The organism is Bacillus sp. 22475 (assembly GCF_052044835.1).
Taxonomy (GTDB): domain Bacteria; phylum Bacillota; class Bacilli; order Bacillales; family Bacillaceae_G; genus Bacillus_A; species Bacillus_A cereus.
Genome location: NZ_JBQENW010000022.1, coordinates 1 through 57,671, shown reverse-complemented (window position 1 = coordinate 57,671; position 57,671 = coordinate 1). Strand labels below are relative to the sequence as shown.

The following is a 57,671-nucleotide window of genomic DNA, read 5'->3' as shown; positions in this document are numbered from 1 at the left end:
AAATCGAAAGGCTGTCTATACAATTGACTATTGGCTTATGAATCTTTCTATGGCAATTGGTGCAGCATTGGGTGGTTGTTTATACATTAATCATCAACAAGAGTTGTTTATACTACTGACGTGTGTTTCTGCTACAGTACCGATTGCTTATAAAATTTGGCTAGTTGCAGAAGTTAAAGGGTGCTTAGAAAAAAGGAAGGGAAATATAGTACTTGATCTAATTCAAAATTATAAAATTGCTATTCAAGATAGAGCGTTTTTAAGAGTTGTAATAGGGTCTACTTGCATATTTGCGGCAGAGTTTTCTTTAAACAGTTATATTGGTGTACGGCTTGCAGAAACATTCAATCCAATAAGCATTGGGAACTTTGAAATAGTAGGGGTGAGGATGCTAAGTATTCTTAACATACAAAATATGCTTCTAGTAGTATGTTTAACTTTTATTGTAAATAAATTTACAGATCATCTAAGTGGAAAAAAAGCTTTACTTTTAGGTCTTGTGCTCTATGGGATAGGCTATGTGGCAGTAACATCTTCAAACACTTGGTACATACTGATTGTTTTTAACTTTATTGCTACTGTTGGTGAACTTGTCTACTCACCAATTAGAAATGCAGAACAAGCTAATATGATTCCGGCTGACAAGAGAGGATCATATTCAGCCTTTGCGGGTCTATCAGATATTGGGGCGGACCTAATCGCAAGAATGACTATTATCGTCGGTGCATTCTTAATTCCTACGATGATGTCTGTTTATATTGGTATGATCGTAATAATAGGGGCATTTTTCCTATATAAGGGCCTGTTTGTTAGAACTAATAGTCAATCACAGGAAAGATTGAATAAAATCTCAATATAATATAATGCTTAAAATGAAATATACACTATTCTTTCTATAGAATCGTAGGATGGGTGTGGAAAGAGGGATTATACAACTTTGGAGGAATTATCATGGTAAAACATATTTCGATTCTTGGTTCAACTGGCTCAATTGGTACGTCTGCATTAGATGTAGTCACTTCTCATCCGGAACATTTTAAAATTATTGGTTTAACAGCAAATCACAATATTGACCTTCTCGAACAATAAATACATACATTTCACCCTCGAATTGTAAGCGTAAGCACAAAAGAATTAGCAGATGCACTTCGGAAGCGAATTTCTACGGACACAAAAGTCACATATGGAACAGATGGATTAATTGAAGTTGCAACTCACCCTGATTCTAATCTTGTATTATCTTCAGTTGTCGGTGTCTCTGGTCTCCTTCCAACAATTGAAGCATTAAAAGCGAACAAAGATATAGCAATTGCGAACAAAGAAACATTAGTTGCGGCAGGGCATATTGTGACAGATTTAGCGAAACGGAACGGCTGCTGCTTAATCCCAGTAGACAGTGAGCACTCTGCCATTTTTCAATGTTTAAATGGGGAAAATACTCAAGAAATCCAGAGGCTTATTATTACTGCTTCAGGCGGTGCATTTCGAGATAAAACGCGCGAAGAAATGGAAATCTTACAAGCTAAAGATGCCTTAAAACATCCCAACTGGTTAATGGGAGCAAAACTAACTATTGATTCTGCTACATTGATGAACAAAGGCTTTGAAATCATGGAAGCACGTTGGTTATTTGATATCCCCTATGAGAAAATTGATGTTTTAATTCATAAAGAAAGTATTATTCATTCTTTAGTTGAATTTATAGATGGCTCTATCATGGCACAGCTCGGTGCCCCTGACATGAGAATACCGATTCAATATGCATTTCATTATCCAACTAGATTACAATCGGACTATAAAAAATTAAACCTATTAGAGATAGCTAGCTTACATTTTGAAAAACCAAATTTTAAAAAATTCCCTTGCCTATATTATGCTTACGAATCTGGAAAAATTGGTGGTACAACACCTGCTGTTTTAAATGCAGCGAACGAAATTGCAAATGCGCTATATTTACAAAATAAAATTTCATTTTTTGATATTGAAAAGACAATTTATTCTACTCTTGAAGCTCATCATAGTATTGCAAATCCAGATTTGGAAACAGTTTTAGATGCCGATCATTGGGCTCGTGAATATGCAAACGAATTATTAATTAGAAAATGAAAAAAAGAGCTAGTACAGAATTCGTCTTTTTTAGCTCTCCATTCTACGTGTTCTTTTGTTTTAATACATTTACGTTCACGGAATTGTAAATTAATGTATTTAAGATATCGCATGCAGAAAGATTTATAGTAATTATTAGTTATGGTCATTGGGAAAGTCCATTTTATTAATATAAGCTATATACGGAATAAAGAAAACTAAAATAAATGGAGGTAATTATGAAAACTTTCATATATATGGTAAGACACGGGGATTCACCAAAGTTTGGAAAAGAAAAAACAAGAGGATTAACTGAAAAAGGAAAATTAGATGTTCAACGAATAACAGATGCATTACAAGGTGAGGGAATCGATGTTGTTATCTCAAGTCCATACAATCGTTCAATTCTAACTGTTCAGCAGTTAGCGAAGCAAATAGGACAAGAAGTTTTAGTATTTGAGGACTTAAAAGAGAGAATTTTTATTGCTGAAGAGGAACGAATTTCGGATAAAGAATTATTCCCTTTGATAAAAAAGTCATTCTTAGACCCCGACTTTGCTTTAATGGGAGGAGAGTCTAATGTCGACTGTCAGAAACGTGCTATAAAAGTCTTAAAAGAATTATTAAACACCTATCGAGGACAGAAAGTAGTATTAGGCACTCATGGAGCTATAATGACTTTGATGATGGGGTACTATGACAGTAAGTATGACTTGAATTTTTTACTACAGACATCAAAACCAGATATATATAGGATGGAATTCAATGGACAGGAATTGGTGGAAGTTAAAAGATTGTGGGAAATTTCATAGATTGACTTTATTCATCCATAGCTTCTCCCAATGACGTGTATTATAAAAAATAGGGTTACTTCGGTAACTCTTTTTCTTATGGGAGTGATGGGGGATTGAGTTCAACAATATAAAAATTTCGGTTCCTTAGCGCACAAAATTCACGTTTTGTTCTTGCTATCCCGAGATGAAATGGGAGGGAATGTTTTTTGGGCAAGATACTTTTAAAGTTATTTTTTAAATCAATCCTATTTTTTTTCTTATGCGGTATGGTTGTTTATTCTATATTTCAGATTATTTTTGTCTTGAGTGTTTCGACAGGATTAGGGAGGGATGATATAGTCGGGTTTTCTGATAATAAGTATGTAATTGGCCGTCCACCTGTTAGTTATAATTTATATAAAAAAGATAGTGGAAAAACTATATTAGATAATGTTATTGGTTATAAAAAGGGGAAAACCAAAAGCTATGTTCGGAATGAAGTTGAATTTATAGTGATAGATGAGATAAAGGGTAGCTATGAACTGTATAAAATAGAAAATGCTTCAGAAAAGGATATAGAACGACTGAAAGAAATAAAGAAATTAGAATAATAGAGACTATCTGAAAGGTAAAGAAGCACACTTGTTATTGTTAAATCTAAAAAATGGTTTAGACTAATAACTGAGTTTTGTTTCATGAAAAGAGTCATTATTAAAATATAGTATTAGTGGGTCAGTCCCATCGCTATCAAGCTAATATTTTGAAGCACCACCAAAACAAAAATTTTACCTCTCGACAGTTATATTTGAGAATTAAGCTTATTTTTTCGTTTTGGGGTGAATCTGTTTTCTTAAGCTGATGGGCATGTATGGTGACCCCTATAAGGGGCGTTTTTTACCGTTATCGATTTCTATCAATACCTAGTGACGTTAATAACAGAATTGCCAAATTTACCGATTCACCAGCAGCCAGTGATTTTAAATAATTACATGCCTTGGTCGAAAAAAATCCAAGCCACATATGCAAACTAGCCATCTATCCGAAAAAAATTAGGATAGATGGCCATTCATCGTATGTACCGAAAAGGTGGCCCTTTTTTTATATTTCGGGCTTACTTTCCACTAGAAATTGAAATACTAAATTTAGACTGTTGGTTACCGAATCGTTCCAATGTCCCCTCGAATTTCATTCCAACTCTTTTTAATAGTCCACAAGATTCCATGTTAAGTGACTGAGTTTCAGCGACAATAGTGGTTAAGTTTAATGCACTAAATCCATGGTTTAATACTTTCATAATCACTTCTTTTGCATAGCCTTGACCCCAAAACTCAGGTAAAAATTGATACCCAATCTCTGTATTAATCCCATCATGATACGTATCAAGGAAAACAAAACCTATAAATTCTTTACTATCTTTTAAAAATACTGTCCAGTGGAGGGAGCTATTTTTTGAATTTAATATATCATAAAATCTAATTTTATATGCTTCTTCGTCGATAATACCTCCTAAGTATTTTCTTACTAGCTCGTTTTCATATAATTTTTTAATGTTTTTATAATCATTTTCGGAAATTACGTGTAACTCACATCTCTCAGAGAATAACAAGTAAATCTCTCCCTTCGATAATTATTATTATTTTCCTGGTAATCCACCTATGAAAAATATGTGCTCTACTTACAAAATCATATAAAACATACATCCTTTCTTATTTAGTCTTCCATAACATGGTATGATGTGAAATGCTTACCAGGTCAAGGGGCATTTATAATTTTTTTTGTAAGCGCTAATATGTAGTGGGAAGGGAGAGTGTATGATGACAAATATTAAAAAATCGCAGAACTGGCGGGGATCTCGGTTTCTACTGTTTCTCGTGTTTTAAATAATTATCCGTATGTAAATGAACAAAAACGAAAAGAGATATTAGCAATTATCGAAAAGTTAAATTACACGCAAAATTTGAATGCGATTCATTTAGTACGAGGAAAAACAAATGTTATTGGAGTGCTTCTTCCATTTGTAAATAATCAATATTACAGTGCAGTTATAGAAGGTATTTCAAGAGAGGCTGTAAAACATAATTACAATATGATGCTCTGCCAAACGGATAATAGCGCGGATAAAGAAATAGAGATTTTGAATATGTTAAAGATGAAAAAGTTAGACGGAATCATTATATGTTCGAAAGTCAATGTCTGCACAGGCCGAAGGGACATTATCTTGGTGCTCTCATACGGATTCCGAAGCCATCCCACAAACTCCACCAAGTCCTCTAATCTTATATGCTTGTAATCTTTCTCTGTTTCCTGTAAGTACAAGAAATACTGTTTGAGTACATAACAATAAGTCTTCCGTGTGTTGCTGCTTTTCCCTGTAACATCCAAATACTTGAGGTACTTCACCACAGGAATCACAGGAACCCCATCTGAATCTACTAATATGTATCTCTTTCCATTCTCTAGGATCACCTCTTGTACACGCATAGTTCTTCACCTCTTAACTCCTTTGTACGATCGGTCTCTCGACCTTTCTACGCCTCACGTTGTGGGCTATGTTCCCTAATATAAAATCGAACACAAGTTCTTGTATTGTTGTATACATAATAGACCATACTTTCAACCTCTAATTATAGTCTGTTTAAGAATGTTTTAGGTCTTAAGGACAGTGATATTTTTCAAATTCAAATGGTATGGTACGATCCTAATAAGGAGGATAAAAAGTAATAAAGGTGTAAATAAGGGGTTGTATTTTTAAAATCGTATTGCTATAATATACACGTAATAAGATTTTACAATAAAATATAAATTTAATCAGTTCGCATATAAGAGAAGACCTCAATATGCGCCATGTCCTTAGGGGACGTGTGCGTGTATTGGGGTTTTTTTGCGTTTAGCGAGCAAAAACACCCGGAGGTGCAGGAATTATGTTGAATTGGTTGTCTGCAAAACTTATGACAACATCAGTAGGGGATTTCTTACTGGCAAAAAGTAGCTTTACGAAGGGTCTTGGTGGTAGTGGCAGTGGTGCAAATGCTGAAACCGTCCAAAAAAGCATGAACACTTTGGTGAAAACCTTAATTGGTTTTGGGGGAATTTGGGTGGCAGCTTGCGTTGTATTTGCAGCTATTAAACTATCTGGTGCACAAGGGAAGAATCCTGAAAACCGTACACAAGCTATGATTGGTTTAGCTTGCGCAGCAATTGGAGGCTTTGTGATGATTAAAGCGTACGATATCGCTGCTTGGGTTACGACAATCTAACATAAGAGTTTGTACAAGCTCTCCTCGATTTGGGGAGAGCTTCTCTTATACAAGGGAGGAAAAAGAATGAGAAAAGTAACCGTTCCTGTTGATATGACTTCGGAACAAAAAACACTACTAGGTGTGCTGAGCAAGCGCCAATTGATTTATCTATTGGGTGGCGGAGCATCCCTTTATTTATATGTACCATTTTTATGGCGACTATTCGCACCTATTGATGCAGTAGTAGCATTTTTTATTTGCTTAATTTTAGCATTACCAACGGTAATAGGTGTTATAACGTTTGCGTTTATATATAAAGAAAAACAACACATGTACCTAGATAAGTATTTACTTATTAAAATGCGTAGCCGCTCCGAAAAAGGTAAGTGGAGAAAAGGGTACGAGCCAACTACATGGGCAAAGGAGAATTTGTAAATGTTAGAAATGATATATTTTGCGGCAATAGCCATTGTAGGATTTTTCTTTTATCGGAAAATGAATGGAAAACCGCTGTTTGGTTCTAAGAAAAAAGGAAAAAAGCAAGGTGGAGTAGAGAAACACACTACTGAAAAAGCTGGAAAGAAAAATAAAAAAAATAAACCTGCTGAATCGGAAATTGATGAGGATAATGTTGACTTCTTTCGTACTTTTGTAGAAGACATTAAAGAAATTGATAATCATATGATTCGGTATCATGATGACACATTTGTCCTGATTGCGGAAGCACATCCAGTTAACTATTATTTACTTTCCAATATGGAACAAGAAGCGATTGATATCAAAATTGAATCATGGTTAACCACATTAGAGTTTAATACGAAAGTATATATTCAAAGTAAGTTTGTAGATTTAACAGATCCTGTACGAAAAATGACAGAAACGATGAAAGGTGCGAAGGACCTTACACCAGAGACGGTTCTATATGGTCAAGAAGTTATTGATAACTTAGAGTACTGGCAACGTTCGCAACCTCGATATGAACAAAAACGTTATTTAATTTATCCATACAAGGTTGATATTAGTACGATTACGGCTGATACAGAGGACGAGTTAGAAGAAAAGATTGTAGATAAGGCATTTAACGAACTATATCGTCGTTATAATGCATCTCGAAATCTACTATCGAAAGCAAAAATTAATGTAGAAATGTTAACGAAAGATAAATTAATAGAACTTTTATATGTAGCATTTAACCGTCGGAAAGCCGTAAAAGCTCGTTTCCAGGACTTAATTGAAAACGAGAATTTCTCGCTCTATTCAACAGGGGAAACAAATGAAAGAAAACTAGAGTTAATGAAGAAAGTGCTAGCAGAAGAAAAAGCAGAAAAATCAAATAACGGGGTGGCGTAAACATGAAGTTGTTCGGAAAAAAGAAAAAGGAAAAGAAAAAAATAGAAGCAGAAGAGCAGGATGAATTGGATCTAGAGGAGGAAGAGTTGGAAGAAGAAGTACCGACGCAATTAGACAATCAAACAACAGTGTTTGATGTTATTGCTCCAGAAGGAATGAAAATTGACGCAGAAGATTATGGAGTTATTAAACAATCTTTAGGAAGCAATACGTTCTTCCGTCCGTTTTATATTCCACGAGATGGGTACCCGCGTATGATGCAAACCAATTGGCTCAACATGTTAACTTCGGCTGGAGAAGTGGATGTCATGATCGATATTCATAAAGAACCAAAAGCTAAAGCAATGCGATCATTAGATATGCAGCTGACGATGTTACGTTCCAATCTTTCTTTCCAACGTACACGAGGAAACATTGACCAAGAAAAAGACTTAGATGCAAAAATTCAAGATACAAACAATTTAATGGATGAAATCCAGTTCAATGAAAACGATTCTTATATGGTGAGTACCATGGGTGTTGCGTATGCCGAATCAAAGAAAGAATTGGACGTTTTATGTGAGTATATTGAAGATGAAATGCAAGCATCTCACTTTAAGATAGCGAGTACTTGGAACCGTGTGAAAAGCGGTTTGAAAGCTACTATGCCACTAGGAGCACCAAATACGCTGCAAGATACTTATCGAAATATCGATAGACGTGCTCTATGTACATTTGCACCCTTTGTATCAGGATCCGGAAGATTTAACGGTGGTATACCAATAGGAAAGAACAAAATTACTGGCCAAGTAGAATTTTTAAATTCATTCGGGAATGCAGATTATCGTCCACCAAACTATAACATTGGTGTGACAGGAATTTCAGGTTCTGGGAAAAGTTTACTTTTAAAAATGAAGCTCGCTCGTGAAACATCACTTGCAGATACACATGCAATGATTATCGATCCAGAGGGAGAGTTTGTAAAAATTACAAAACGTTTAGGTGGTATTAACCTAAACATTTCTCCTGAAAGTAATATCATTATCAACCCTTGTGCAATCGCTGTAACAGAACTTCAGATTACGGATAAAGATGAAGAGCTAGAAGCACTTGAACAATATGATAAGAAAGAACTTGTAGAGCGTGATGGCGTGAAGTATGTAAGATTTGTACCGATTTTAGAGAAAATCAATGAAATACTTGGATTCTTTGACATTATTATTCGCGGACAAGACTTTGATCAACCAGGATTAAATGTATTCCAGCGTACAATGCTAGAAGATGCAATTCGTGAAGTGTTTGATAAACATGGTATTACCTCACACCCTTCATCTTTATATGTGGATGAAGTGAAGAAGGTGGATGGACAATTAATTCAATCTCAAGTGAGAAAGCCAGAACCAGAGTTAAAAGAAATCTACGATGTCATAGTAGAACATCATGGAGACGATGTGAAAGCAGAAGAGTTAATTGCTGCGATTCGTCCATTCTTACGCGATGGTTCAAAACCATTATTTGATGGACAAAGTCATTTTGGCCGTGGTGTAGAAACACAGTTAAATGAATCTCGTGTTGTTAATTTTAATATTAGTCATTTAGAAGAAGGATTCTTAAAACCAATCGCTTTCCACGTTATCTTGAACTATATTTGGGAGCATTGGATTAAGAGTCCAGAACACGCTATCAAGCGAAAAGTATTATATGTGGATGAGATGTGGCAGTTTATCGACTATGAACAAACGGTTAACTTCTTGGAAAAAGTAGCACGTCGTTCACGTAAAAGAAATGCTGGTATGTGTTGGGCGAGTCAGGACTTCGTTCGTATTTTAGAAAATGTAAAAGCTCGTGGTATCTTGCAATCTACTTTCTCCTATTTCTTCTTAGAGCAAAATAAGATTGATAAGAAAAAAATTCAAGAGAACTTTAACTTAACTGCTGGGGAGCTTGATATTATTCTCAACAATCCAGGAAAAGGAGAAGGGATTTTCCGCGTAGGAGATAGTTCGGTTTGGATTCAAACAGATCCATCAGATAAAGAAATGATGTTTATTGAATCGAATGAAGCGGTACTTCAAGAGCTTCTAAACAATATGAAGAAAGTACAAGGGTACGCAGGATAATAGCGTACTCTTAAAAAGGAAGGTGAAATTATGCTTGAGAAAATAGTAGAGTGGGTCGGAGGCTTAATTATTGCTATAGTAAAGGCTTTTCTTAGTCCGGTGTATGCAACTTTGGATCCGCTGCCAGTTTTAGTGTTTGGAGGAGAGGGAACAGAAGGAAAGGGGACAAACTTAGATTTCTTATTTTCAGGTAATTCTCTAACCAAAGTATTAGACACAGGCATGCCTGTCATGTTCAAGCTTGTTGCTTTTTGTGTCCTTGTCAGTGTAGTTATTACGGCGGCAAAATATTCGGCAACAGCTATTAATCCAAATAATAGAACAGCATTAATAGAGTATGCGAAGGATTTGATGATCATTTCAATTTTTCTTTGGCACCTCGATTACTTCTATACACTCATATTTGAAATCAATTCTTGGATAATAATAGAGTTTAGAGACGCTGTTAATGTAGCAACTGGGGGGATTTTTGATCCAGATAAGGGTACCAAATTTCTACAACCTGGATTTGGTGGGGCTGGACTTACCATTACTGAACTGGGTTTGAAAGGTCATGAAAATGACTATATGTTTATTATATTTGGTTTGTTTATAGAAGCTGGTCTCATCGTCTGGGCAAACTTTTACTATTTAATGCGAGCGGTGTCACTATACGTTTTAATGTTAATTGGTCCTTTAATGGTGGGTATGTGGCTATTTCCACAAAAGAAACAACAGACATTATATTGGATACGTGAATTTATAGGAGCAGTGTTCATACAAGCAATTCATGCGATTACCTTATGGCTCATTATTTCTTTAATTGGAGCAGCAAATAGTCCGTTAATCAAATTAATTTTACTTGCTATGTTTATCCCAATAGGTGAGATTGTGAAAAGCTTTATTGGCCTTAGTACCAATGCATCAAGTGGTATTCATAGAGCAGGTACGATGATGGGTATGGGTGCTTTAGCAAGTGTAGCTGGATTGGTTAAAGGTGTTCGTGATGACTACCGTAATTCAAAAGCAAAACCTGATGAAAAAGGAGATAAAGAAAAGACAAAAGAAGATGCAGATAACCCGAAAAATGCATTAGGAGCGAATTTAGGGGCAGATGTTGGTACAACATCTCGTGCAGCTCGTATGTTAAAAGCAGGTCAAATTGGAAGTTCAATTGGTAAAGCCGCAACAGGACTTGCAGGTATGGCAGCGGGAGCCGGTCTTGGACCAGGAGCGATGGTAGCAGGATCTCAAGTTGGAATTGCATTAGGTAGTGCTCCTGGTGCAGTGGCTGGTAGAAGTGTTGCTGCAGTCGGCGAAGGAGCTGTAGCTTTAGGAAAACATATTGGTTCCAGTGTAAAGAAAGGTGCGGACACGTATTCAAATCTAAATGGCGAATCGTATCCGGAACTAACCGATGAAGATATCGCACAGGATTTAGCTACAAAAGACTTTGAAAATTGGAAAGCAGATAATCCGGATTCTGCAGTTGCAAGTCGTTTGAAACAAGCATTCCCTGGTGCGTCCGATGCAGAGATTGCTAAAAAAGTAGCGAAAACAAATAGTGATCAAAAGTCTCGTTTCTCAAATCAGCGGAAACAAGATTTACAAAATATGAAGAAAACCGCTACACCATATGGAAATGCTAGAGATTTAGTAAACGCTGCAACGAATGCATTCCAAAAGGGGTATGAGGTAGTCCATAAAGATACATTCATGAGTCAATTACCAGAAAACATGTCAGCGGAAGAGAAAGAGAAACATTGGAACGACCATCTGAACACAAAAGTACAAGGGTTTAGAAACCACGCAGAACAGGCGGCAACAAAAGCGGGAGCTATGCCAGTTGATGCGAAGGATAAGCAAGGAAATGACCTGTTTGATAAGTCCTATGTGAATAAAGATGCGTTTGCTTCTCGACTTGCATTAGGAAAAGTCGGAAAAGCAGTCGAGGATGTAAAAGGAGAAACGTTAGAAAGTGGCCATCAAAATATGGGACAAGTCGGTGCTCTTGTCGGTGCTTCTACTGCTGCATTTAAGAAAGCGTATAGTGCAGACCATAAGGCTGGATTCATGAAACAATTCCCTGCAGATATGCCGCAACAAGAAAAAGAAGCAGCATGGAATAAGCATTTAGATCAAAAAGTACAAGGATTTCAAAATCATGCGCAACAAGCGGCGGAATCAGCTGGTATTGTACAACAAAAAGACGGTACAAACTATGCGAATAAAAAAGCTTTCGCTGCTCATTTATCACAACAGTTACAAAAAAATCCTGGCTTAAATGTTATGGGTGTATCTAGTGTGGCAGGCATTCAGCAGGCAATCAACGGCGTGAAAACGCACGGTTTGACAAGTGGAACAGGAAGCCAGCAAGCAAAACAAGTAAGTAATGTTGGGAACCTGGTACAAGCTTCTACAGAATCCTTTAAACAAGGCTATGCAGCAGAACAACAGGCAAGCTTTATGAAAAACTTGTCTCCAACTATGTCTCAACCACAAAAAGAGCAAGCTTGGCAGTCGCACCTGAATGAAAAAGGAAATGAATTTAAAGCAGTCGCACAACAAGCGGCAGTACAGGCGGGAGCGATGCCCGTACAGGCGAAAGATACGAGTGGTAAGAGTCTACATAATCAATCGTATATTAATAAAGATGCCTTTGCTTCGAAATTAACGAAAGGATTACAAAGCCATGCAAGTCTTGGAACGGTGAGTCAACAAGTAGGTTCTGGAATTACTAGTGCGATTCAAGGTGTTCGTTCACATGGCGTTGCAACAGGTGGAGCAATCAATAAAGCTGTATATGCGGCGACACAAACGCAAGCGAGTATCGCACGTGCAGGAGATCTTTCTGTTGCGGAAATTGAACGCTCTTATGCAGATGCATCAACAAGTGTAACAAATATTGCACAAAGCGCTGGTAAAATGTCTATCCCAACTTCAGCAGTGGGACGTATGACGCAGCAAAGTACAAAACTTGGCATGAGTGTAATGGAAGGTGCGAAACACCTTATGCTTGCGGATCGCATTGATACAGTATCAAATGCATACTTTAGTGCTGCGAGTGCTGTACAACAATCCGGAGGGAATGCAATACAAAGAGTGATAAGTGGGACTACTGCTGCTGTTAATACATCATTAGGTGGGAATGCAGCAGAACGTCATTACAATGTGACAAAAGGATTAAGTTACGCTGCAGGTGTGATTGGTGGTGCAGGTGCTTATCAAGCAACTGCACGTATGGTAAGTAAACATAATCCTTATAACAGTGCAGTTCGTACAGAAGCAAAAGAGATTCAGGAAATTCAACAGATGGTACCGACAACAACAGATCATACAGGCGAGCAATCGGTTGTAAAAGGTGCAGTACGTCTTGTGACGACAAATAATAAATCTTGGATTGAAGCAAAAGACGCTAGTGGTATGACGCAAGTTGTATCTCGTTATGGTAGTGGAGATAGCAGTATACGATCTGGACAAGTCGTATATCAGGACTTAAATATTTCAGATGGACAATTAACGCAGTATCGTAATGGTGCGAAAGCATCTCCGGCTTATATACAAGATTCAAGTGGTGGCAAAATCAATATCAATCGCTCGATCAATGTAAATCCAAATCAATTAGTAGGAAACCAAAATCAAAGACCGTTACAACAGAAACCGGTATTTAATGAACCACCACTTACGGTCAATCACAAGGTAGACAATGGTCACTTCTATATGTCTGATTTAGACCAAGGTGGTTATAAAAATGTACAAATGGTGGTAGAAAGAGATCGTAGTTATATGGTTGCGACAACAACAGACGGTACAGTGTCACGTATTTCGCCGTTTGGAAAAGGAGATACGCGCTTACAAGCAAACCAAAGGATAGAAAGAGCTTGTGAAGTGAAAGACAGTAGTATTAAGCCAAGAGAAGAAATCTTAGTAACACAAACACAGGACGAAGTAGTCCGTACAGAGACGCATTTAAATTTATCAGAACATGACCCACAAAATCTGATTCCATTTGCGCCAAACCCTCGCTTGGCACAGCGAAGAGGAAGAAATTCTCAAAATGGAAAATATGGTGTGATAAGTCTATGAGTCAAAATCCTAACGATCCAAATGAACAGAAAAAAAGTAATCCTTTAAAAGATGTAGCTTCCCACTTTATTAAGAAAAAAGGGATGCAAGCGCGCGGGAAGATGGCAAAATTGGCAGGAAAAGCAGGAAGGGCGGCAGCAAAAGCTGCTGCCAAAATGCTAAAAGCAGGTATATTAAAAATTGTGGGTGCTGTTGTGGCAGCGGTTGGAGTACCTGCCGCTTTGATTATGGGAGTAATTATTGCTGTGTGTGTGATTTTAGTCTCTTTTGTACCTTTTACCGATGATGAAGGTAAGACAGAGGAACAAGTAAAAAAATATATGGAAGTCTCAATGGCTCTGAATGTGGATTGGAAAGAGGTTGTCGCCTTTGACATGGCGCGATATGATAATGATTTAACTGGTAAAGATCCGCATGATGCTATATCATATTTCTTGGATATCCAATATGAAGAATATACGGAAAAAGAGGTATGCGAGGCGGGACCGAATGGTCCTTGTGAAAAAAAGAAAAAAGAGATGCAAAAAACAAAATCTGAAAGTTACTCTGGACCAGATGTAAAAAAGATATTAGGAGATACAGATTTTAAGAAAAAAATAGATGAGATTAATGCGAGTGGAAGCAAAAAAGTGACAACATCTTCCCATGGGCTAGAGAAAGCTATGGAACTCGCAAAGTTTAGTAAAAGTCAAAAAGAGCGTGCGCGTGAGATATTAGAAGCCGGGATGTTAGAAGGTATGTATGGACATCTTGCTCCTACTACTGGTGGATTTATTGGTGGTATGTGTGTAGGTAATGTGAGTCCTGGCGGAGAGCCTGTTAACCTTAATGCAAAAGTTACAGGGTACCTTCCTAAAATTAAAGAAATGGCAGAAAAACATGGTGTTGCTCAATATGTTGGTATTTTGGCTGCCCAAATGATGCAGGAATCAGGTGGAGCAGGAAATGACCCGATGCAGGCTTCAGAGGGGCATTATGGAGACATGAGCCCATCTTGTATAGGTGTAAAAGGGAATGCACGTGTAGGGTGTATTAAAGATCCAAATATTTCTATTGAAGCAGGCGTACAAGAATTTAAAGATGTTTTAGGGCAGTCGAATGGAGATATAGCCCTAGCCTTGCAATCTTATAACTTCGGGTCAGGATTCATTAGCTATGCATTAGCAAAGGGTGGTTATTCAGAAGAAACAGCCATTGAGTTCTCAAGAAGTAAGAATCATTTAAACCCAGCTGGTTGCTCCGATCCGAATAACTTCAGGACAAAGGTTAACGCGTGCTACGGCGATTACACCTACGTTTCCAAAGTTTTGAAATATTACAAAGATTTAGGGTGTGTGGCAGATGCATCTGGCGAATGGATTTCTGATAAAGGTTGGAAATGGCCAACGAAATCAGGTCGTATTACAGATACGTTTGATGCAGTTCGTAAGGGAATACAACATAATGCTGTAGATATTGGGGCCATGACCACCGGAAAAGCTGGAGACCCTGTATGGTCAATGGAAGTAGGTATTGTAACAGCCCAAACAGGAAATGTAAATGGTGGTGGTCTAGGTGTTTATGTAGACCATGGAAATGGTATTGTATCTCGTTACTTACACTTAAGTAAAATATTAGTCGCACCAGGAACCATGGTAACAAAAGGGCAAATAATCGGGGAGATGGGCGGTTCTAATTATAGTAAAAAAACAGGTTTACTTAATATGAATGGATATGCTGTCCATTTAGATTTCCAAATTCGTATTAATGACCAACCAACCGATCCAATGAAATTCTTTAAGAAAAATGATGATCCAGGTCTATCATCTGGTGGTGCTCCTACAATGGCAAATGCTAAACGACAAAAGGTATTGGAAGAAGCAAAAAAATGGGTTGGACAAGGGAAAGTGAGCTATGTATCCGGTGCTAGAAATCCAGCTGCAGGTAGTGCCGATTGTTCTGGATTCACACAATATGTGTTTAAAACCAGTATAGGTGTCCAGCTAGGAGATTGGACAGGTGCTCAAATTGGACAAGGAAAACAGGTGCCAGATATCGGTCGGGCACAACCAGGAGATTTAATTTTCTATGAAAATCCTAACCATGTATCTATTTATTTAGGGAATCAGAAAATGATTCATATTGGTGATAATAAGGGTGTACAAATTACAGGTCTAAACTATACGGCAAGAGGGCAACATATGTCGCAAATCCGTAATGTAATAGACTGATAAAGGATGCGAGTAGATGAAGAAAATAATCAACATTTTATCCAATATGCCTCGTAAGTACTTGGCCATATTAGGGATTATCGTACTAGTGGTAGCTGTTGCCGCCTATAATACCATTCATGATTATATGCTGAAACCACAATCGCAAGAGGAAGAACAAGTAAATCAAGATGAAATCGAGATATTAGGAGACAAACCAAAGGGGTTTGAGACAAAAGAAGAAGAATATATTGCGAAAACAAAAACAGTTGAGGATTTACTACGAAAGATTTCTAATGGTAGTTATGATGTACCGTATTTATTTACAAAGGCTGGATTTGGTATTGAGCCAATGAAAATGACAAGTAATGAACGTATGCTGGCTGCAGAAGCTGTACAACGATATTTCTTAAATGGGGATCAGTTTTACAATGCGCGAATTACCAAAATTGACCGTGGAAAAAAAGTAGATACATTTCATATTGAGGTTTTAATACAGCAAGTAAATTTCTTGGAACCACGACAATTTAAAATGCAAGTAAATCAGTATGCACAAATTGTAACACCAATTGAACAAATTCCACATGGAGAAGAAGAAGTACCCGTGGATTAAGAAGAAAGTGAGGGTTGTGGAGAAAAACACAACCCTTTTATAAAAAAATAAAGAGTACCTAAAATTATTTATTGAATATTCATAATTTTCTGATATAATAAAATCATAGTTAAACGAAATTTGTATATAACGCTAAAATGAGATGGATATGGAGGAATACAAATGAGAATGTTAATTGGAACAGCTGCGAATTTTGTTTCGGGATATTATATAGGACGAAATTCCGGATTATTAGGAACGTTGCTTGGATGGGCTTTTTTGTTGGGTGGTGGCTATCTGTTAATAGAAAATTGGGATAGCATCACAGCATGGATGCATAGTTTGAATATTGTACGAGGATTAGATGGTTACGAAGACATGAGTAATGGCTTTATTTTTATCTGTTTGGTAGTAAGTGGCTTTATTCTCATCTTGTTGTCACCGATTTTCATTATTTTAATAATAGTTTGTTTTGTTTTGATGAATATTGTTGCTTGTACACTTGTGTTATTAACATCACCAAGTACATATATAAAGAAGAAAGATAAGGAGAATGAGTGGGAATGAGTACAATTCTAGTTTTAGGTGGATCAAATGGAAGAACGTTAGAGAAGTTGGCCAAAAAAAGAGACTGCCAGGTTATTTTCCATGATGGGAAAAATCACGGAGGCGTAAAGAAAACATTTCGAAGTGTCATAAAAAAATGCGATGTTATTGTCATTCAAAAAGGTGCATGTGGCCATGTATCAATTGATGTAGCAAAAGAGTTCGCAAAGAAGTATGATGTCCCACTATTATTTAATCCGGGATTTGGTGGAACGGGTGCGCTTGAAATGGGATTAAAGCATTTGAAGGTTGCATGAGGTTTGAAACATATCTATGGAATTATAATTGTTAAATCAATATATATCATTTAAAAAGAGGTAGGAGGAAGATAGTGTTTAAAGATATATATGTATTATTTCCACCAGAAGGGAAAGAAAGCATCGAATTTCAATTCTTTTTAGATATAGAGGGAGAGAAGTTTTACGAATATTATAAGGAAAAATATAAAGACCCTATGTCCGATGTATCTGTATATTTTCCAATGTTTCATAATACGTATGAATCCTATTTAGAGGGATTTTTGTACCCGTATGTAAGTAGATTTAAAGAAATTCGATTAGGACGGGATACATGGGAAAATGAAGGTGTTTGGTTTGGTATTCATCAAGACGGAAGGGAACTGGGGATTCTTTTGCCCAGAGTTGATTTTACGTATTATCAAGGAGCTTTATCCTACAAAAATTGGAGAACAAAATAACTGTACAAAGTCTTTATTTACATACAAAAAAGGAGAAATGAGAATGACACAAACAGCAGCATATCGTTATACAGTTCCGTCAGTAGATGGAGAAGGATGGGGGGTATTTTTATACGATCAATCCGGAGTTTTTACAGCTGTTACAGACTTCGGTAACTTTGCTCATTGGTTTTCATTAGGAAGAAACAAAAGTATAGAAGAATACTTAATTAGCCGAAGACCGGATCAGATACTTTGCAAAATTGCAAAAGAAGATGTGGTTGATATTGAAGGAACCATTACTTATATCAAAAAGAATTTGCTATATGATCGCAGAGAAGGGCGCTTTACAGAAGATGATGCAAGGACAGAATGGAAGCTTATTGAGGAATTAAAGGTTGATTTGGAAGAGTACTCAAATGAAGTAGCATTTCAATATTGGTACGACAAAACAAAGATACAATTTGACGACGGTTTTTTTCAGTACAAATATCCAAGTGCAGCTGTTCGATTTTCAAATGAAACATTTGTGAGGTTTCAAGAGAAATTGAAGATGGAATTAAAAGAGACACAAGCATAAGACGGGGGTGAGCTTATGAAAGAAGGTCTTTATTACGAAGATATCAGAAACGGTGAGATTTTAAAATGTAAGACGTTTACAAGATCTTGTTATCTATTTGAAACGTGTAAAGGTGAACTAATTGAACGTGTAAAAACAAACCACTATAAGAGAATAACAAGTAAGAAGAAAATTGCTATATTTGAAGGTGAAAACCGTGAAAAGAAATTAAAAAAGCCGAGAAATAGGAAGGAAAGGGTAGAGTTTCTTATCAAAAAAATGGGTTTTGATGTCATCGGTAGCTCATTGGTATCTATGACAGACAGGGATGTTAAATATCTATTTGAAGGAGCATATCTAACATACAAAGATAAGAAAGACTATCAAACCCCTGAATATAGACTTCCTAAATGCCTTGTTTGCGGATGTGAAACGGTCATTCATTGGGATTGTAGTTGTGGCCATGCAATTATTGATGAAAACGATACATCATTACAAGCATTAAAAGATAGTGGAGAGTATGTTGAAATACGAAATAGTCTCTGCACTAAATAAAAAAAATAAAATATAAACACTAGATTTTTAACAAAAGCGTTATTTGGATACAAAAGGAGGAGCCAGAAATGAATAGTTACAAATTGTGGTTAGATGGTGACGTGGAATTTAAACATACAGAATTAGCAGAAACGCCAGGTAAAGCAAAGTATCAATTTTATAAGTACTTACAAGATGGGGTTTGGGAAACGGATTTTAAAACATTTTTGAAATATGTGAGATGTAGAAAAGTAAGAACTGCTGATATTACATGTATGTTTGGTGATAAAAAGCAATTTGAACGTATGTGTGAGTTAAGAGGGATCAAGTTTGCTTATCGAGGCATGAAAGTTGAAGTATGTGGACAAGCGGGAATTATTGTTGGAAGTACATCGGGATTAAATTTACAGGTCGCTTTTTATAGTGATCCGTGGGCTTCCTATAATTGTCATCCGTATTATGAAACAGTTTATTACGATGAAAATGGAAATATTGTAGCTGACTATCGCAAAGAAGTAGCAACAGTTTAATCGAAAAGGAGGAATGAGAGGTGGAACTATTAAAAACTCAACAATGTCCGTATTGTAAGTCATTTGTAGAAGATTGTCACGCTAAATGGGAAAGTGGTAACCACGAGGTAGAATGCGATTCATGCAACAAAAAATATCAAGTACAACCAATTTATGATTTTAAGGGTTTTGAAGTTCAAAAGATTTGTGATCAGTGCAACGAGGTGGAAGAAGAGTGTTATTGTAATGCTGAGGGAACTGAAAAATGATTATAAAAAGAATATTGCATACCAAAATGCCACTATTATTATTCTAAAATTCCATTATAAATGAATATGAAACTACAATGTTTTAAGTTTGAAATACTAATAAAAAATTAAAAGGACCCGAAAAGGATAACAGGCCCTTCTACAAAAGTGCATAAGAGGAAAACAATGATTACCAATATAGTATCAATGAATTCGATTAATTTCTAGGTGCTAGGTATTGAGAAATATATGTTAGAAATACTGTTAACATAGCGTATGTAAAAATCATAATGAAAGAAATATTCTTACCTTATGTACGGATATTTTTTGGGTAAGTAAAAAAGAGCGCTATTGAAGCAGACTTATAAAAGTTTTTTTACTTATTGTTACTGCGATTAGCAGTAGCGAAAACATAATGAAAGTGGAGGATGGAATTAAGAATATGAGTAGTGGTATTAAATATAAATCGGGTTTCGTCATTTTGATTTATTTTGTTATGACACAATTTGTAGGGATAATAGGTGTACTTTTGCTAGCAAAGACAGGTTGGTATGATATTCAGGGAAACCAACAGCAAGCAATTCAACAACTTCTTGTGCATTGGGAACTAATTGGTTTTTCACTTATGCTGATAATCATTTTTCTTATATATAGAAAAGAATTGATAAGGGATCCAAAGTTATCGATTAAAATATCAAGAAAATCATTCATGTGGATTTTAGTTGGGATCATATTCGTATTTTTTGCGCAGGTGGTTGGTAGTGTATTAGATAAAAGTGTATTTCAGCTAACTACGCAATCAGCAAATACGTCTAATACAGTCGCTGCTGCAGCCATATCTCCAGTGGCACTTATTTCAATTGTTCTTCTTGCACCGTTAGTAGAAGAGTTTGTTTTTCGTTATGCGGCCATAAACATTTTAATGTCCAAGTTTAAGCAAACTTGGAGCATACTAATAAGCGCATTGTTCTTTTCTATTATGCATTTTGATTTTCCATTTGTATTTGGATATTTTTTAATTGGTTTTATACTAGCTGTAGTATATGTGCGTACTAATAGGCTACTAGTATCATTTGTTGTTCATGCTAGTATGAACTTAATTGTTGTTATACTCCAAATTTCTTGATGAAAAAGCAGTGGATTCGCACATTTTACTAGTGATTTAGTTTTTTATGTTTATGAATTCTAAAATTATGGTAAGATTAATAAGACTACATTTGAAAATGTGGGTTCAAGTTGCTGTATTGACTGAATTGCACCAAAAAACCAATTCCATTACACGGGAATTGGTTTTTTTGGTGTGTGTTGTTAGCATAATTATTGACGGCCTAAAGGAGATTTGTTTCTTTGTAGTTTAGTATAACTTAGATAAAAAGAAAATTCAAAAACAAAATGATGAATCTTTACATATTTTTAAATTACAACACAAAAATGTAAAGATATGGTTTATAATAAGTGGTGAAACACTCTCCTATGTTTCTAGTGACTGTATTTTTTATCTGTTTTTGGTGCGAAATCTGTTGATAGATTTTGCACTTTTTTTTTAATGTTTAATAGGATCAGAATGATATAGTGCCCCTATTTCTTGTAAACTCCTTTTCTCCATACCCACTCAATAGGACCATAGCGGAAATATTTACTCCAAATTTTGCTGAATAGTATTTGTACAAATATAATTAAAAACCCGAAGATACATAGTTGCCAGTAATATACGTGTGAGACATCTTTAAAGTACAAAGAAAGAATGACAAGAGTTAGTATACTTTGGCTAATGTAATTCGTTAAAGCATATTTACCTACGTTCATAAAGGGTTGCAGCCACTCTATATATTTTTTATTCTCACACACTCTAAGTAGGGTACAAATATAGAATATAGCTAGCATTTTCCCTCCAAATAGAATCCATAGTTGTATATCTTGAGAGTAGTAGATATCCGTTTTTATAAAGTAGTAGATAATAGGATAAGAGAAAAGGCATGAGATACATAACGAACTCCACTGTAAAAATCTAATTTTCTTTATTAATTCCGGTACCCTTTTAAAAATATTTTTCTTACCAGCCCATAACCCTATTAAAAATAAGCCTATATATTCCGGAATTCCTATTAGTAGTTGCTGGAATTCCTGAGTCATTAGAAAGAAAAGACGTGCTTTTACTTGATGAGAATAATGTATAAATAGATTTACAGTGTGATTGGTAGTGTTACCTGTGAACATATATTGATAGTAATTTGGTACTTCAGGAATAGAAGAACTTGCTCGTAAAAATACAATAATATGTAATACATAACTAACCGTTAGGAAACTACAACCAGTTATAAAAATAAGCTGAGTAGATCGCTTATAAAAGAACAATAGAATAAATCCAGCTATAGCATACGCATGTAGAATATCTCCATACCATAGAAATGTGAAGTGGAGTAAACCGAAGACTAGTAAAATACATAGTCTCCGGGTAAATAGCTTATACATATGATATCCTTTTGCTTCTGTATTTTTCATAAAGATATAAAATCCTACTCCAAATAAGAATGCGAAAATAGTGTAGAACTTTGCTTGTATAAACAAATCTACTAAAAAACGAATCGTTTTATCTGTACCGGTGTAACCTGCCTGATTAAAGGGATCTAGTCCCGTCATAGTGGGTAGATTCGCAAATAGGATACATAGTATGGCGATACCTCTTATTATGTCTAAAGAATGAATACGGGCGTTTTGTTGCATGTTAATTCTCCTTTCTTACAAAGAAAAACGAGCACTATACTAGCTAGCGCTCGAATTACGTCTTGCAAAGAATCCATCATATGTAGCAGTTGAAACAGCTCCTTCTAAACGTTCAACTTCTTCACCTCTGTTATAAGCTACAACAACTGGAGTACCTGGAATGTCGAACTCTTGAAAGGCACTTTGATTTTCTGGTGTAGAGATATCAATACGATAAATGGTTCTATCATGCTTTTTTGACATACGATTGATATCTGGTGCAGCTTTTTTACAAAAATGACAGGTAGGTTGATAGTAATACGCAATGAACTCTTCATGGGATTGTATTTTTTGCTTTAATTCTTCTTTTGAAATATCTTTTATATTCTCAGGTGATCCTTTTACATCTGCAGCAGATACAATTGTTTTTTCTGGTGTTATAGTTTCTGTTTTGACTGATTCATTCTTAGTTAAAGTAAAGATTGCGATACATGCAACGCATAAAGTTGTGATAACTGCTCCAATTTTGTAGACTTTTTTCATAGTAAATTCCTCCTTAAAATAAAAAAAGGACAAACCTCGCCCGAGTTAACTGGGCGTAAGGTTTGTCCTTCACGCTACGTACAATAGAGTATAAACAATGGAAACAAATTTTCTACTTATATATTAACACATAATCCATATAGAATACTATATAAATTTTAAAAAAGAATTGAATTATAAAATTTCACGTACCATAATTTAACACAAAAACTGTTTACAAAGTAAATAGAATATAGTACAATTCAGTAAACATCTATTTACTTTGTAAACAGGAGGGACTGTAATGACAAATTTTATTGATCTGGAAGAACTCTCATTAATCCTAAAAATTAATAGCACAGAGATTGTAGAAAGAATCGTTAAACAATATACGATGGATTCAAGAGATATTATGGATAGATTTGAAATTAGTAAACAAAGATTGTTAGCTTTAAAAAAGCAAGGTGTACTTAAAGAAATAAAAAAAGGTGTATTTTTAATACCGGATGCCGAGGAAATGCGAAAAAAACAAGTTGAAGAAAAAAGATTACAGAAGTATTCTAACTACGATCTGACGCCAACATATAAAAAAATAGAGGAAGATATCTTGATAGTGAATAAACTACGTTTCTTTGATTGCCTAACAATGGTAAATAAAAGTGAAGATGCCACTGAATATAATAAGCACTTAGAAAGCACCTTGCACTCTATTTATGAAATCTTTAGAGACGGTGGAGTTCTTTACTTTACATTACACAAGGGATTTGATGAGGTTGAAAATTCGCAAGAGCTAAAAGAGTTAGAAATTGTACAAAGAAAGTTTACTAAGAATGAATTTATAGAATTTCTAGAATCAGTTGAAATGAGGATTTTGGGCATACAAAAAGTATTGGGATTCGCTTCTATCTTAAATAATTTAAAAACATTAAAGTAATATTACAATGCATATCATGCTTCAGTTGAGTATTAAACAATTGATGGTTTACAAAACAATATAGTATGTAAAGTAACTAGCACAGTATCTCCTGTTAGGGATATGGACTTAAAATAAGGATATCTATATAACAAGAATAGAAGGTGAATTAAGTGACGACAAATTATGTATTTACTGGCCACAAGTTTTTGGAGTTTGTAGACTCTTCTAAGATTATAGAAGAAGCGAATGAAAAATTAAGTTCTTCTATAAAAATTGAGGATAAAAAGAAATTGAGTACGTATTTTGAAGAAGTAATTAGAAATAATCCACAAGATAGATATTTACTTAACACAATATTTTTTGAACATATAATGTACAGCAGATTAAGAAATATATTTGTTGATAGATTTAATGTTACAGAAAACACATTAGAGATTTCGACTTTTAACATGAAAGTAAAGCGAATTTTAGAAAGTTTTAATAACGAAACAAGAATACCACAAGCGCTACTCTCTAAAATGAATGATGGTAAGTATTATTTAATGGATATGTTAGACATAAAGGCTTTAGGTACTAAATTTATTGCAGGCTATGACTATACTACTAATGGAGATAAGGTAAAAACTGCTAGATTTTTATTTGTTCAAGTTGTACCCAGAGGAACAAGAATAGGATACTTTATTGCGGGAATAGATATTAATTTTGAAAATGGTACTTGTTTAACAATGATTCGAAATTTGACTGACATAAAAGATATTGAAAATGAAAAAGAGGCAGAATCTAAAAAAAACGATGAGGAGAATCAATATGATGATTATCCAAAATCTTTTAATCGCTTGTATTCAACGGTTAAAAATTTAATAGTTGAACCTTTAATTAATCTAGAAAATATAGATGTCAAATCAGATAGGAAAGGAATGTATAATCTATGTTCCAATCTTTTACATAATCTATTGGGAGACATCCATGAGGAAGTTTTAAAAGCCACAGAAGAAGAGGTAAAGGATAGCGTCCAAACTATTCTTAGAAAACTATTCCCAAATGATAGTGCATTTATTAAAACTAATACTGCTCCGCTTGGAATGAAAATACAGTCGATGTTATGTTCTGCCTTTATAAGCAAAAAGTATAAAACACAGGACATAGTAAAAATAGCAAAACAGATACCTCTAAAAGGGTATCCAACAAGAATAAAATTTATTTCCAGTAAATTTAGTAAAGGGGCTGCACAATCCGGAGGATCTAAAATTCCCGTTGCCTATACAGATTTATTTCATAGCCTCTATACTGAATTTGAAAAATCATCTGATTTAGAAGAATGGTCTATTTCTTGGTTTTTAGATTTTAGAAATACTAACCCAGATAATTGTTTGGTTTCACAGACTACAATTTATGCTAAGCAGACATCCTTTAGAATAGTATTTTTACAGAAAAAATCACTAGGCAAGGAGTTTATATATCATGTCATTGGAGAACTTAATCATTACCGCTAAACAGGAATTACTCAAGTCACAAGAAGAGGTTTTAAGTTTACTTGAAACTTTAATTAACACAGTTAATATGCAACCTTTCTCAAAAGAAGATCTTTATCATGCAAAATTAAATGAAAAAGAAATAAACTTTCTTGTGAAACACTTATTACAAGAAAGTTTATTTGAAAAAAGTTATGCCTATGAATGTCTAAAACATGAAGAACATGATATTGTAGAAGATTTAAACGAAGATTGTGAGTTCTGTGAGCAGAAAATCCAAGATAGTCCATCCCATTTTTTTAAAGAAATATTTGAATTAAGAGAGGAGTTTATACAGATGGTAAATTCTAAACAAGAGGAAATGCTAACAAAGTATTTGCAAGAAGAATATATGGATAACTACTTGTTATTGAAAGAAAATGTCGATAAGATAGTCCCATTTTTAGGAGCAGGCGTCTCAAAGCCACTTGGTCTTCCTGATTGGTATGGATTAATTTGGGGTATGAAAGAAAAGCTTCATACAGCAATAGATAAAGAGTACTGTGAGGGTTTAATTAATAGTGGTGATTTCCTAGGTGCTGTAGATACAATACTTGAGTATTCACCAACTTTAAATACTGAGGATAAAATAAAAACATATATAACGAATAAAATAGACAGCGATTTTAATGATCAAGTAGATGAAAGTAAGCATAACATTAGGGATATTATGAATTTGGCTTCTAGTTTTATACTGACTACAAATTATGATAATGCATTAGATGTATATAGGAATAAAGAGAAGGATGGTTATAGTTCTCCTAAGATAATCGAAGATATAGAAAATCTACAGAATCATTTAAATAAAGGTAAAAAGCAAGTTGTTCATTTTCACGGTATGGCAGAAAGGCCTAAAACAATGGTTGTTACGAAAAATGATTATAATGATTTGTATGCGGATCGAAAAACGAAAGATTTCCTAAATGGAATTATGTCTGGTAAATTCTTGCTGTTTATTGGGTTTTCTTTTAAAGATGTATATTTTAAGGAAATATATAGGGACATTCACAATAGTATAGGCGGTCAGCACTTTATTATTGTGCCTAATTTACATCCCCGTGAGAATAAACAATTATCTCTTAGGGGATTAACACCAATTGGTATAAAAGTTCCAACTGAAAGTAAAAAGTTTCAGCAAGGCATGGTGGATGCTATTAAATATATAATAAATAGCATCATATGATATATGATAAAAAATCTAAAGTATATTTAGATTGAAAATATTAGGATATGTTGTGGACATCATTTATTGGGAAAGATATCCCATAAAACTTTTATTATTCTAATAAGGTATTCAAAACCACGCTTCTACGCATGTCTGGACATTGAAACAAGCAAAAAAGGATTAACCTATAATTTATGGGAGGTCTGCTAAATAAGCAGACCTTTTCATTTAAATTCTGCAAAAAATTTTGTGTCTATAATTCCAAAAGCGACTTTACAAGGAAATGGTTTTTTTCCTTCTGAAGCAGCATGCATACAAGAAATCACCCAATATTCAAGTTCTAACGGTAAGCGGTATATTTGAAGACTACCATCATTATTTTTTGCTGTTACGATCGGTGTATTTACCCTGGTTGTAGCAAAACCATCCGTTGTTATCATTGGTACTGCATCATTAGCTTGAAAACCAGCACTTAATACCTCGTAAATCAATCCGTCTTTCTCATTAATAATCATAGGTATATTTAGAAAGGGATAGCTATTAATATTATTATGAATAATTGCTCCTGCGGCGTTCTTTCTTATCTGATTCCCTTGCATTTTTACACTCCTTTAAATGATCTAAACTTGATAACATCAATTTATGCTATTTAACATCTATTATATTAGAGAATTGCAGTTTCATCTTGTTATAAAAAGCATCTGTACATACAACAGCGCTACTTGAAGGGTCAATATCAACAACGGTCATATAACTAGAGAGCAAATAGCCATCCTCATAATATGTGATCATTATTTCTTCTTCAGATACTAAGGAACATAATAACATATTTTCAATTCGTTCTTTTTCTTCAGTTGTTAAAATCGGACGGGTAACTTTGTGTTGTTCCCTAATGATTTCACGAATCCCATCAAATTGGGGTGTTAATGCTGCGAACGGAGCCCATTTCACCATTCCGCGCCCCTTTGGCATATTAGCGTTGCTCATTTTTTGTGTCCTCCTATCAGTGTGTTTCTATATCTAGCTGTGGCGCTATGCGTGTAGGAAACTCCCCGCAATATGCTGTTCTTCCCAAACCTTGTGCGTATTTCATCCATTACTTTTGTTAATTTTACTTCTTGTTCTCGCTGCGTTATGTTATCAAAAAGAGAAATTTGTTCCTCTCCTTCTTGGATTAGGTTCGTTAGAGAAATGCTTATGCTGCGAATGGGTTCTCCAGTATATTGTTGATGTAAAAAGTATGTACAGATCTTATAAATATCCATTGTTAGGTTAGTTGGACGACTTAAAGTATGTGTTTTTCTAATACCACCGTTATAACTCTTGCTATAACCGACTGAAAAGTGAATGGTTTGAGCAAGTTTATTTTGTCTTCTAAGCCGATAACAAACTTCTTCAATATGTTCCAGTAGAATAATCGGAAATTCTTCTATTGTGTAATCGCGCATGAGTATTTGGCTTTTCCCAACAGAAGTTGTGGCAGGAACATATTTTTCTGAAATGCGACTAAAGTCAATTCCGTAGCTATGTAAGTGTAATTCTTCTCCAATCTTACCGAAGCTCTGTTTTAAATATTTAAGAGGGTAATTGGCTAAATCTCCTATAGAATGTATTCCTTTTCGATTCAACTTTTCTTCCGTTTTGTACGAGATGCCCCAAAATGTATTAAGCGGTCGTATGCTCCATAATTTTGTTGGGACATCTTCATATTTCCAATAAGCAATGCCATTTTGATTCTTCTTTGCTTCAATATCTAAAGCTACTTTGCTCATTAAAGGGTTAGGGCCAATCCCTATAGTGCATTCGATTCGTGTTTTCGCATATATTTCACGTTTAAATTTCAATGCGAATTCATAGGGATCGTTAGCAAACAAATGAATACTATCCGTAATATCCATGAAGAACTCATCGATGGAATATTGGTGAAAATCCTCAATAGGAACGTACTGCAAAGCTAATTTTGTTATGTAATTAGAGCATTTAATATATGTTCCCATAATCGGATTTACAACAAGAATGTCTTTTCTGCGAGGAATCTCGTATAATCTGGCCATCTTCTTTACACCCAATGCTTTTAATGGTGGAGTGGCAGCTAGAACGATTGAACCATTTCTATTTACATCACCGACTACTGCTAATTTTGTATGCATAGGATCTAATCCCATTTTGATGCAACTTACTGAAGCGTAAAAGCTACGTAAATCCACACATAAGATGATTCTATTCGGTAAGATAGAATAGTCATACACGGTTATTCCTCCCTAAATCAAAAGAACGTTTGTTCTTATTATATACGAACTTGCGTTCTTTTATAAGGGTTTTTGTTTAAAAATATTTTTTTCATAAAGAAAAGACACTCTTATACGAGTGTCTTTCAGATATTCTGCTTGTGGGAGCAGCAATACTAATACAAATCAGCAATAAGAGGGCATAGATATATATCCTCTTACTAATGATTAAAGGCGCAAAACATAAAAGAAGAGACACTAAACAGTGTCTTTTCTTGTTGATATTAATTTAAGGAAAATGTAGTGATTAATCAAAGAATCTTGGATGCTTCTTGGTTAATCTTAGTATAACATTAATTTCAGTGTTTATATATGAAACTTTACATATATTCAGATATACGTTACTATTGATGCTTTTTATTTTATGAGTAAAAAGGCTATTAAAAAAAGGGGGGATATAAATATCTAACCCTTTTCACTATTTGAAATTATTTCACTGCCTCTTTTAATTCTTTTCCTGCTTTAAAAGCAGGTGCCTTTGAAGCTGCAATTTGCATTTCTTCACCTGTTTGTGGGTTACGTCCTGTACGTGCAGATCTTTCACGTACTTCGAATGTACCAAATCCAAGAATTTGTACTTTCTCTTCGTTAGCTAGAGCGTTTGTTATCGTATCTAATACAGCTTGTGTTGCTGCAGCTGCATCTTTTTGTGTAAGTACTGCTCTTTCTGCTACTACTTTTGTTAATTCTGTCTTATTCATTTTTTGCACCTCGTTATATGTAATTTGGTGACTATTATAACGTGTGTGTACTCAAGATGCAATTAATACTGTGCATAGAAAAAGCCCTAGCAAGAGCTAGGGGACAATTTCTGTGTGGTAGTAAGAAAGAAAATCATGTTCATCGTACAGTCTATATTGTAACATCTCTATTAAATGATGAAAAGTAGTTATTCTAGATGTTCTACTTGTTTCCACATATTCTAAAATGAAAAATATCCCTCTAATTCATTTCATCTTAGAAGGATATTTCCAATCTTTTTCTTTTCGAGTATTTAGAGCAGGTTTAGATGAATTTGTAGAAAGTGTTTGCTTTTCTATTTTATCTAATCTTTCATCTAATTTTTCAATAGCTTCTTTTGTTTCCTTCAGCTCTAATTTAATTTCTGTCAGCAAACGGAGTATTGCATCTCCTTTTGTCATTTTCAACAGTAATCGCTCCCTTACTTATATTAAAAGTGTTACTGTATATAGTTGAAGTTTCAATTAAAATGGAAGTAGCTACACCTAGTCATATTAAATATCCTTTTACTTATTCATAGATATATAATAGCATTGCTATGGAATTTCTAGCAATTTAATTTAACACCAATAAACCTCATGAAGTTTATTGGTGTGCGGCTTTTATTATGATTATATAATCTTTATATAAGGTTATTCATTTTTATGGATTACAACTAATAAATGAGTGCAAACACTAGCAATATCAAAGGAATAGTTCCATTGGTTTTATTATTATTTCTAATCAGTGATGTATTAGCCTTAAAAAGGGAAAACGAAAAGTCATGAATATAGAAACAATAAACGAAATGAAAAAATCAATATATGAGTCTAGGAAGAAATAGCGGCAGCAAAGAAGAAAGCATGGTGGAAGTTTTGGAAATGAGTACATCCAACAATGGAGGCACTCATTATTAGTTAATTGCACTAAAGCATCCAGTGATGTATATTGGAGAAATTCTTTAGAAAATAAAAAACAAGTCTAGTTCATATGAATTTGTTAAACGCCTTTACTTATACTATTTCTTAAAACTACAATTAACAAAAAACACCTTCGTTAGGTAGTTATATATTTATTTGTGCAAAAAATGATCTTTCATTTCCTACTCCTGGTACTGGCGGCAGCAAGCCACCTTTATAGATTCCTGCCATTGTAAACATGTTAGGATTAGTATCATCAGTAAATACGTAACCTGTAAATTCAAATTTTAATTCTAAGTGCCCAGATTCAAATGTAATTTTACCACTTTTTTCACTATATGGGGTCACCATATCATTTTGGGAAAATTGTACGCTAAGGGATACCAAACCTTATCATTGCAGCATTTTTTAGGTGAATACATGTTCAGAAAAAGGGGTACCGCCACATCGCTATCAAGCTAAGCTTATGCAAAATCAATTTTAGTCGAGATTGTTTCTTTTTTCTAAAGGGCAAATGTAGGTGATTGAAAGATTTGCATACGAAATAAACCCTAATGGGTTTCACTTTTTTGAATTAAGCGGCTTGATTATCAGACATGGAATTGTAAACGACACCTAATATATCAAAGACCGTTTTTTTCTCATATCGATGAGATTTCCGCCCGTTTTGCTGTAGGAGATTGAACAGACGAAGTAACACCTTTGATAGCTCTTGGGTGTTTTTTTGTATAGTTTGGAATAGAAGAAGAAAATAGTCTTTAATCATATATATGGCTTTATACTCACTAAGCTCTCGTTTTTTCTTCATGAGGAGCAATTGGCGCATTTGAAACATGATAGAAGAACAGAGTAGAATGGCAATCAACTGACCATATAAATGGCACTCCAATCGTTCTCGTTTTATCTTTTTACAATGATGAATTTGAAAGAATGACTTCCACGTTTTAAATAAAATTTCGATTTGCCAACGCAAAGAATACCAGTCATGTACCTGTCCCATCGGGACAATATCTGTAGGGGTGTTTGTCATATATACATTGATACCACTGAGTCGTTTACTACGAGAAGAATACTTCATTCCTTTCTTTTTTTCTCTTACAGCTTGATCTTGTAATCGTTTTTGTTGCTGTTGTTTTGTTAATCGATGAACAATTACACGAGCTGGCACTTTATCAATCATACCTACATAAGCATCAGCTATTTCACATGTTTGTCCTGGTTGAAGAGAGTTCATGACCGTCTCCATATCTATCTTTATATACTCTGTACCTTTCTTAATTCTTCCATCTTGAAAATAATCAGGGTTAGGATTTTTTTGATAAATACGTGTATTCGACTTAATACGAGAGATATAGTAGGCCTCTTTGTCTTGTATATATTGAAGGTCTTTTAAATGAAAATAACCTAAATCTCGGATACATAAATCATTCGCCGTCACAGTTGGGGCACACAGAGAGCCGTAAGTGCGATCATGTTGTTTACCTGGACCAGTATGAATATGTAGGAACTGTCCACTTAACAAATCATACTCAAGTTGAATTTTTATCCCAGCTGTATGGCTGCATCCTCCTGCACCTGGATAAACGAATGTAAAGGGATCTGGGAGTTGAAATGCGGTTGAATCTAAAATACGAATACGCTTGAAAACAGAATTGTATGGAGAAGAAATTGGCATAGATGAGGCCAGTTTTTGGGTTAGTAGTTCAGCTAATAGGTGTTGTAAAAATTGGACAGCCGCTTGATTAAATCGTTGATTCAGCCCCTCAGGACTGATGAGCACTTCTGTTGATGCTTCCAAGCAGCTAGATAACTGAGTTAAAGAAGTCGTAGCGACATTTTGGCTCATCCATACACATAAAGCGACTAAATCTTTTTCTTGGTATTTACTGGTTCGTTGTACAAAACCAACATCTCTAGCAAGATCTCGTAAGATATTTGGAGATAAAAAGCTTTGAATCTCTTGAGCAAATAGTTGTAATTCATCGGATACAGAAATAGACATACAAAACGCCATCCTTTCCTATGATTCTACAGAAAGAATAGCGTACTTTTTCATTTTTGGGGGATTTTGTTTTATTAACTTGATATTAATGCGGAAAGATCCTTATATAATCTCGATATATTGCATTATTTTCTAATTCTAAAACAGTTTAGTTATTGAACTTTACTTGATCGAATTTGGAAAAAAATGCTTTTAATTTCCATTTATAAATTGACTATGTATCTATTTAAGAGTAAAATCATTTATGGATAATCATTATCCATAAATGATCATGTTTTAAGGAAGGTTAATTTATGCGAATAAAATCTGGAATGGAACAAGCTGTTTATACTTTACTTTTATTAACAAGGGTGCCTGACCGTACTACTCTAACTTCAGAAGCAATCAGTGAGCGTTTAGATGTATCCCCATCCTATTTGAAAAAATTGATGAGATCGCTGGTACAGGCAGGGTTAGTAGAATCAATAACAGGGACGAAAGGAGGATTTTCATTAGCAAGATCTCCAAAAGAGATTAATTTGTATGATATTTTCCAAGCAGTCGAAGGAAGAGGTTCTTTTTATCAGGGAAAAGGCATGGATATAGCTGTCTTTGATTCGAAAAAATCCCATCTACAGGAAGACTGTGTTTTAGCAAGGGTCATGAAAAAAGTAGAAGATAAGTGGGCTCAAGCAATGAGTGAAGAAACCTTAGCAACATTAATGGAACAAATCGAAGGATTTTATGATGTAGAAATAGTGGACAAGTGGATTCGAGAGAAAACTTTAACGAATTAAAGTTTTCATAAAACCGAATCGTAACTTTATTTTTAGGAATCTATCGTAGTTTTTTCTTAAAAACTCGTGAGTTGTGATGCAATCCAAACGAAGTGAGAATCGCCCCCTAATAAATTAATCTTTATAAATATACAAATTGTTGTCTTAACTTCACAATTTGTATATTTATTACTGTTTTATATTGTAAAGATCTTAAATTTTAATTCACCTTGTGAAATAAATTTTTTATAAACCTAAGAAAGCAACTGAATGGAGGTTTTGGTTAGAAATGAAATTACAGCGTACTGATGATATAAACCTGGAAGCATCCGAAATTCAAACACAATCTTCTACTGGTATTTGGAAACTTGTTGTCCTAGCAATGGGGTTTGTAATGGCAACACTTGATACTACAGTGGTAAATGTCGCAATTGCAGATATTCAAAACTCCCTTGAAATTAGTTTTACTGGAATCACCTGGGTTGTTGATGGCTATATTTTGACATTTGCCTCTTTTTTACTTGCGGGAGGTTCACTAGCCAATCGCTATGGTGCAAAAAATATTTACATACTTGGTTTATGTTTCTTTGTACTTGCATCACTATTATGTGCTGTGGCACAGACTGCCGATGTTCTTATAGCAGCCCGTCTTCTTCAAGGTGCTGGAGCAGCTTTATTTATGCCAAGTTCTCTTAGTCTACTTGCACTTTCTTATACAGATGAGAAACAAAGAGCCAAAATGTTTGGTATCTGGGCAGCCATAGTCTCTACATCAGCAGGCTTAGGTCCTTTTGTCGGTGGGGTACTAGTAGATATGACTGGATGGCAAAGTATCTTTATTATTAATCTTCCTATCGGTATGATTAGCCTCTTTTTTACTTACCGAATCATCGCTCAGTCACCTCGTGTACAGGGTAAATTAAATTTTACTAGTCATGGTTTAGGTATTATCACATTAGCATGTTTTTGTTTTACCCTAATTGAAGGTCCTTCAATGGGGTGGTTCTCTCTTCCAATTGTTAGTTCAACCAGTATAGCGGTTTTGAGTGCAATCCTTTTTATTGCAAGAGAACGGAAAACAGAAAATCAAATTATTCCAAGTCAATTATTTAGGGATTCTCGTTTTTCTGCCGCAAATATGGTAGGCTTTTTACTCAATTTTTCTCTTTTTGGTGGGATCTTCATGCTGAGTCTATTTTTGCAAGAAGCTCGTGGTGCAAGTCCTTTTATGGCCGGATTACAGTTATTGCCTATGATGGCGGTCTTTGTGGTGGGCAACCTTCTGTTTGCTAAAGTAGCTACCCGTCTAGGTTCAAGACTACCTATGCTCTTGGCTCTATTTACAGCCGGACTTGGATCATTGTTGTTAGTAATTTTCATTTCTCCATCTATGCCCTATTGGCTATTAGCAATTATTTTCTCAATAATCAATTTAGGAGTAGGTGTCACGGTTCCTGCAATGACTGCAATAGTTATGCAAGCAGCAGGACCGTCCCATGCAAATATTGCTGGGGCAACCTTGAATGCAAATCGACAAATTGGTGCTTTGGTTGGTGTGGCAGTTATGGGTGTTGTCATTCATTTATCAGAAGGCTGGTATAATAGTGCAAGCAATACATTCATAACTATGACTATTGCTTATTTAACAGCATCACTTTTAGTATGGCGGTTCATTCGAACAGAAACTAAAACATAATTCAATAACAGTATTAAACCATTTCTTAAATATTTATATTATAGGTGCTAACCTAATGCTCATCAAATCAAGAAAAAAAGTCATTCCAAAAATGATAAAATAGGCTTCTTTGTTACAAGAAAGCCTGAAAATTTCGTTCTAGGGGTGACCTGTTTTCTTGGCTTGATAGCGATGGGGCGGTACCCCTAATACCCCAGAAGGAAAAGAAGAGTTTGAATCCTTTAACGTACAGGGCGTTCCATATATCATTGTAAAAGATCATGAAAATAACACTCAAAAATCAATTCTTGGATTCAGCATTCAATCATTAGAAGAGGCTATTTTATAATAATCATCCAACACCATGAAAAAGAAACGAACAAAAATGTTCGTTTCTTTTTCATGGTGTTTAATGCTCAAGAAAACTTATAACCGCATAAGTATATAGAACGACTAGAGCAAAGGCACATATTCCCATAATTATAATCGCTAGTGCGCTTTTCTCTTGTCTAAACCCTATAATTCCAAGAATAAATGCACTAAACATTGTTACCTTAAGCATTGTAGAAAGGTTGGGAATTGAATATCCACTCAACCAGGTAGAGAAACTTACAATTACGGAAAAAGAGAACAAAGTTAGAACAATAGATAATATATTAATGTGCTTCCCATACTTCAGTTGCATTTCGCTACCCCCTTTTCTTTTCATTAGTGAATAATAGGTAGGTGACCATATTTTTATTTTATTCTAAATTTTCTTGAAAATCTACAATAAAAAGAAGAGGTTGTCCCAAAAGTCGCTGAATAGTTACTTTTAGGCAACCTCTTTTCTTTATTTTTTACTTTCCTCTAGTTTAGAGATACTTGCTTCTTTTTCAGGTAACGTATCAACAAAATCCTTTTGAGATTTTAATAGGTCAGATTGTTGTATCCAAGCCATAAGATCATCTAAAGATTTACGGGCTTCTTTTACATCGCCAGTAATATCATTCATGTTCAACTTATTAAATGTAGCTAAAAATTCTTGTTGAATCTCACCTTGCAATGCATTGGCTTGCTTTGTTAATTCTTTATTTTCATCACTTTTTGCCTTTTGAACATTATTCATAGCTTTCCCGATTTCATGTTTATCAAAAGCATCTTGCGCTCTCTTTAAATTTTCGGTTTGTTCTAACTTACTTTTAATCTTCTTATCATCCTTCAACTTCAAAGCCTCTTGATAATTCTTTATAGCTTCGCTATATTTTTTATCCTTAATGTTCTTATCAGCTTTTGATGTATAATTTTCAAAGGAATTACTACTACAAGCTGCCAGTAGCAAGATGAATGCTAGAATCAACCCATAAAACTTAACATTTTTCATAGAACCTATGCCTCCTCTTCTATATGCATATACTTATAATATTACAATTTCTGTAAAAACGAAATGGATACATATGTTATCAATTTGATAAATATTCTGTTGGAGGCATTATGTATCATTTATTATCTTTTTCGGTAGACTGAATATATTCAAAGAAATCCGGTGGTTCTTTCATTGCTTCTTTTTTAAATTTTTCAAGTTCTTCACGTTCACGCGGGGACAATCTTTCTAGTAAGGGTACCCCCCATCACCATCAAACTAAGAAATGCAAATACCTCAAAACGAAAAAATGAGCATTTGTTACAAGTTAGTACAAAATTTCGTTCTGGGGGTACTATAAAATTTTAGCTTGATGGGCATGGGGTACCGCCAGCATTTCGGAAAAAAACCACGCTAAGCAAAAAATAAAATAAGCTGTCCATATGGACAGCTTATTTACATAATTTTCGTTCTCGGTAGCAAATACTTTGATAGAATCCTTGTAGCTACAGGGATTCTTCTTTTTTGTCTGTTTATTTGGTATACAGGATTTTATACATCGTTGATGTAGCGGGGATTCTAGGGGTTTCCGCTATTCTTTTTTTGTAAACAATCTTGCATACTCTTAGTATGGTTTCTGATGAAGTGAGAACAAAAATAACGAGATATACATTTAAAGGGTCTCTTGGCTCGTCTGAGGGGATTATTTGTTGTGTATGGATAAGAAATTGAAGGTTAGTTAGAGATAAATCTGAAGTGTTTGAGAGGTATATAACAAGTTTGGGTATTGTTGATTTTATAGAAAAAAGATATAAAAGAGTCGTAGCAGTTTTTGAAAGAGCACCAGTAAAAAATTAGTGAAGGAGTAGCATTTGCTACTCCTTTTTATTTTGACAACTTTTTTGGTACTGAAAGAGTATTGAATTTTGAGTGGGGTAAAGACCTCCTAGGTGCAGTTTATTTTACTGGATAAATAACTCCACTTGCTTGACACCCAGTTTCTAATTCTCTTGGGTTTCCACAGTATAATCTCAATGAATATTGCGATAAATCACCAGTCTTTATGGTAGTAGTGAATCTCTTTGTATTATAAAATACATAGGTATCGTAATACTCACCATTACGATATATTATACCAACAATTGTACCTCGCCCTTTTTCATTAAATTTTTTGGGTTCTACGTTCATACCTAAATTGTCGCCACTATAAAGTTGTAGTCTAGATGTAGACTGCGACTTGTCCTGTGTTGAAAGATAAACATTTCTTGGAAGTTGCTCTTTAATTTTAAGGGCTGCAGCATATGGAGGTCTAATTATTGAATCTTCAGAATCCTTGTAATCATCATAATTTTTATCCGCTAAAAGTTCAGGGTTTGTTGGGTAATATTTCTCCACCCCTTCTGGAAGAGATTTGATAGTGTCATCATTAATTGTATTAGCGCTAGCATTTTGCGTAGATCCTAAGATGATTGCACCGAACATAAAAGATGTTAATAATAGTTTTTTAATCCCCATAAGTTCCATAATCCTCCGTTCTTAATATTTTTTTCTGTTTACACAATAACCTTAACACGTTTCACAAATATTGTTAGTTTGTTTAACTTGATAAAATAATATTTGAATATTAAAAAATAAAAATAAAATTGACATATGTCATGTGGCGATAACTCTTTTAGCACTCTCGGTCATTTCATTATTAAATGCAACAAGTTTGCGCTTTTCTTTCCTAAACACAAAACACAGAAGAAAAAGCCTCAAATAACTGAGGCTTTTTTGTGTAACTATTAGTTTATAACGCTACCTTCATAATAGCCTGCCCCATTTGACTGTATAGATTTCAGGTACCATTTAATTTTGCCGTGGCACGTATACTCCGTAAAGCTTTCGGCGAAGCTACTACCAAATTTCGGGACAGTGCGTGCATATTTACCGTTACCGATGTATTCAGGACATGGAAGTGCTGTTGCAACTTTTGCAGGTGCTGGTGTGTCCATTACGCTAGCTGACGCAGAGCCAATCCCTCCCGTTAGTGCGATACCTGTTACCAATGCCCCAATTGCGAACTTCTTGAACATAAAAAATTCCCCCTTAATGGTTTTATATGGTACAGATACACTGTAACACCTTTTACAGTAATGTAAATATAAAGAAATTATAGAAATATTTATTTGTTTATTGGGAATATTAGGGATTTTATTTCTCAAGAGAAAAATAGAGGGAGAGGCTTCAATATTATTTGTAAGCTCTAAAGGGTCACCATATCATTCTGGAAAAATTGTACGCTAAGGGATATCAAACCTTAGCGTTACAACCTTTTTAGAAATAACTACATGTTCAGAAAGATAAAAGCCTAAGCTTAATTGAACATTGATTTATTTACACACTTTATGGACATGATTATAGCTAGAAAACGTTAATATTATTAAGTTTTATCCTCTGTTCATAAACATAAGGTTTTCTGGACAGATGTCTCATAACGTACAGGAAACGCTTAAAATGTGTCCAAATTGTGTCTAAACGTACAATTTTCCCGAAATGGTATGGTGAGGCCTATATACACCATTAACATCATTACCTGACAAAATTCCAGTAAAACTCCTATCGGTGTCTAAGCGCAAGATTATAAAATCTCTATAAGTACCACCTTGGTTAAATATGTCCCAAGTTTGGTTCACAAGCTTTTTGATATTAGTCATAATTTCCTCCTCAAATATAATGTTAGATTCAGGTGTTGGTGATGTAAATTCACAAAAAGAAACAGTAAATTCCATCTAGTTTAACCTCTACAATTTTATACATTAGTATTTAGTCCTCCATTAATAATGGAATTTAATTCCTACCTATAAAAAATTAAATACTTTACTATTTTCCGTTTTACAAAAAGTACTATACAAGGATAATTTACCCAAAAAGGTAAATGGATACGATATAAATAATGTAAAATTCGTATGCTGCACTTTTTTATTCTTTATTTAAATAATTTCACATACTTTACTAAAAATAAATTTTAGTGATTGACACAATAATCTCTAGAGTGCTACGTTTTTAGTGTTAAAGTAATAAGTGGTTTGTTATTTAGATGCTACATATATGAGAAAAGGGCTGAAATACATTTATAGAATGAAAAGCTCTCTTCTCATATTCTGTAAAATTTTATATATAGATAATCTAATTATATGAACCGTACATGTAGAGAGGAAGAAAGTAAGATGTTTAAAAAAGTTACATCGATTGTAGCTTCTATTATAGGAGCCAGCCTGCTACTAACAGCTTGTAGTAGTGGAGAGAACGAGACTAAAAATACAGCAAAGGCAACTGACAAGAATGAAACAAAACAATCCATTAATTTACCGTATATAGCAGAGATCCCAACAATGGATGTAACTAAGGCAACAGATAGTGAATCAATGAATGTAATGCGGAATGTGTTTGAAGGTCTATACATACTAGGGGAAGATAACAAAGTAATTCCTGGTGTGGCAAAATCGTATGAAGTGAGTGAAGATAATAAAACATATACATTCCATCTAAGAGATTCCAAATGGTCAAATGGGACACCTGTAACAGCTGCAGACTTCGTATTCTCTTGGAAACGTGCTGTGAATCCTGATACAGCAGCAGAATATGCGTTTTTATTCTTTGATATAAAGAACGCAAAGAGAATTAATAGTAAAGAGCTACCTATAGATCAGCTTGGGGTAAAAACAATAGATGATAAAACATTAGAGGTACAATTAGAGCAGCCTATCCCTTATTTCATCGATTTGACAACGTTCGCAACATTTTTACCCATTAACGAGAAGTATTTTGGATCACAAGGAAAACAGTACGGCTTAGAAGCAAATCAATTGGTTTATAACGGAGCGTTTACATTGGATAATTGGAAGCATGAACAAGGTTTTCAGTTGAAAAAGAATTCGAATTATTGGGATGCTAAAACAGTGAAATTAGATGAGATTAACTTTGATATTGTAAAAGATAAATCAACAGAAATAAATCTATATGAATCAGGTCAGCTTGATCGTGTAGGACTAACAGGGGAATTTGTAGATAAATATAGAAATAATCCTGATTTCAAGGAACGTTCTGAAGTTACTGTACAGTTTTTACGTTTGAATCAAAAAAATGATGTATTAAAAAATAAAAATGCTCGCTTGGCAATCAGTCATGCAATGAACAAGAAAGCCTTTGTAGATACAGTGTTGAACAATGGTTCTCTTCCTGCGGTTGGTTTTATACCAGCTGATTTTGCTAAAGGACCGGACGGAAAATACTTCCGAAAAGAGAATGGAGCATTGGTCAAAGATGATGTGAAGACAGCCAAAGTAAACTGGAAGAAGGCAAAACAAGAACTGGGGAAAGAACAAGTAACACTAGAGTTGCTAACAAGTGATAATGCAATAGCCAAGAAAAATGCGGAGTATTTAAAAGGTGAACTAGAAAAGAATTTAGATGGTTTAACGGTGCACGTTAAACCGCAGCCACGCAAACAGCAAATTCAATTGCTGCTGAATAGTGATTACGATTTAGGTGTTGATGTATGGGCTCCCGATATCCCTGATCCAATCACATTTTTAGATATATTCACGACAGATAGTAGCTATAACTTTGATAAGTATTCAAATAAACAATATGATGAACTAATTCATCAAGTGAAAACAGACTTAGCTGGTGATGAAAATGCACGTTGGGAGACATTAAAACGAGCAGAGAAAATATTATTAGAAGACGGGGCAGTAGCGCCTTTATTCCAGCAAGGAAGATCGTATTTACAGCGCTCTTCTATAAAAGGTATTGTGACAAATGATTTTGGTGGAGAATTTAACTATAAATGGGCTGAAGTTAAGAAATAGAGAAAAAAGGATTCGATTTATTCGAGTCCTTTTCGTTTGTATTGCCTTACAATTATGCATAATTGCATAATTAATTATCTTCTTATATCGACAAAAATCGACATTTATTTCAATATGCTTATATTAGAATCGGATATAACGATATTGGATGTTACAAATATACTGAAGGATATGGGGAATTCTTGTTTTTTTAGAAGGGAAAATATTATGAATGAAACACTTAAGAGAGAAGATAAAATTTCAGAAAAAACATTAAACAAATTCTTGAGTAACATTATTGATGAAATTGATTTCCAAAGGAAAAATCAAGAGGATATCGCTAAAATAATTGGCATTTCTTCAGGAACGCTTTCGAAGAATTTAACAGGGAAAAGTCAATTTGGATTTTGGAATATAATTAAATTATTGAAGCTATTGTATGCGGGTGATATTAATAAACAAAGAAAGATGTTACACACCTTCTGTTCTGTCACAACAAGTAAGAAGAACTTGAGGATTGCAATGGAATACGCAAATATAAAAGGTGATTTAGCGCTGCTTAAACTAATAGTTGACCAAGAAAAAAACTCATCTCTAGCAATGAATCGTGAATGGGCTTATGTATATGAATTAGTGTGGCAACGTAGCAGTGGTGTCATTGCAAAACAAGAATTATTAGATACTCTTGAAAATCGTAAGGGTAAAAAGGTAATCAAAACCAACGAGATGAAGATTTTATATGGGATATTAACCTGTTATACGATGTGTGATTTAGAGACGTATAATTCCTTATCTGAGTATGCTCAAGTGTTATTACCAAAAATTGAAAAAGTATCTGATAGTTTTATAAAAGCTGCTTATTTTGGCAGAATTAAAGAATGTTTGTCTTTTTCATATTTGGTTCAGGATAAACTTGAAAACTTACGAAGTACATGTCATGAGATTATAGAGTTAGAAGATCCTGAGAGATGTTTTAATCTTTTAAGGGCATCTGCATTTGTATATTTAGCAGAATCTTATACTTTTGAATGCTATGATAGTGCATCTAAGTATATAAATAGAGCTTTGGAACAGCTTGGATCATGCAATTTTGAAAGAGAAATACAAAGAAAAGAATTAATTTTAAATACGTTTGCGTTTATTAAGTTGGTTAATAAGCAAGAATTGAAAAATATAGAGATATATCATCCAGCAGAAAAAGCGTTTTTCGAAATTATTAAAGGAAATCACAAAAATGCGGTTGAAATCCTAAATGATTTAGAAAAGAAGAATAACATTCTAACACCAATGCAATATTGCTATTTAGGAATAGCGAAGAATGATATTTCTTTAATCGAAAAAGCAATTGAGTTATTTGAGTGTGCTGGTAATAGGTTCTACAGTAAATTCCCTAAAAAAATAGTGGTAGAATATAATGGAAATGGTATAATGTATGAGGGTGGTGCTATATGAAAAAAATATTATTTGTATTAACCAGTATCGTTTTTGCGGCTGGAATTATTTACACCGCTGCTGGTAGTAAAGAGCAACCAAACAATTTAGTAAAAAAAGATTCAGAACAATTATTAGCTAGAATGGGAGATCCTGGTGGTGGAATCGGGTAACCTTTAAATAATTAGAATGCGATTGTCTCATAGGAGGCAATCGCATTCGTTGTTTTTAGGGATATTTCCTAAATATCAAATTCGAAATACAGGAAAAGTTTGTGAATCATTCACAAACTGATAGCTAATACTAAATCAAAATTATAAACTATATTGTTAGTAAAGTTGCAAAAGGCCTTGTGTTATCAAATCTACTGATAACACAAGGGTTTCCAAAAATTTTTCCGCGAGGGCGGGGCATTGAAAATGTGTAGCCCCTTTTACAGGCTAATACTATACAAGTGCATTTAACTCACGTATAATATAAAATTTGCTGAAAAATAATTTTACATTCATTTGGCAAAATGCTTTTTTATAAAATAGGTGTAATCAATAAGAACCTCTAACACTTCATGCTGTTTTTGTGGAGGTAGATCAGATATTGCTACTTTAATTAATTCTAATTTACTTTCAAGTGGTGCATTTCGCCCAAAGAGTTCATCTATGGAGACGTTATGTATTTCAGCAAGATTCATGATGGAATCTGCATCAGGATCAGCTTTCCCATATTCCCAATTTGCATAAGTAGTGCGGGCAATGTTTAGGCGATGTGATATATCGGATTGGGTATATCCTTGTTTTTTTCTCAATTCAGCAAGTCGTTTGCTTAGATGGGACATATCATCACCTTTTCCTTTCTGATTTATAAAGTTAGTGTAAAACAGAAAAGGTAAATTGTGTCCTAATGACTAATAATAAGTCATAATTTAATTTTATTTGTAATAATTAGTTTAAATGTTATGATGATAGAGAAATATTTAGAGTTCTATGAGCAAAAAAACAGGAAGAAATCGAAACATTAAATCGAGTTTCTTCCTATTATATATACTTACTAAAATAATGAATTTCCTATATCTATTGTGGCCAAGTTTTGACGTCTTGTACGCTCTCTTAAATAACGTTCTGTAGTCATGATAGATTCATGCCCTAAATAATCCCTTATTTTTTTTAGTTCAACACCCTTTTCCATTAAGTAATTAGCCATGAAATGCCTACAAGTGTGAGGAGTGATTCTATCCTGTCGGTAGCGCAGAAAATCTAAATTTATTTCTTCTATTTTTTTGGCCAAAAGAGAAGAGAGATAGTCTGCTCGATAATTTGATCCATCTGCTTTAGGGAGAAAAGCGGAGGTACTCGATGCATCTAGTTCTGTTGTTTGTTTACGTAAACTTCGAACATGGCATAAAGCATCCAATGTATCTTCAAAGATGCGAACTTCCCTACTTTTATTCCCTTTACCAACAACACGAAGTAGATAGGCACTTAAAGATGAATGATAGACCAAATCTGCCCATTTTGCAGTTGCGATTTCTTCAATTCGTAGTCCTGTTGTAGTTAACAGGAAAAATGCAGTGTAAACAAAATAGTTGGATTTTTTCAGTTCATCTAATATCTGGGTAACTTCTTCTGGATAAAGGTCACGATTGACTAGCTCTTCTTTTTTTACGGATACTTTTTTAAGGCGACTACTAAAGTTGTCTGAGAGTCCGTTATTATCATACACATATTTTAAAAACTGCTGAACTACTGTTTTCTTTTTACGTAATGTAGTGGCTGCATATTTCTTACTTAATTCATAGAAGTAGATTTCCATCTCATTATTGGATAACTCCTGGATGGTTCCGATTGTTTCTTTTATGTACCGAAGAAAATGAGAAAGATCGTGAAGATACTGTTGTTTTGTTCGCTCACTTCTTTTTTTCGTTAAAGAAGGCTCATCGTGTAAAAATAAATAAACTAATGATTCTTCACTTAATTGGGAGTAGTCAATATTACGGATACCCAAACCCATAATTTTTTTAAAATGACTGCTATCAAAAAAATCTGATTTTGATTTTACAATTTGGTTATTATGTTCGTAATTTATAATATTCAAATTTAAACACAACCTTTTATAGAATGAAATATTAAACAAATATTTTTATATAAATTTTTATAATTCTAATTATACCACAATAAAGGCATTATTTTTATTGTGGTATAAAATGAAATGTTTAAATAGATATTATTAACTTAATATTTAACGTTTCTATTTAGATGATGTATAATGGAAATATTTAATTGTTTTTTTGTACATTTCAATCCAAATTCGGTAGGAGGAGATTTTTTTGACCCATCTTCGTCGGAAAATTTTACATGAAATCTATAATTTAGAATATACTCATTGTTCAACTTGCCCTCTGAACAACCTATCAATGAATTGTACAGACGAGCAAGAGCAGGCAAAACAAAGAAACTACAAACATTGTAATTGTCCCATTTTCGATTCCATCCGTGAGAAAGGAGAGCAATTGAATTCTTTATCGAAAAAGAGTACATTTAATAAGGTACGAGAACGTTATATGGAAAATCCATTCAAGTATCTGCAGTATAAGGAGTACTCAATCAAAGATGTAGTAAAAGAAACAGGTTTAACAAAGTATCAACTAAGAAAATTTAAACAACAGCTAGAATGAAAGTTTCGGATGAGGTGAGATATGGACTATTTATCTTTAGAAGAGGTATGCGATAGAGTAGGTTTAACAAAAAATCAATTAGGCTATTTAATTAAATATAAGCACATCGAACCTATAAATCTAAATACCTGGAAAGCAGATGGCGGATATCGCTTTGAGCAAGAAGATGTAAAGAAGTTAGAGGAATTATACAAAGACTCTTTAACATTAAAAGAAGCTGCTGAATTTCTTAACAAATCCAAGACATACGTTCATAATGCAGCTAAAGATGGGGTATTGCCCTTTAAAGAGATTGCTAAAGGGAAATCTACTGAACGATTGTACTTAAAATCCGATTTGGAAATTTTCAAAGAAAGAATTGAAAATAGATCAAAAGAGGAGTCGAAAGAAAAAAAGCAGCATTTAAGTCTATACCTTGATGAAAAGGTATTAGAAGCAATAAAGAAACAGGCCGAAAAGAAAGGGTATAATGGCTACAAGAAGTTTGCTGAAGACATTTTAACCGCAGAAGTAAAAGAAGGCATAGAAGAATAGAAATTCCAGAGAGAATAGACCCCTAAAAAACAAAAAACGTTATAAAGGGTCTGTTTTCCCCTTTAAGAAGTTTCCTTACTATCAAGTCTAATTGTATTACCTAAAGTATTAATGTCGTTTAAAAACGAATTTGAGAGTCCGATTTTCGGAAACGTCCCAAAAAAATTTGCTAAAATTACAAAAAAAGGGTTTATATATAAAATATAGAAAAATAGACAAAATGATAAAGAATAATTTAAAGGGCATTTTATTTAAGATGAAAAAAGTTTAAATAAAGATATAAGAGGTAAGGATACAAGGATTATAAATACAAAAAATTCATTTGGAACTTGGTAGATCAATGAGTATGCTAAACTTACATAACAGAATACATCAAAAAGGCACAAGTTTATTTTAAATTTATATTCTCAAAAAATAGCGTATAAAACTAAGGTTAATTATGAAGAATTCAAGAAATATAGTATACATATTTAGATTATAGTAAACTATAATCTTATAAAAGTCCTAAATTAAAAGATTATGAGCAGACTGACATTGGACAAATTTTCTATTTTAGAGTGTAGAAGTATGATAAAATAGAAGTATAACTGTATATCGTGTGAAGGTGGGCTTGTTATTATCCCTTCTTTCCATTTGGAAGGAAAGGGGGTGATATAACATGGAATTTTTGTTTGAACTTTTAAAAGAAATTGCAAGAGCAGTTGTGCGTGAGGTTTCAGCATATGCACTGAGAAAGCAATTCGAAAAAAGACAACAAAAAACCCGCGCTTCACCGACCAAAGTACAAGCGTGGGTCTAAAAGAAAAAGATAATGCATAATAACAACCACCTTGACAGTAGCAGTTATGAGACGAGATGTTGACAGCATCTCGTCATTTTTAGTTTATGCAATTCAGTTAAGTACTATACTTAATATATATTGGATATGCATTCAATATATATCTAATCTACAGTAAACATACCATATTTTTATTTACGGGTCAATATTGGAAGGAATCGGAGGTTATATAAAAATTATGAACCTAGATATTAATCAAACAGGGCCCACTTGTGGAATATAGGGTCTTGCAAATGGATTACTTAACATGAACAAAGTAAGTGGCCACAATAAAGAAAAGATTGATCAAGAAATCTATGAACTACTAAAAGAATTCAAGTTTGGAATCAAAGATAATAAATTCACTGGATACACTTTAGTAGGCGAATTTTTCAATTTCAATACATTTAAAAGAATGTAATTCATGAACTTCATAAAAACATAATTTCAGGTGAAATTAACCCTGTAGATGATAACTTTAAGTATGTAATAGAAATAGCAAACGTTAGTGATTTGACACAACATTCTCTTATCCAGCAATTGAACAACAATGAAGCCTTTATTCTTTTTAGCATTCTTAAACAATATAGTATATTGGGGTTAGTAGATGATATAAAAGCTCTCCTCGGTTTTAACAGGATACAAAAACATGTAATATCACATTGAATATGCACACACGGTTACTGTAATAACGTCGGAAAGTTCATTGTTACCGATAGTTATAAAGGAGAAAGAATGAATTTTACATATGAAAAATTAAAGAAAAAAAACGCACGTTTGGAAAATAAAATCTTCAAATGGGAGAAATACACTGGTCAACAGTATTTTCAAAAAAAGAACACAATGACTTCTACGAGCAAACAAATTATAGATTTAGTAACAGAGCAGTTAAAAAATAAGGAAGGGTATCTTAAAAAAAATAAGTTTAAAAGTGTGATAGAGCACACAGCTGAAAAAATGATAGTAATTAGAAAAGTAAAACAGGAAAACAGCCAAGTAAGCGTTAAATAAAAAGTATAATAATTGTTTGAAAAACTATTGGGAAATGAGAACAAAAGAACATTTGAAAGGGAAATAAAGAAGTTACACCAAGAAAGAAACAATACAGTTAACGCAATATTCTGTAATAACTTGATAAATATAGAAAAAATAACCAACCCTTGAGTAAATATGTTAATGTTTATATAAATAAATAGAAAGGGGATAAATTTATGAAACATTATGTGAAAGTTTTAATGGGATTGAGTTTTATGTTTGGTTGTATTTTCGTTACATCTGGAAATGCTGAAGCTGCATCGGGAGGATGGTATAAAGTGACAGCCGCAGGTGACACTTGTAAAGCTAGAGTGAATACTGATCAAACAGAATATAAGTCCAATAATAAAACAGTAGGTATTCAATTAGAGTCAGAAGGAAAGTGTAGTACAATGTATTATGTTGCAGATCTAACATATAAAGGCCTAGAGTCTGTAGCACATGATGGAACTGTTGGAAGCTTTTCTTCGAAAACTCCAATAAAACAACTAAAAATAGGTACTGTTCGCGAAAAAGAAACTACAGTTATTATGGTTCAATTATACAAAGATGCTGCTCATACACAGCCTATAGGGAAACTGATTTCAAATGATATTATACTTTATCCTAGGTAACCAATACCTATAACTATATAAATTGGCTACTGGGAAATTGAAAAATAGGTACCTTTGTTTTGATTACAATATTAAATTTATTATAGGGGTACCGCCACATCACTATCAACCTAAGATAAATTTATATCCATAATTCAAAGAAAACGTTATTCTTTTTGTAGAAATATACAGAAAGGATGGCGTTTTTGTATGAATTTATCGATTTTAGATGAGCTAGAATTGTTTTCTAAAGAATTACAACGATATATGTCACCGCATGCTTTAGAACAATTAGCTAGAGAGATAGGGTTTGTTCAACGAAAAAGCAAATACCGTGCTCAAGATTTAGTGGCTTTATGTGTTTGGTTAAGTCAAAATATAGCTCATACTTCATTGACAGACACAATTATGTAGTCGCTTAGAAACGAATACAGGTATTTCTATGAGTCCAGAAGGACTCAATCAACGATTTAATTCTCAGGCTGTACAGTTTTTACAACAAATATTAACCTATTTACTCCACCAACAACTCTGTACATCTAATAAGATTTCAACTCTATATACAAACCATTTTCGCATTATTCGTGTATTGGGTTCTACACATTTTCAGATTCCAGATAAATTTGCTTCTACATATCAAGGTTCAGGAGGTAGTGGTCATAGTGCTGGTGTAAAAATTCAACTAGAGTACGATTTACTTAGTGGTCAGTTTTTACATGTTCATGTAGGGTCTGGAAAGCACAATGATAAAAATTATGGTTCTACTTGCTTAACGTCTCTTCAACCGCACGATGTATGTATACGTGATTTAGGATATTTTGATTTGAAAGATCTGCATACGATATACGAGTGTGGTGCTTATTTTATTTCTCGATTAAAGCTCAATACTCGTATATATCAGAAGAATAGAGAGCCTAAATACTTTCAAAATGGAACAATAAAAAAACACTCTGAGTACGTCCAACTAGATATGGAGCAATTTATTGACCAATTACAGTCTGGTGAAACATATGAGATTCCTGAGATTTATATTGGAATGTATCAAAAACTTCCTGCAAGACTTATTCTGTATAAATTAACTGAAACGCAAATGAAACGTAGACAAAAGAACTTAGCTTCTAAAGAACACAAGAAGCAGATCACCTATAAAGAACGCAGTAAGCGACTTAGTGAAATCAACTTCTACATTACAAATATCCCTTCGGAATACCTGCCAAGGGAACAAGTATATGATTTTTACTCCTTACGATGGCAAATTGAATTGATATTTAAAACATGGAAATCATTTTTTCATATTCATCATTGTAATTCTGTAAAATTAGAACGGCTAGAATGTCATTTATATGGACAATTAATTAGTATCCTTCTTTGTTCCTCCACCATGTTTCAAATGCGTCAATTACTCCTCACCAAGAAGAAACGAGAGCTGAGTGAATATAAGGCGGTTTATATTATTAAAGATTACTTTCTACTTCTTTATCAAGCTCTACAAAAAGATACTCAAGAACTATCAAAAATCTTGCTTCGTTTGTTTAATTTTTTGCAGAAAAACGGAAGGAAATCTCATCGATACGAGAAGAAAACAGTCTTTGATATATTGGGTGTCATATACACTTGTTTCGTTACTCATAATCATGTAGCTTAATTTAAAAAATGAAACCCGTTAGGGTTTATTTGGTCTGCAAGTCTTTAAAGAACTTACACTGGATCTTTAGAAAAAAGAAAGGATTCCACATGAAATTAAACTTATATAAGCTTAGCTTGATGGGCATGTGGCGGCACCCCAGTAAAGAGTTGACAATTGAAGAGAAAGGGGAGTTTAAAAAAAGATCCTAATTGAGTAGATAGAGTCTATGAAACGTTGAATAGTTTCTGTAATTGATTGTACGTCGAAAAAACGAAGTTTAATTGTGCAAACTTCGTTTTTAATTATATAGGGTATAGGGCATGAATGGTTTCGATTCCTTTCAAGATGTGTGAAGTATAGCGAAGACTTTGAAATCCTACGAATTTGAAATAACACCGTTTGATATGTCTAAAATCCTGTTTAATAAGATTATTCGAATGATTGATTGTGCAATGTGAGTAGTATGCTTATAAAACATTGCTCTTTCAATTTATTGAATGCGCCAAATAACGCGGGATCCTTGCAATTGACGCTATAAATTTAGTTATCATAGTTCATACCTCTTAAAAACAATTCATACTTATACTCAAATAAATTAATCGATTGATACTTTGTTTTTGCGGATATGTAAACATCGATAGCAACGCCTTTGACTTCCCAACGTTTCCAAGCATTCCGTGAACAGATTGCTACTGTCTCACCCAAGTATTTTAAGTGATAAACTGGTCTTCCTTTTATTTTTTTCTCTTGGAACATGATATATATTCCTCCTAATTTGTATTGGGCAACATAAAACGTTACCTAGGTATTTTTGTCTAAATCCCTAAAATGGAAGGATTACTCTTATTTATTAAAAAGTTATACACTATGTCGAAAAGTATACTTTATGGCATAGCTATAAAACTGGATTTTTTCATTTTAAAATTACAACTTACGATTGTTTGAAATATATGTTTTGGTATGTGGAGTTAGACACATCTGGCTGATAATGTTTCCATATGAATATATATTCTTTTTACATACTTATCAGACACCTTTTTTAAGTATGTTAGTTTCTTAGTAACAGAACTAATGTAAGTGGCATTACCATAGTACAGCTAGGTAATATCTAATTAAATGAATATATTATTTCGAAAAGAATCCGCAGTCCCACGCTTAAAAATAGAGACTATTTATATATTTACCAACATTGTGTAACTAGTATAGGCACTTATATATACGAGTGTCAACGAAATAAATCTTACATTTTTGTAAGGTAACCATGTTAATAATATAGTAAGTAATTATTATATGGGATGAATAATTATTTACTATAATAAACCCAGGAGTTGATAAGAATGTTTTATATTCTATAAAACGGAAGGGCTCCTAAAATTAAATAAAAGAGGAATATGTAGTGCTATTTACAAGTTATTTATTATAAAATCAGGTACTATGATTGGTTCACGAGATGTAAAGTTTATGTTGTTAACACTTGTATGTATGAGTGAATATAATAGGTGTTTAAATTGGGTATATCTTATATTTTGAAGCGGAATGTTACATGTCTTAGATAAGTAATGAAAAGCGTTATTCATAAGCTAATCAAATCTACAAAGCTGTTTGTACTAAACTCATTTTCGTAAATAATAAAAATAGAGACTTGTAAAATTTTAGATTAGATAATACATCACAACTAACTTGTTTGTGAATAAGAGTGTATTAAAGGATTAGTTTTTTAATACACTCTTGTATTCCAGGAGTCCTTTATTTTATATATGCATCGATAAGAAAGATAAATTTTAACAAAAACGTCATTTAAATAAAGGCTAAGGGGCTAGGTTTTAACATACACTGAAATTAATATGAATAACATACTTTGCAATTACCTACATGGAAGTGAGTTGAATAATAATGTTTTATTCATATTTTGATACCCGAGTTAGAATGCGTCCATATAGTAAGGCGGGTATTACTTATAGTGGGGGGGGAAAAGTGCAATTCAAGCTATTCAACAAGAATCACAAGTGCAGCAGCAAATGCAACAAGGCATACAGCCGTACTATTCATTTAAGGAAATTATTACCCTATGCATCATATTACGCTATACGGAAATTCTTTTTCAACAATCCTATATGAAGCTGTGTACGATGGATAAAAATATATAGGGTAAATAAAGTTGAGTATTTAATTAAGGGCGCAAGTACAAAGTACTATTATAAGAAGCGATTCATGTATTATGAATTAAAATTAAATATATTACTATTCTAGCTATAATTGTATATAAATGCACGGGGCTTTATAATGATGTATGATCTGTATTTTGGAATTTGGGGGATTTTAATGTTGAAAATTAAAATGATATATAATGGGAATAAAAGAATTGAGGAAATTTCACTAGAAGATTTAAAATTATTTACAACGGATCTTAATAATTCTATACCTGGCTACGTGGGGGATTTTCAATTATTTATTAATAAGATAGGACAAGCATTGGAAATGATAAATGAAATTCAAAAACATCAAAGTAATAAACTATTTAGGTCTTATATGGATATAAATTATTGGCGATCCTGTATAGAGTATATAGAAGCTGTACAATGTTTTGAAACAGCAATTAATTACATGAATAGGTTTGAGCGATATAGTGATTTATTTACGAAAGACCTTGCTAATTATACAATGATAGAAATAATGGATAAACAGGATTCACTGGTAAGAATCTTTGGAGTTGCTGCTAATAAACAATTGCAAATGAAAAATATTGCACAAATGGGAGCCAATAATATTCAAAGTTATCAATTATATTGCAACGAAGCTACTGCTATGTTTAAAGAATGTATGGAGGTATATAATGAATTTCTTGAATTTCTAAAAAACCTTTGATGTTTTTCCATGAAAAAAGAATCTGTTTATCCCATGCCTAAAGACTGACTAAAGTCCGATATGGTCTTTTCCGCATCGTGAAATCTAGAAAAAAGGTAAGGCTGTTGCTTCGTGCATAGCTTAGTGGGTGCCATGTGTACTCGACTTGTTGAGGCTTGTAGCATACGCCGAAGTAATCTGAGTGGTGGCTCTTCCACAAGGAAGAATTTCTCTTTTTCAAAAGGGTGGTGCAAGCGGGAAAACGGTAGTTCATTTCCAGTACCAAGCAAAAACTTACTTGGGTTGTTACCGTAAGGTGCCATGAATTCTAAGACGCCAAACTGTCTAGCTATAAACGAAAAGACCTAGAGTTCTAACTCAAGCCCCCCACTGAAACGTTTCACCTCAGTGATGGTAGTGGACTTTTGAACAAGAGAAAGATATTGATGAATTCATATTTCAAAATAATAGTTGACAGCCTTTTGGGGTGAAAGGTAAAATAAAATATACATTAATGATAATGATAATCATTTTCGTTTGGTTCAGTGCATCTAAAATCTTATGTTATTATTTGAGAATGCATCTCATTTTAATATTGATATGTTACCCGAAGTCACAGTTATATGGAAAATTGTAAACCGTTCAGCGTAAGCACTATCAGATGGGCAGCGTTAAGATGTACGAATTACGTTGGCTTTCTTGTACAAGGGACAGATTTACTCATGCTAGATAAGCCAAAAATATACTTAGATATGGCTCATCAACTTGAATTATTAAATTTACTGAGGAAGTTAAATCAAGTAGAAGAAAGAACGATTGTTATGGTTATTTACGATTTAAATCATGCTTCTCGTTTTTCAGATCATATGATTACATTAAAAGTTGAGATGTTAATGTAACAAGGAATACCACATGAAGTTATGATAAGTGAAACACTTCGTAACGTATTTGAAGTTAAGGCTTAAATCGTTCCATGTCTAGTGAGCTATCAAACGATTTATTTAACGTATAATTTAATGATAATTAATAATCAATGGTGAAAAAAGCACAAATGAAATCTCATCTTCTTCGCAATTTAGGAAGAGGGAGATTCTAGTGGGTGTTGAACTTCTTATTTACAAATAGGAAGTTCAACACCCGTAAGAACGGGCGGTTAACAACAATTAATGCGTATATAATAATTAAGTGTTACTTTCTGATTCTTATAGTTCAATACAACTTATAAGAAAAATACATCTAGAAGGAGTGGGAACATGAAGAATTTTAAAATGGCATTACTAGCAATGGTACTAGCTGTTACTTCTATACTATTTGCAGCTTGTTCTTCTAACAAAGAAGAAAAAAAGGCAGATGCGAAGGCCGAAGAGCGCACTGTACAACACGCAAAAGGGGAAATTAAAATCCCTGCAAATCCAAAGAAAATTGCTGATCTTAGTGGTTCAACTGAGGAATTATTAATATTTGGTATGAAACCAATTATTACTGCAAACACAACAAAGGAAAAAATTGATTCACATATTGAGAAAAAATTGAAAGATGTAAAACCAGTTGGCTCCGCTTCCGGCGATAAAATTAATATCGAGGCTGTAGCTGCTGCAAAACCAGATCTAATTCTAGTAAACAATCGTCAAGAAAAGATTTATGATCAATTATCTAAAATTGCACCGACAGTTATGTTAAACACTCCATTAGACCAATGGCGTCCAAAATTTGAAGAAGTAGGTCAAATCTTCGGTAAAGAAAAAGAAACAAAAGAATGGTTTAAAAAGTACGATGAAAAAGCAAATAAATTACATGACAAAATCGTTGCACAAACTGGCGATGCTAAATTTATGAAAATGGCCGCATATCCAAATGCATTCCGTGTATACGGTGACTACGGTTACGGTAGTGTAATCTTTAAAGATTTAAAATTACCAGCAATTGAAGGTACTCCTATGGATGAACCACTAGTACAAGTGCAAAAAGAAGCATTAATCAATTACAATCCAGATTATTTATTCGTATTTACAACTGGTGATGGTTCTCAGCGCTTAAAAGAATTCCAGAAAGAATCAATTTGGAAAAACATGAACGCTGTTAAAAACAACCACGTGTATACAATTAGTAATGCGGATGTAAACAAAGGTTACTTCCCACTAGGTAAAGAAATGATATTAGATGAAGTTGCTAAGTTCATTTTAGGGAAATAATATAAAAAGAAAAATCACCGTAATTTAGTAGGTATGGTTTATGGAAATTTCAATGGTTTCTTTAATGTAGTGGTTTCTACAAGTTCTTTTTGTTTTTCTAGCTTAACACGAACAAAAAATTTCAAATAAACCCTTACCATAAAAAAGGAATAAATGTTCTCCGATGATTCGTAGCACATTAAAAACTGTAGGAGGTGATACATATGGTAAAAAAGAATAACAGAAATAATAATGAAGTATTGGTTCAAGGTACGGAGAGCGTAATTAATCAAATAAAGTATGAGATTGCCAAAGAATTTGGGGTACAACTTGGTGCAGATACAACATCACGTGCGAATGGTTCAGTTGGTGGTGAAATCACGATAAGTAGTAGCCTATATTCTTTTGTTTGTATTTAATTTTTAAAAAGTTTGGTAAAAATCAAATACAAACAAAAAAGCATCCCAATAGGATGCTTTTTTCTATATAAAAACTATACAATAAACGGTTGGTATTCTTTATACTTTATTTGTTTGTCATAATTTGAGCAGGATTACTTTGAGTTCTAAGCTTCTGATTTATAGCCGTTATGAATTATTAAAAACATCAATGAAGATGATATTTTAACCAGGTTAACGCAAGAGCCATTCATTTGAAGAAGAATAAGACAAAATACAATTTGGCATATTTTATTCCCCTTTTTCGGGGGATGGGCAAAAACACCCTTTAAGGCTTTTATGGTTGTTCATTATTCGCCGTTATGCCTCTAGGCCAAGTAGTCGTAAAATAACTATGATGAATAACGCCCCTATTGTAAGAACCGCATTATTGACAGTGTGGATTAATAACACGTGCCAAATGTTTTTAGTCCATAGATATATTATATTTAGAAATAGACCTGCAAACATGAAGGGGATTGTACCTATTACGCTTCCAAAATTATAATAGTGAATTAGCCCGAAAAGAATTGAATTCAAAATGATAATACATGTTTTTTTTAAAAAACTACCCTGAAATATTTTACCGAGAAGTGTATAACGAAAAACAGTATCTTCAATTAATCCTGTAACAATAGGACCTAAAGCGATATAAATTAAGAGCATGAACATTTCAGGACTTGCAGTTAAAGGGTCAATTAAAGGTGGTACATCTGTTTTTAAGCTGGTGCTAACTCTTGGAATAAGTGAGCGAACCAAACTAACTATTACTTGTAAAAGAACACCACCAACAATTACTAATAGAACGGAACGTTTCCATGCCAGTTTAAATTTACTCCAATGTCTACGAAGCATCGGAGCATAAACAACCATAAGGAAAATAAACATAATAATGCGTAAACCGGTATCAATAAATGCTGACAATTGATTTTTTACTGAGAAATATTGAGTGATAAAGCCTACAAGTAATATTAATGGGATTAAAAGTAAAACGATAAAATCTTTCTTTGTCCACACATTCTCTGAAAAATCTTCAGCAGCGACTAATTTAGTGAATTTGTTCATTTGAATTTACAACTCCTAATAATAGTATAAAAATTTTTATATGTTCCATTTTTAAATTAAAGTACATGATGTTAGCTATCACTATCTTCTAATTGACGTTGTTCCAAGCGTTCAATAGTTTCACGACGTTTTGGATCATCAATCTTTATTTTCGCTATACGGATTAGCTGCATATGAATGGTGCAACTGTTGAAGGCGGTTTTTCTCGTTAAATGCTCTAGTATATTTCTTTGTGAGTTTTTGTATAGCATTAACAGAAATTTGCGTATAGGAGCCTTTATGATTTGTTACAAATAGAATATCCTCATCTTTATGGCACTTGTAACGCGCATTACGTACTTTTAGGTACTCTTGAACAGCAACTAGAGCTTTGTGTAGCTAAAATGGCTCTAGTTGCTGTTTTATCTCCTTTTCGCACAACTTTAATGTAACGAGTATGAAAATTAATACTAGAAATAGTTAAACTAGCAACTTCAGATACCCGAAGGCTTGTACCTAAAATTAAACTTAGAATAGCGATATCACGCTCTTTATCGCGTTTAAAGAATTTTAACTTACCAGGAGCTTTTTCTTGCAGCATTTGCTTATATTCATTAGATAAAAAGTGCATAAATTTAATGTTATCAATATTGTGGGAAATAATCTTAGGAATATCTTTTGCTTTCGCAGCAGCATCAATTTTTTCTTTAGGAATTTCCATTTTAGCCATAACATTTCTATAAAAGTAACATTCTTCAGTATTGCTTGTTAGGTATTTAAATAATGACTTTAGAGCCAAAAATGATCTTATAATTGATTTTGTTTTATTACCTTTTCTCTCTAAATATCTTTTAAATTTTTTTACTCGTTTAAGAGGAATTTTTTCCAACGTTTCAATTGGCACCTCATGTATTATCGTTACAACTTTTCCATTTGCGACAGCAAGACGTGAGGAAATCAACCACTGCAAAAATATTTCATAATCAATTATATATGCATACAAAGTAGCAGGAGAGAGGTTCGTTTTCTTTTCAATATATTCAATGATAAACCAGGGCATTTTTTCTTTATGGCATTTTACACGTGCTTGATATACTTGTTTTTCTCGATTGCTCAATTTTTTCACCTCAAACTTCAAAGTAGTACATTTAAATTCCAACTCAGATAATTTATGTGCTTTTCCCTATTCATAAAATTTGATATTTCTTAAAAAACGGTTGAATCCCCTTCACTTTCACTTCATTTAGAAGTGAAAGTGAAGGGGATTTCAAAGGAAAAAGGACAAATTTAGTTTTGTCTCTTGATAAAAAACTTATAGAAATTAAAATAAGGTAGCAAATCATGATTGATATACTAGGTCTTATAAGCACGATAGAAAAAATATAACTTCATAAAAAGTACTCCTAGGTTATTTAGGAGTACTTTTGGAATGAAGTCAACTTATTTATAGACTTTTGAACATTAATTTACTTTTTCAACCATTGGAGAAATAGCGTCTAAAGGCGCACCAGGTAGTAAGTTAGCACTCTCAAAAGATTTAGCATAGATATTAACTGTATCCCCTACAGTAATATCGCGTAATACTTGAGGTGAAA

At 33.7% G+C, this 57,671-nt stretch carries 53 protein-coding genes and 8 pseudogenes (1 of these 61 running past the window's edge); 40 read left to right on the top strand and 21 right to left on the bottom strand.

Translation table 11 applies throughout. The features are described 5' to 3' along the window. From ACTJJY_RS24560 to ACTJJY_RS24545, 4 genes and pseudogenes are all read left to right on the top strand, one after another. A protein-coding gene (locus ACTJJY_RS24560; RefSeq protein ID WP_440606790.1) for an MDR family MFS transporter crosses the window boundary here: on the top strand, positions 1 to 859 show its 3' portion. Its footprint begins 395 nt before the window's first position; only the last 859 of its 1,254 coding nucleotides appear in the window; the start codon falls outside the window, past its left edge; its stop codon occupies positions 857 to 859. Between the two features lie 92 nt (positions 860 to 951). Then, positions 952 to 2,106: pseudogene (locus tag ACTJJY_RS24555) on the top strand (1-deoxy-D-xylulose-5-phosphate reductoisomerase). A gap of 218 nt (positions 2,107 to 2,324) precedes the next feature. Continuing rightward, positions 2,325 to 2,897 carry a histidine phosphatase family protein gene (locus ACTJJY_RS24550; protein ID WP_000846736.1) on the top strand — a complete coding sequence of 191 codons (573 nt, stop codon included), beginning with the start codon at positions 2,325 to 2,327 and terminating at the stop codon, positions 2,895 to 2,897. Positions 2,898 to 3,085: 188 nt separating this feature from the next. Continuing rightward, positions 3,086 to 3,469, top strand: a complete 384-nt coding sequence (locus ACTJJY_RS24545; protein WP_440606789.1) for a hypothetical protein — start codon at positions 3,086 to 3,088, stop codon at positions 3,467 to 3,469. Between the two features lie 500 nt (positions 3,470 to 3,969). Here ACTJJY_RS24545 and ACTJJY_RS24540 read toward each other — a convergent pair whose 3' ends face one another. Further along, positions 3,970 to 4,464 carry a GNAT family N-acetyltransferase gene (locus ACTJJY_RS24540; RefSeq protein WP_000899000.1) on the bottom strand — a complete coding sequence of 165 codons (495 nt, stop codon included), beginning with the start codon at positions 4,462 to 4,464 and terminating at the stop codon, positions 3,970 to 3,972. A gap of 208 nt (positions 4,465 to 4,672) precedes the next feature. Here ACTJJY_RS24540 and ACTJJY_RS24535 point away from each other — a divergent pair. Then, a pseudogene (locus tag ACTJJY_RS24535) lies at positions 4,673 to 5,049 on the top strand (LacI family DNA-binding transcriptional regulator); the annotation flags it as partial. Between the two features lie 25 nt (positions 5,050 to 5,074). Here the strand turns inward: ACTJJY_RS24535 and ACTJJY_RS24530 are convergent. Further along, positions 5,075 to 5,339 (bottom strand): annotated as a pseudogene (locus ACTJJY_RS24530) (site-specific integrase); the annotation flags it as partial. A 440-nt stretch (positions 5,340 to 5,779) separates the two neighbouring features. On the opposite strand from ACTJJY_RS24530, the gene ACTJJY_RS24525 reads away from it, so the two are divergent. The 15 genes from ACTJJY_RS24525 to ACTJJY_RS24455 all read left to right on the top strand — a co-directional run bounded on the left by ACTJJY_RS24525 (position 5,780) and on the right by ACTJJY_RS24455 (position 20,650). Beyond that, on the top strand, positions 5,780 to 6,115 hold the full coding sequence (locus ACTJJY_RS24525; RefSeq protein WP_000935869.1) for a hypothetical protein: 336 nt from the start codon (positions 5,780 to 5,782) through the stop codon (positions 6,113 to 6,115). Positions 6,116 to 6,181: 66 nt separating this feature from the next. Further along, the gene (locus ACTJJY_RS24520; protein WP_001233532.1) at positions 6,182 to 6,532 is read left to right on the top strand and encodes a PrgI family protein; all 351 of its coding nucleotides are present in this window, start codon (positions 6,182 to 6,184) and stop codon (positions 6,530 to 6,532) included. Then, positions 6,533 to 7,447 carry a hypothetical protein gene (locus ACTJJY_RS24515; protein ID WP_440606788.1) on the top strand — a complete coding sequence of 305 codons (915 nt, stop codon included), beginning with the start codon at positions 6,533 to 6,535 and terminating at the stop codon, positions 7,445 to 7,447. A 2-nt stretch (positions 7,448 to 7,449) separates the two neighbouring features. Then, entirely contained in the window at positions 7,450 to 9,546 is a 2,097-nt protein-coding gene (locus ACTJJY_RS24510; protein WP_440606787.1) for a VirB4 family type IV secretion system protein, read from the top strand. A 30-nt stretch (positions 9,547 to 9,576) separates the two neighbouring features. Continuing rightward, the gene (locus ACTJJY_RS24505; protein WP_440606786.1) at positions 9,577 to 13,611 is read left to right on the top strand and encodes a hypothetical protein; all 4,035 of its coding nucleotides are present in this window, start codon (positions 9,577 to 9,579) and stop codon (positions 13,609 to 13,611) included. Then, positions 13,608 to 15,821, top strand: coding sequence for a lysozyme family protein (locus ACTJJY_RS24500; RefSeq protein WP_440606785.1), 2,214 nt, complete (start codon positions 13,608 to 13,610; stop codon positions 15,819 to 15,821). The genes ACTJJY_RS24505 and ACTJJY_RS24500 overlap by 4 nt, the downstream gene beginning before the upstream one ends. Positions 15,822 to 15,837: 16 nt before the next feature. Beyond that, positions 15,838 to 16,413: a hypothetical protein gene (locus ACTJJY_RS24495; protein ID WP_440606784.1), complete on the top strand. Its 576-nt coding sequence runs from the start codon at positions 15,838 to 15,840 to the stop codon at positions 16,411 to 16,413. A 162-nt stretch (positions 16,414 to 16,575) separates the two neighbouring features. Then, entirely contained in the window at positions 16,576 to 16,959 is a 384-nt protein-coding gene (locus ACTJJY_RS24490; RefSeq protein ID WP_102957154.1) for a hypothetical protein, read from the top strand. Beyond that, positions 16,956 to 17,255 carry a DUF2325 domain-containing protein gene (locus ACTJJY_RS24485; protein WP_440606783.1) on the top strand — a complete coding sequence of 100 codons (300 nt, stop codon included), beginning with the start codon at positions 16,956 to 16,958 and terminating at the stop codon, positions 17,253 to 17,255. The genes ACTJJY_RS24490 and ACTJJY_RS24485 overlap by 4 nt, the downstream gene beginning before the upstream one ends. A gap of 74 nt (positions 17,256 to 17,329) precedes the next feature. After that, positions 17,330 to 17,695 carry a hypothetical protein gene (locus ACTJJY_RS24480; protein WP_440606782.1) on the top strand — a complete coding sequence of 122 codons (366 nt, stop codon included), beginning with the start codon at positions 17,330 to 17,332 and terminating at the stop codon, positions 17,693 to 17,695. A gap of 43 nt (positions 17,696 to 17,738) precedes the next feature. Further along, complete coding sequence (locus tag ACTJJY_RS24475) at positions 17,739 to 18,254, top strand: hypothetical protein (protein ID WP_440606781.1); 516 nt, start codon at positions 17,739 to 17,741, stop codon at positions 18,252 to 18,254. Between the two features lie 15 nt (positions 18,255 to 18,269). After that, complete coding sequence (locus tag ACTJJY_RS24470; RefSeq protein WP_440606780.1) at positions 18,270 to 18,788, top strand: hypothetical protein; 519 nt, start codon at positions 18,270 to 18,272, stop codon at positions 18,786 to 18,788. Positions 18,789 to 18,856: 68 nt separating this feature from the next. After that, on the top strand, positions 18,857 to 19,297 hold the full coding sequence (locus ACTJJY_RS24465; RefSeq protein ID WP_440606779.1) for a hypothetical protein: 441 nt from the start codon (positions 18,857 to 18,859) through the stop codon (positions 19,295 to 19,297). A gap of 20 nt (positions 19,298 to 19,317) precedes the next feature. Then, the gene (locus ACTJJY_RS24460; protein WP_440606778.1) at positions 19,318 to 19,545 is read left to right on the top strand and encodes a hypothetical protein; all 228 of its coding nucleotides are present in this window, start codon (positions 19,318 to 19,320) and stop codon (positions 19,543 to 19,545) included. Positions 19,546 to 19,966: 421 nt separating this feature from the next. Beyond that, on the top strand, positions 19,967 to 20,650 hold the full coding sequence (locus tag ACTJJY_RS24455) for a CPBP family intramembrane glutamic endopeptidase (RefSeq protein ID WP_368661160.1): 684 nt from the start codon (positions 19,967 to 19,969) through the stop codon (positions 20,648 to 20,650). A 452-nt stretch (positions 20,651 to 21,102) separates the two neighbouring features. Here the strand turns inward: ACTJJY_RS24455 and ACTJJY_RS24450 are convergent, their stop codons facing one another. Continuing rightward, positions 21,103 to 22,248: a DUF418 domain-containing protein gene (locus tag ACTJJY_RS24450; RefSeq protein ID WP_440606777.1), complete on the bottom strand. Its 1,146-nt coding sequence runs from the start codon at positions 22,246 to 22,248 to the stop codon at positions 21,103 to 21,105. A 39-nt stretch (positions 22,249 to 22,287) separates the two neighbouring features. Next, positions 22,288 to 22,770, bottom strand: coding sequence for a thioredoxin family protein (locus ACTJJY_RS24445; RefSeq protein ID WP_440606776.1), 483 nt, complete (start codon positions 22,768 to 22,770; stop codon positions 22,288 to 22,290). A 283-nt stretch (positions 22,771 to 23,053) separates the two neighbouring features. On the opposite strand from ACTJJY_RS24445, the gene ACTJJY_RS24440 reads away from it, so the two are divergent. The 3 genes from ACTJJY_RS24440 (at position 23,054) to ACTJJY_RS24430 (ending at position 26,359) form a co-directional block, all read left to right on the top strand. After that, on the top strand, positions 23,054 to 23,683 hold the full coding sequence (locus ACTJJY_RS24440) for a hypothetical protein (RefSeq protein WP_440606775.1): 630 nt from the start codon (positions 23,054 to 23,056) through the stop codon (positions 23,681 to 23,683). A gap of 152 nt (positions 23,684 to 23,835) precedes the next feature. Continuing rightward, positions 23,836 to 25,158: a hypothetical protein gene (locus ACTJJY_RS24435; protein WP_440606774.1), complete on the top strand. Its 1,323-nt coding sequence runs from the start codon at positions 23,836 to 23,838 to the stop codon at positions 25,156 to 25,158. Continuing rightward, positions 25,127 to 26,359: an SIR2 family NAD-dependent protein deacylase gene (locus tag ACTJJY_RS24430; protein WP_440606773.1), complete on the top strand. Its 1,233-nt coding sequence runs from the start codon at positions 25,127 to 25,129 to the stop codon at positions 26,357 to 26,359. The genes ACTJJY_RS24435 and ACTJJY_RS24430 overlap by 32 nt, the downstream gene beginning before the upstream one ends. 206 nt (positions 26,360 to 26,565) lie before the next feature. Here the strand turns inward: ACTJJY_RS24430 and ACTJJY_RS24425 are convergent, their stop codons facing one another. From ACTJJY_RS24425 to ACTJJY_RS24395, 7 genes are all read right to left on the bottom strand, one after another. Continuing rightward, positions 26,566 to 26,940, bottom strand: coding sequence for a hypothetical protein (locus ACTJJY_RS24425; RefSeq protein WP_440606772.1), 375 nt, complete (start codon positions 26,938 to 26,940; stop codon positions 26,566 to 26,568). A gap of 46 nt (positions 26,941 to 26,986) precedes the next feature. Further along, on the bottom strand, positions 26,987 to 27,328 hold the full coding sequence (locus ACTJJY_RS24420) for a YolD-like family protein (RefSeq protein WP_440606771.1): 342 nt from the start codon (positions 27,326 to 27,328) through the stop codon (positions 26,987 to 26,989). After that, positions 27,325 to 28,590 (bottom strand): Y-family DNA polymerase, encoded by a 1,266-nt coding sequence (locus ACTJJY_RS24415; protein WP_440606770.1) that lies wholly within the window; start codon positions 28,588 to 28,590, stop codon positions 27,325 to 27,327. Before ACTJJY_RS24415 ends, ACTJJY_RS24420 begins: the two co-directional genes overlap by 4 nt. 467 nt (positions 28,591 to 29,057) lie before the next feature. After that, positions 29,058 to 29,330, bottom strand: a complete 273-nt coding sequence (locus tag ACTJJY_RS24410) for an HU family DNA-binding protein (RefSeq protein ID WP_440606769.1) — start codon at positions 29,328 to 29,330, stop codon at positions 29,058 to 29,060. Between the two features lie 246 nt (positions 29,331 to 29,576). Further along, positions 29,577 to 29,771 (bottom strand): hypothetical protein, encoded by a 195-nt coding sequence (locus ACTJJY_RS24405; protein ID WP_031303430.1) that lies wholly within the window; start codon positions 29,769 to 29,771, stop codon positions 29,577 to 29,579. A 642-nt stretch (positions 29,772 to 30,413) separates the two neighbouring features. Beyond that, positions 30,414 to 30,617, bottom strand: coding sequence for a hypothetical protein (locus tag ACTJJY_RS24400; protein WP_440606768.1), 204 nt, complete (start codon positions 30,615 to 30,617; stop codon positions 30,414 to 30,416). A gap of 226 nt (positions 30,618 to 30,843) precedes the next feature. Next, entirely contained in the window at positions 30,844 to 32,271 is a 1,428-nt protein-coding gene (locus ACTJJY_RS24395) for an IS4 family transposase (RefSeq protein ID WP_440606767.1), read from the bottom strand. 293 nt (positions 32,272 to 32,564) lie between these two features. Here ACTJJY_RS24395 and ACTJJY_RS24390 point away from each other — a divergent pair, with 293 nt between their 5' ends. Beyond that, positions 32,565 to 33,047: an Rrf2 family transcriptional regulator gene (locus ACTJJY_RS24390; protein WP_161519947.1), complete on the top strand. Its 483-nt coding sequence runs from the start codon at positions 32,565 to 32,567 to the stop codon at positions 33,045 to 33,047. A 268-nt stretch (positions 33,048 to 33,315) separates the two neighbouring features. Then, complete coding sequence (locus ACTJJY_RS24385) at positions 33,316 to 34,722, top strand: MFS transporter (RefSeq protein ID WP_161519948.1); 1,407 nt, start codon at positions 33,316 to 33,318, stop codon at positions 34,720 to 34,722. A 388-nt stretch (positions 34,723 to 35,110) separates the two neighbouring features. Here the strand turns inward: ACTJJY_RS24385 and ACTJJY_RS24380 are convergent, their stop codons facing one another. The 4 genes from ACTJJY_RS24380 to ACTJJY_RS24365 all read right to left on the bottom strand — a co-directional run bounded on the left by ACTJJY_RS24380 (position 35,111) and on the right by ACTJJY_RS24365 (position 38,118). Beyond that, on the bottom strand, positions 35,111 to 35,386 hold the full coding sequence (locus ACTJJY_RS24380; protein ID WP_161519949.1) for a hypothetical protein: 276 nt from the start codon (positions 35,384 to 35,386) through the stop codon (positions 35,111 to 35,113). Positions 35,387 to 35,533: 147 nt separating this feature from the next. Next, the gene (locus ACTJJY_RS24375) at positions 35,534 to 36,064 is read right to left on the bottom strand and encodes a hypothetical protein (RefSeq protein ID WP_440606766.1); all 531 of its coding nucleotides are present in this window, start codon (positions 36,062 to 36,064) and stop codon (positions 35,534 to 35,536) included. Between the two features lie 936 nt (positions 36,065 to 37,000). Beyond that, positions 37,001 to 37,558 carry a hypothetical protein gene (locus ACTJJY_RS24370; protein ID WP_377825980.1) on the bottom strand — a complete coding sequence of 186 codons (558 nt, stop codon included), beginning with the start codon at positions 37,556 to 37,558 and terminating at the stop codon, positions 37,001 to 37,003. Positions 37,559 to 37,827: 269 nt separating this feature from the next. Then, positions 37,828 to 38,118 (bottom strand): hypothetical protein, encoded by a 291-nt coding sequence (locus ACTJJY_RS24365; protein WP_061185019.1) that lies wholly within the window; start codon positions 38,116 to 38,118, stop codon positions 37,828 to 37,830. A 1,134-nt stretch (positions 38,119 to 39,252) separates the two neighbouring features. Between ACTJJY_RS24365 and ACTJJY_RS24360 the strand changes: the two genes are divergently transcribed. From ACTJJY_RS24360 to ACTJJY_RS24350, 3 genes are all read left to right on the top strand, one after another. Further along, positions 39,253 to 40,896 (top strand): peptide ABC transporter substrate-binding protein, encoded by a 1,644-nt coding sequence (locus ACTJJY_RS24360; RefSeq protein WP_440606765.1) that lies wholly within the window; start codon positions 39,253 to 39,255, stop codon positions 40,894 to 40,896. 207 nt (positions 40,897 to 41,103) lie between these two features. Further along, positions 41,104 to 42,327 carry an AimR family lysis-lysogeny pheromone receptor gene (locus ACTJJY_RS24355; protein WP_440606764.1) on the top strand — a complete coding sequence of 408 codons (1,224 nt, stop codon included), beginning with the start codon at positions 41,104 to 41,106 and terminating at the stop codon, positions 42,325 to 42,327. Further along, a complete protein-coding gene (locus tag ACTJJY_RS24350) occupies positions 42,324 to 42,479 on the top strand; it encodes a hypothetical protein (RefSeq protein WP_172452033.1) in 156 nt (51 codons plus the stop codon). The genes ACTJJY_RS24355 and ACTJJY_RS24350 overlap by 4 nt, the downstream gene beginning before the upstream one ends. A gap of 332 nt (positions 42,480 to 42,811) precedes the next feature. Here the strand turns inward: ACTJJY_RS24350 and ACTJJY_RS24345 are convergent, their stop codons facing one another. Together ACTJJY_RS24345 and ACTJJY_RS24340 are read right to left on the bottom strand one after the other, a co-directional pair. Further along, a complete protein-coding gene (locus ACTJJY_RS24345) occupies positions 42,812 to 43,138 on the bottom strand; it encodes a helix-turn-helix domain-containing protein (protein WP_076868470.1) in 327 nt (108 codons plus the stop codon). Between the two features lie 212 nt (positions 43,139 to 43,350). Further along, entirely contained in the window at positions 43,351 to 44,394 is a 1,044-nt protein-coding gene (locus ACTJJY_RS24340; RefSeq protein ID WP_440606763.1) for a tyrosine-type recombinase/integrase, read from the bottom strand. Positions 44,395 to 44,626: 232 nt separating this feature from the next. Between ACTJJY_RS24340 and ACTJJY_RS24335 the strand changes: the two genes are divergently transcribed. The 7 genes and pseudogenes from ACTJJY_RS24335 (at position 44,627) to ACTJJY_RS24305 (ending at position 49,598) form a co-directional block, all read left to right on the top strand. Continuing rightward, a complete protein-coding gene (locus ACTJJY_RS24335) occupies positions 44,627 to 44,974 on the top strand; it encodes a transposase (RefSeq protein ID WP_440606762.1) in 348 nt (115 codons plus the stop codon). Positions 44,975 to 44,995: 21 nt separating this feature from the next. After that, on the top strand, positions 44,996 to 45,508 hold the full coding sequence (locus ACTJJY_RS24330; RefSeq protein WP_440606761.1) for a helix-turn-helix domain-containing protein: 513 nt from the start codon (positions 44,996 to 44,998) through the stop codon (positions 45,506 to 45,508). Between the two features lie 658 nt (positions 45,509 to 46,166). Next, a complete protein-coding gene (locus ACTJJY_RS24325) occupies positions 46,167 to 46,307 on the top strand; it encodes a hypothetical protein (RefSeq protein WP_440606808.1) in 141 nt (46 codons plus the stop codon). Positions 46,308 to 46,593: 286 nt separating this feature from the next. Then, positions 46,594 to 46,746: a hypothetical protein gene (locus ACTJJY_RS24320; protein WP_440606760.1), complete on the top strand. Its 153-nt coding sequence runs from the start codon at positions 46,594 to 46,596 to the stop codon at positions 46,744 to 46,746. 314 nt (positions 46,747 to 47,060) lie between these two features. Beyond that, positions 47,061 to 47,336 carry a hypothetical protein gene (locus tag ACTJJY_RS24315; RefSeq protein ID WP_440606759.1) on the top strand — a complete coding sequence of 92 codons (276 nt, stop codon included), beginning with the start codon at positions 47,061 to 47,063 and terminating at the stop codon, positions 47,334 to 47,336. 200 nt (positions 47,337 to 47,536) lie between these two features. Continuing rightward, a complete protein-coding gene (locus ACTJJY_RS24310; protein ID WP_440606758.1) occupies positions 47,537 to 47,974 on the top strand; it encodes a hypothetical protein in 438 nt (145 codons plus the stop codon). Between the two features lie 189 nt (positions 47,975 to 48,163). Continuing rightward, positions 48,164 to 49,598 (top strand): annotated as a pseudogene (locus ACTJJY_RS24305) (IS4 family transposase). Between the two features lie 206 nt (positions 49,599 to 49,804). Here the strand turns inward: ACTJJY_RS24305 and ACTJJY_RS24300 are convergent. Continuing rightward, positions 49,805 to 50,102, bottom strand: a pseudogene (locus ACTJJY_RS24300) (DDE-type integrase/transposase/recombinase); the annotation flags it as partial. 18 nt (positions 50,103 to 50,120) lie between these two features. Further along, positions 50,121 to 50,336 carry a hypothetical protein gene (locus ACTJJY_RS24295; protein WP_440606757.1) on the bottom strand — a complete coding sequence of 72 codons (216 nt, stop codon included), beginning with the start codon at positions 50,334 to 50,336 and terminating at the stop codon, positions 50,121 to 50,123. Positions 50,337 to 51,473: 1,137 nt separating this feature from the next. Here ACTJJY_RS24295 and ACTJJY_RS24290 point away from each other — a divergent pair. From ACTJJY_RS24290 to ACTJJY_RS24270, 5 genes and pseudogenes are all read left to right on the top strand, one after another. After that, positions 51,474 to 51,717, top strand: a pseudogene (locus ACTJJY_RS24290) (DUF3947 family protein). Positions 51,718 to 51,902: 185 nt separating this feature from the next. Further along, positions 51,903 to 52,445, top strand: a complete 543-nt coding sequence (locus tag ACTJJY_RS24285; protein ID WP_440606756.1) for a hypothetical protein — start codon at positions 51,903 to 51,905, stop codon at positions 52,443 to 52,445. A 677-nt stretch (positions 52,446 to 53,122) separates the two neighbouring features. Further along, a pseudogene (locus ACTJJY_RS24280) lies at positions 53,123 to 53,464 on the top strand (ABC transporter ATP-binding protein); the annotation flags it as partial. A gap of 213 nt (positions 53,465 to 53,677) precedes the next feature. Continuing rightward, positions 53,678 to 54,616, top strand: a complete 939-nt coding sequence (locus tag ACTJJY_RS24275; RefSeq protein WP_440606755.1) for an ABC transporter substrate-binding protein — start codon at positions 53,678 to 53,680, stop codon at positions 54,614 to 54,616. Between the two features lie 203 nt (positions 54,617 to 54,819). Next, on the top strand, positions 54,820 to 55,014 hold the full coding sequence (locus tag ACTJJY_RS24270; protein WP_440606754.1) for a small, acid-soluble spore protein, alpha/beta type: 195 nt from the start codon (positions 54,820 to 54,822) through the stop codon (positions 55,012 to 55,014). Between the two features lie 339 nt (positions 55,015 to 55,353). On the opposite strand, the gene ACTJJY_RS24265 is transcribed toward ACTJJY_RS24270, so the two are convergent. Next, positions 55,354 to 56,097, bottom strand: a complete 744-nt coding sequence (locus tag ACTJJY_RS24265) for a CPBP family intramembrane glutamic endopeptidase (protein WP_440606753.1) — start codon at positions 56,095 to 56,097, stop codon at positions 55,354 to 55,356. A 71-nt stretch (positions 56,098 to 56,168) separates the two neighbouring features. Beyond that, positions 56,169 to 57,193, bottom strand: a pseudogene (gene xerS, locus ACTJJY_RS24260) (tyrosine recombinase XerS). Between the last annotated feature and the right edge of the window lie 478 nt (positions 57,194 to 57,671).

Coding starts and splice junctions, on each gene's coding strand:
- ACTJJY_RS24550 (WP_000846736.1), top strand. CDS start 2,325: ATGAAAACTTTCATATATATGGTAAGACACGGGGATTCACCAAAGTTT.
- ACTJJY_RS24525 (WP_000935869.1), top strand. CDS start 5,780: ATGTTGAATTGGTTGTCTGCAAAACTTATGACAACATCAGTAGGGGAT.
- ACTJJY_RS24520 (WP_001233532.1), top strand. CDS start 6,182: ATGAGAAAAGTAACCGTTCCTGTTGATATGACTTCGGAACAAAAAACA.
- ACTJJY_RS24515 (WP_440606788.1), top strand. CDS start 6,533: ATGTTAGAAATGATATATTTTGCGGCAATAGCCATTGTAGGATTTTTC.
- ACTJJY_RS24510 (WP_440606787.1), top strand. CDS start 7,450: ATGAAGTTGTTCGGAAAAAAGAAAAAGGAAAAGAAAAAAATAGAAGCA.
- ACTJJY_RS24505 (WP_440606786.1), top strand. CDS start 9,577: ATGCTTGAGAAAATAGTAGAGTGGGTCGGAGGCTTAATTATTGCTATA.
- ACTJJY_RS24500 (WP_440606785.1), top strand. CDS start 13,608: ATGAGTCAAAATCCTAACGATCCAAATGAACAGAAAAAAAGTAATCCT.
- ACTJJY_RS24495 (WP_440606784.1), top strand. CDS start 15,838: ATGAAGAAAATAATCAACATTTTATCCAATATGCCTCGTAAGTACTTG.
- ACTJJY_RS24490 (WP_102957154.1), top strand. CDS start 16,576: ATGAGAATGTTAATTGGAACAGCTGCGAATTTTGTTTCGGGATATTAT.
- ACTJJY_RS24485 (WP_440606783.1), top strand. CDS start 16,956: ATGAGTACAATTCTAGTTTTAGGTGGATCAAATGGAAGAACGTTAGAG.
- ACTJJY_RS24475 (WP_440606781.1), top strand. CDS start 17,739: ATGACACAAACAGCAGCATATCGTTATACAGTTCCGTCAGTAGATGGA.
- ACTJJY_RS24470 (WP_440606780.1), top strand. CDS start 18,270: ATGAAAGAAGGTCTTTATTACGAAGATATCAGAAACGGTGAGATTTTA.
- ACTJJY_RS24465 (WP_440606779.1), top strand. CDS start 18,857: ATGAATAGTTACAAATTGTGGTTAGATGGTGACGTGGAATTTAAACAT.
- ACTJJY_RS24455 (WP_368661160.1), top strand. CDS start 19,967: ATGAGTAGTGGTATTAAATATAAATCGGGTTTCGTCATTTTGATTTAT.
- ACTJJY_RS24450 (WP_440606777.1), bottom strand. CDS start 22,248: ATGCAACAAAACGCCCGTATTCATTCTTTAGACATAATAAGAGGTATC.
- ACTJJY_RS24445 (WP_440606776.1), bottom strand. CDS start 22,770: ATGAAAAAAGTCTACAAAATTGGAGCAGTTATCACAACTTTATGCGTT.
- ACTJJY_RS24440 (WP_440606775.1), top strand. CDS start 23,054: ATGACAAATTTTATTGATCTGGAAGAACTCTCATTAATCCTAAAAATT.
- ACTJJY_RS24430 (WP_440606773.1), top strand. CDS start 25,127: ATGTCATTGGAGAACTTAATCATTACCGCTAAACAGGAATTACTCAAG.
- ACTJJY_RS24425 (WP_440606772.1), bottom strand. CDS start 26,940: ATGCAAGGGAATCAGATAAGAAAGAACGCCGCAGGAGCAATTATTCAT.
- ACTJJY_RS24420 (WP_440606771.1), bottom strand. CDS start 27,328: ATGAGCAACGCTAATATGCCAAAGGGGCGCGGAATGGTGAAATGGGCT.
- ACTJJY_RS24410 (WP_440606769.1), bottom strand. CDS start 29,330: ATGAATAAGACAGAATTAACAAAAGTAGTAGCAGAAAGAGCAGTACTT.
- ACTJJY_RS24405 (WP_031303430.1), bottom strand. CDS start 29,771: ATGACAAAAGGAGATGCAATACTCCGTTTGCTGACAGAAATTAAATTA.
- ACTJJY_RS24395 (WP_440606767.1), bottom strand. CDS start 32,271: ATGTCTATTTCTGTATCCGATGAATTACAACTATTTGCTCAAGAGATT.
- ACTJJY_RS24390 (WP_161519947.1), top strand. CDS start 32,565: ATGCGAATAAAATCTGGAATGGAACAAGCTGTTTATACTTTACTTTTA.
- ACTJJY_RS24385 (WP_161519948.1), top strand. CDS start 33,316: ATGAAATTACAGCGTACTGATGATATAAACCTGGAAGCATCCGAAATT.
- ACTJJY_RS24380 (WP_161519949.1), bottom strand. CDS start 35,386: ATGCAACTGAAGTATGGGAAGCACATTAATATATTATCTATTGTTCTA.
- ACTJJY_RS24375 (WP_440606766.1), bottom strand. CDS start 36,064: ATGAAAAATGTTAAGTTTTATGGGTTGATTCTAGCATTCATCTTGCTA.
- ACTJJY_RS24370 (WP_377825980.1), bottom strand. CDS start 37,558: ATGGGGATTAAAAAACTATTATTAACATCTTTTATGTTCGGTGCAATC.
- ACTJJY_RS24365 (WP_061185019.1), bottom strand. CDS start 38,118: ATGTTCAAGAAGTTCGCAATTGGGGCATTGGTAACAGGTATCGCACTA.
- ACTJJY_RS24360 (WP_440606765.1), top strand. CDS start 39,253: ATGTTTAAAAAAGTTACATCGATTGTAGCTTCTATTATAGGAGCCAGC.
- ACTJJY_RS24355 (WP_440606764.1), top strand. CDS start 41,104: ATGAATGAAACACTTAAGAGAGAAGATAAAATTTCAGAAAAAACATTA.
- ACTJJY_RS24350 (WP_172452033.1), top strand. CDS start 42,324: ATGAAAAAAATATTATTTGTATTAACCAGTATCGTTTTTGCGGCTGGA.
- ACTJJY_RS24345 (WP_076868470.1), bottom strand. CDS start 43,138: ATGTCCCATCTAAGCAAACGACTTGCTGAATTGAGAAAAAAACAAGGA.
- ACTJJY_RS24330 (WP_440606761.1), top strand. CDS start 44,996: ATGGACTATTTATCTTTAGAAGAGGTATGCGATAGAGTAGGTTTAACA.
- ACTJJY_RS24325 (WP_440606808.1), top strand. CDS start 46,167: ATGGAATTTTTGTTTGAACTTTTAAAAGAAATTGCAAGAGCAGTTGTG.
- ACTJJY_RS24320 (WP_440606760.1), top strand. CDS start 46,594: ATGAACAAAGTAAGTGGCCACAATAAAGAAAAGATTGATCAAGAAATC.
- ACTJJY_RS24315 (WP_440606759.1), top strand. CDS start 47,061: ATGAATTTTACATATGAAAAATTAAAGAAAAAAAACGCACGTTTGGAA.
- ACTJJY_RS24310 (WP_440606758.1), top strand. CDS start 47,537: ATGAAACATTATGTGAAAGTTTTAATGGGATTGAGTTTTATGTTTGGT.
- ACTJJY_RS24295 (WP_440606757.1), bottom strand. CDS start 50,336: ATGTTCCAAGAGAAAAAAATAAAAGGAAGACCAGTTTATCACTTAAAA.
- ACTJJY_RS24285 (WP_440606756.1), top strand. CDS start 51,903: ATGTTGAAAATTAAAATGATATATAATGGGAATAAAAGAATTGAGGAA.
- ACTJJY_RS24275 (WP_440606755.1), top strand. CDS start 53,678: ATGAAGAATTTTAAAATGGCATTACTAGCAATGGTACTAGCTGTTACT.
- ACTJJY_RS24270 (WP_440606754.1), top strand. CDS start 54,820: ATGGTAAAAAAGAATAACAGAAATAATAATGAAGTATTGGTTCAAGGT.
- ACTJJY_RS24265 (WP_440606753.1), bottom strand. CDS start 56,097: ATGAACAAATTCACTAAATTAGTCGCTGCTGAAGATTTTTCAGAGAAT.